The sequence below is a fragment of the Rhizobium sp. 22-785-1 genome (assembly GCF_053521965.1).
The window spans coordinates 57,672-108,034 of sequence record NZ_JBNWDI010000012.1 but is presented as its reverse complement, the minus strand read 5'-3'; the positions used below and the strand labels follow the sequence as shown (position 1 = coordinate 108,034).

Sequence of the window (50,363 nt, the reverse complement as noted above, 5' to 3'; positions counted from 1 at the left end):
CGGCGACGTCGCAAACTCAGACCTCTTCCGAACCCGCTTCGCTCATGCTCTAAACACATTGTGGGAAAAGGGTACCGCAAAGACGATCGAACTCTATCTGGACGATAAACTTATCGAAAGCTGACATCATGCCTACCGAAACCGGCCCCTTGGTGATTTTCGACTGCGATGGCGTGCTTGTCGACAGCGAGCCGGTTTCTGTCGCAGTGCTGATCGACATGCTGGCACGTCTCGGTGTCCAGATGACTGAGGAAGAGGCCTATCAGCGATTTCTCGGTCGCAGCCTTGCCAATATGACGGCAACGCTTTGGGAGGAATATGGTATCGAGACCGATATCGATTTTCTCGAACACATGCGAAGCGCCCTCTTCGAACGCTTTCGCCTGGAGTTGAAGGCGATTGACGGCATTGCTGAAACGTTGGACCGTCTCAACGTGCCGCGCTGCGTGGCCTCGTCCAGTCAGCCGGAACGCATCCGCTATTCTCTGGGCCTTACGGGTCTTATCGAGAAATTCGAGCCACATATTTTCAGCGCCACCATGGTGAAGAACGGCAAGCCGGCGCCAGATCTCTTCCTGCACGCCGCGCAAGAGATGGGTGCGGAGCCGGCCAATTGCATCGTTATCGAAGACAGCCCGGCGGGCATTGCCGCGGCAAAGGCGGCGGGTATGTGCGTTTTTGCTTTTACAGGGGGCTCTCACGCACGCTTCCCCGCGTTCCGTCAACAGATCGCAGCACTTGAGCCCGATCTCGTGTTTGACGCCATGCCGGATTTGGTTCACCTTGTGCGCGACCGAAAGGGCCGGCAGGGCTCAAGAGCAGAGGCTGGTTGACGTGCAGATAACGACACGGAACGCTTCTCTCCCGGTTTTCGGTAAAACAGGGATGGGAAACTAGCTTTATGCGCCAATATCTCGTTGCGGTCGATGTCGGAACAGGCAGCGCGCGCGCCGGGGTGTTCGATCGTCATGGCACAATGCTGTCCCGTGCGACCCATCCCATCCTTATGCAGAAACCGAAGGAAAACCACGCCGAGCACGATTCCGAGGACATATGGAGGGCCGTGTGTCTTTCGGTGCGGTCTTCCATGGCTGAGGCAGCGATTGGCCCTGCAAGTGTGGCCGGCATTGGTTTTGATGCAACATGTTCGCTTGTTGCGCGCGGCAAATCCGGCGAGCAAGTGTCGGTCTCAACCACGGGCGAAAACCGCTTCGACACGGTGGTCTGGCTCGATCATCGCGCCATTGCCGAGGCGGATTTTCTGACAGCATCGGGTCACCCGGTTCTGGATTTCGTCGGAGGATCGATATCCCCCGAAATGCAGATGCCGAAACTGATGTGGCTGAAGAAGCACCTGCCTGAAAGCTGGTCGAAAGCGGCCTATTTCTTCGATCTTGCCGACTTCCTCACTTGGAGGGCAAGCGGCAGTGCGGCGCGCTCCAACTGCACACTGACGGCAAAGTGGAATTTCCTAGCGCATGAGCAAGAAGGCTGGTGTCAGGATTATCTTGACTTTGCAGGTCTCGGGGATCTGAAAGAGCGGGCTTCGCTCCCTTCAAGCCCCGTCGCGCCTGGTCAAGCCGTTGGTGTTCTGTCGGCCAGGGCTGCCGATGAATTGGGGTTGGATACTGAGTGCCAGGTCGCAACCGGCATGATCGACGCCTATGCGGGCGCCCTGGGTGCGCTCGGCGGTAGTCTCGGCAACCATGTGGAAAACAATGTTGCGCTAATAGCCGGCACATCGAGTTGTCTCGTCGCTCTCACGCCCAAACGCATGCATGGTCGCAGTCTGTGGGGGCCTTACTGGCAGGCCGTTCTGCCCGGTCACTGGCTGGTCGAGGGCGGGCAGTCGGCAACGGGTGCTTTGCTCGACCATATCGTGCGCATGCATGCTGCGGGCGGCGAGCCGGATGCGGCGCTTCACCGTCGCATCGTCGACCGAGTCATGGCGTTACGGGCCACAGAGGGCGACGGGTTTGCCAACCGTCTGCATGTCCTGCCGGATTTTCATGGCAACAGATCGCCTTTCGCCGATCCACATGCTCGGGGCGTGATCAGTGGCCTCACTCTCGATACTTCTTTCGATAGCCTCTGCGCCCTATACTGGCGTACCGCCGTGTCGATCGCGCTCGGGACGCGCCACGTTCTGGAGGCGATGGAGAGTTTTGGATATCGCATCGCAACGCTTCACCTAGCGGGCGGGCATGTTCGTAATCCACTGTTGATGGAGCTCTATGCTGACACGACGGGTAAGCACGTCGTGGTGCCGCAGACCAGCGATGCCGTGCTTCTGGGAACCGCCATGACCGCCGCGGTAGCGGGTGGCGTGTATACGAGTTTGTCTGAAGCTGGCGCTGCCATGTATCCCGGTTATGAGGAGCGCCACCCGGATGGGACGCGCGCATCCGGCTATGAGCGCGATTACAGAAAATTCCTCGCAATGCATCGGCATCGCGAGGAACTGGATCGTCTCTGAGCGACGCTTCAGATCACCGGATAGAGCGACCAGAAAAACAGATCATGTTCCTGATCGCGATCACGCTGTTCAGCCTCGTCACGAACGGGGTGATCGTTTCTCGATCCGCTCTCGCTCTTTAGCTTTTCTTCCTGCGCCCGACGGCCGAGGCCGAAGAGATCGAAGGAAAGCATGTTGTAGCCTGCAACCATTTTCATTCCTCCAGTCACCGAACTTAACAATGTGTAAAGTTTCGCGTTTTGCCACGATTTCGTCAAGATTGCTGGAGGGATTCCTATATTAGAGCTGTGGACGGGAGAGAAAGATCCTTCCATTTGCAGCGTTACAGCTAGGGATTTTTTCTCGGGAGCATCAGCCGCCCCGCAGAGTCGGACCGCGTTATACGCCGATGAACGCGGCCTTTTGCATGTCCATCGGGCCGCCCGGGCTCTATTGCTTGGCGGCAGAAGAGTAGGTCTCATCTACCACCCCGATTGCCTTATCCACTTGGTTTGAATGTCCGTGGTGGCGCAGTGCGTGGGCGAGGGCTTTGATATTGGCCAGCACGGGCTCTTTGTTGGCGCGCTGTCCCGTATGGTTGAGGCGGATCAGATAGTCTGTTCCGGGGCCGACAGCGGCTGAGATGTCGGACCCATCGATTTTTGCCTGAGAGACGAGATCGGCGCGCTGGACAGCTACCGGGAGCTTGACTGCTGTGACGAGTGCAGAGGCTTCTTCGTCCGGCACCCAGAGCTCAACGCCGAGTGCGGTGAGAGCTCTTCGCGTTGCCGTTGCAGCCAGCCGATGTCGCTTCTGGCTGAAGTCTATGCTTTCCGCCTCCACACGATCCAATGCAGCTTCGAGCGCAAAAAATTCAAGCGGTGCGGGCGTACCAGGCAAAATCCCTCTGCCGGTATCGAGCCATTGTTCTTTTTGATCGAGAAGCGAGAGCATCGAACCGCGTGGCGCGTTGCCATGGTTCAGCATGGCCCAGGCGCGTTTGCTGACTGAAATTGCCGAAAGGCCTACCGGCCCAGCCAACGATTTTTGCGGACCGATCACGGCGATGTCGATGTGATCCTTGTCCACATCGAGACTATGCCCGCCAATCGATGCAACTGCGTCCACGACGGCAAGCACGCCTTTTTCCCTGGAGAGCCGGACAATCTCTTCCAATGGGTTGAGAATGCCGCTGGCGGATTCGGCGTGAACGAGAGACAGTACGGCAATATCGGGGTGTTGGTTAAGCTCCCTCCTGACAGCGTCTACCGTGATGGGACGCCCAGCTTCGGCCACGAGGTTGACGACCTCACAGCCGCCGCGCTTCAGCCAGTCCCCGAACCATGCGCCGTAGGGGCTGGTAATGATGTTGAGCGCTTTCAGTCGCGGCTGGGCCAGGCTGGTCGCCACCGCTTCCAGCGCGAGAACTGCTTCGGCCTGAATGAGGAGCACGTCGTTTTGCGTCTTCATCAATGCGGCCAGCCTGTCCGCGAGCTTTGCATAACGCTCTTGTGGGAAAGCTGGGACATCGAGCAGGTGGCTCCAATTGCGGTTAGACATGGTTCTTGTCCTGAAGTCGAAGTGTGGGAACGGCGGCAATCAATCGCTTGGCAGTGTCCGATTGCGGGCTGGAGATGATGCGGCCTGTCTGGCCATATTCGACAATCCGTCCGCTCTCCATGATCGCGACGCGATGGCATACGGCGCGAATGACGGCCAGATCATGCGAAACGAAAAGGCAGGAGAGACCGGTCTCGGACTGGAGCGACACAAGTAGCTCCAGAATTTGAGCGCGAATGGAGATATCCAGCGCCGAAACCGCCTCGTCCATCACGAGCAAGGACGGGCGGCAGGCGATCGCACGCGCAATCGCAACACGTTGCCGCTGGCCCCCCGAAAGATGAAGTACGGGACGTTTGGCCACGTCCGGGCTGAGACCGACGCGTTCCAGCAGCCGGGTGATTTCATAAGGTCTTTGACCGCTCGCCACAATGCGGTGGATGCGCAGCGGATCGCCAATTGCATCTTCCACCGTGGCGCGCGGATTGAAGGCGCCATGGGTATCTTGAAACACCATCTGCAGGCGGCGGCGAGCGGCTCTCAGTTCACGGCCTCTCAGGTTCAGCCAGTCCTGGTCCTCAAAGCGCACTTGGCCACTATCCGCCGGAGAGAGCCGCATGATGATCCGTGCGAGAGTAGATTTTCCGCAGCCTGATGGACCCGCAAGTCCAAGTGTTTCGCCCCGTTCCAGCGTGAAGGAAACATCGGCCAGCGCCTGCACTGCTCGGCCTTCCCATTCATATCGCTTCGAAAGATGGCTGGCTGAGAAGAACGGGGTCATCAGCCTGCACTCCCGATGAGCGGCGGACTGGTGAGGTCAAGATGAGAAGACAATAGACGTCTGGTGTAGACGCTTCCCGGATTGGGAAGCACGTCATATACTTTGCCGGCTTCCACCAAGTGGCCCGATTTGAATACGGCGATATCATCTGCGAGGTTGGAAGCGAGCGCAATGTCATGCGTTATGAAGATCAGCGTCATACCGTTGGTTTGAACCAGTCTGTCCAGCAGACTTGCGATGGCCGCCTGGGTTATCGTGTCGAGCGCGCTTGTGGCTTCATCCGCAATCAGGATTTTGGGGTTAGCGGAAATGGCAGCGGCGATGGCAACTCGTTGCCGCTGACCTCCGGAAATCTGATGCGGGTAGGTCGAGAGCAGCGCCTCCGCATGGGTTAGTTGTACCTCTGCGAGCAGATCGCGTGCATGATTTAGCGCCTGTCTGCGTGTCAGGCCGAGATGGCGTATGGCCGCTTCACACACCTGCTCGCGAATCGTCAGGACAGGATTGAGACTGGCGCCGGGATCCTGAAATACATAGGCGATATCGCGTCCAGGTGCCGGAAAAGACCCGTGTTTCGTCCTCACCTTCGCATCATTCCAGATCAATTCGCCGGTCGTTCTGGCGCCAGCTGGCAGCAGCCCTGCAATGCAGCGTGCCAGCGTGCTTTTGCCCGAGCCGCTTTCGCCGATGATGGCGAGCCGGCGTTTTTCTTCAAGGGTAAGCGACACATCGCTCAAGGCGGGTCCGGACGCGCCACGATAGGTGACGCCCAAGCCCTTGATCGTAAGAAGTGGCAATGGGCTCATTGCACACCTTTTTGGAATGCGAGCGCCTTGTTGATGCCCTCGCCGAGCAGATAGACCCCGAGAACCGTGGCAAGCAGAGCGATACCCGGAATAATTGAGAGGTAAGCAGCAGAGCGAAGCACGTTTCTTCCTTCCGCGATCATTCCACCCCAAGTGACGATATTCGGATCGCCAAGACCAAGGAAGGAAAGCGCTGCTTCCGTCAGAATGGCTGCTGCAACGATGATCGCGGCAAGTGCCATGACGGGCGGCACCGCATTTGGCAGGATTTGTCGAAAGGCGATTTCCATTGGATGCATGCCGATGGTCCGAGCGGCTGCGACATAATCCCGCTCGCGAATTGAGAGCACCTGCGCGCGCGTCAACCGCGCGGGATCGGCCCAAGCGCCGAGTGCAATGGCCATCACGACAATCGGCAGGGACGGGCCCACGGTGCTGACAAAGGCAAGCGCGAGCAGAAAACTCGGAACGATCTGGAATGCATCGGCGATCCGCATCAGTGCTTCGTCGACAATGCCTCCAGCAAAGCCCGCTATCGTGCCCATGAACGTGCCGATCAGAAGCGCCGCTGCTGCAGCGGAAAGACCGACGAGAAGCGAACTGCGCACGGCATGGAAGAGACAGGCAAGAACATCGCGGCCGAGCGTATCGGTGCCGAGCGGCAGGGCACGGTCGGTAAAGGGCGGGATCAGTGGAGCCGCGACGATGGAAAGCGGATCGTTGGGGAAGACAAAAGGCGCCGAAATGCCAGCGAACGTCACTGTGAGAAGGATCACGAGGCCGGCCACACCTTCTGGACTGCGAGATACCCGGCGAAGAATGGTCACGCCGCTTTCTCCCCCGCACCTATACGCGGATCGAGAAATGCGTAAAGCAAATCGACGATCAGGTTGACGAGGATGACGAAAACGGCGCTGACAAGGATGATGCCCATCAACAATGGCGTGTCACGCCCGGCGACCGCCTCTTGCGCCAGTCTCCCGAAGCCAGGGATGGCAAAGACGCTCTCGATGACGACGGAGCCACCGAGCATGGTAGCCGATTGGAGACCGAGCACGGTGAGAAGAGGAAGTGCGGCATTGCGCGCAACGTGGCGCAGCACCACCCGGCAACGTGACAGCCCTTTCGACTGAGCGAAGGCGACGAAATCCGTATGCCAGAGGTCCCCCATGGCGCTGCGCATCACGCGCAGGAAGAGGGCGAGGTAGATAAGGCCAAGGCTTGCAACCGGAAGGACGAGATGGCGCATGATGTCGAGTGCCCGCGCAAAACCCTCTTTGCCAGAGGCTATGGTTTCCAGCCCGGAGGTCGGGAGCCAGCGGAGCTTGACGGCGAAAACGAGCACAAGGACGAGGCCGAGCCAGAAGCCCGGAACGGCGTAAAGGGCCAGCGATGCAGAAGACAGTGCCCGATCCAGGAGGCTTCCGGGCCTTGAGCCAGCGGCAATCCCCAGTGTCGTGCCGAGGATGAACGACAGGAGCGTCGCGCTACCCATCAATAGCAGAGTGTTCGGTAGACGCTCCAAGATCAGCGAAAGGACGGGCCGATCGAAGGCGACCGACCAGCCGAGGTCCAGCCGGACGATCGATGTGACGTATAGCCACAGCCGCCAGAGGACCGATTGGTCCAACCCGTATTGTGTACGCAGAGTATCGCGAAGGCTTGCATCCCCGCCGCCTATGGAGACGAGATAGGCGTCAACGGCATCACCCGACGCATTCTCCAAAAGCAGAAACGTAAAGATCAGCACGATGACCAGCACTGGTACGGCGCTGATCATTCTGCGACGGAGAATGCGGCCTGCAACTGCCACTCTATTCCTCGATGGCGGTATCCGCCCAGTTCGAAACCGCCCATCTTGGGTTACTGGCAACGTTTTTCACCGTGTCGCGGGCAACGGTAATGAAGCCCCACTCTGCCACATTAATCAACGGCAGATCCTGTTTCACCTTCTGCTGAAATTCCTTGTAGAGCGCAGTACGCTGCTTTTCGTCGACAGTCTCCGCCGCCTTGTCGATCAGAGCGTCCAATTCCTTGTTTTGATATCCACCCTGATTGGAGAAGGGAACACCGGCAGGTGTTCCCGATTTCACCAGAATGGTTGTGGAAATGGCGGGATCGCCGCGAAAGACGGTCGGTGCTACGGCGAGGTCGAAGTCGTGGTCAGTGTAGACCGCCTTCTGATGAGCGGCAGCATCGTTGTTTACCTGTTGCGCATCGATACCGATGGCAGACAAAGCCTGGCGCAGATAGGCGCCGAACTGTTTGGTCTCATTGAAATAAGGCGCAGGCAGCAACTTCAGGGAGAAACGGTTCCCATCCCGACCGCGTGGATAGCCAGCCTCATCGAGAAGAGCGTTCGCCTTGTCGATGTTGAAGTCGTACAACGTGACGTCGGACGTGTAGAATTGCGACGCGTTCTTCGGCACAGGACCGGTGGAATTGGTCGCGTAGCCAAGAAACACCGTGTCGACCACGAGCTTCTTGTCGATTGCGTGAGCGATGGCTTGTCGCACCTTGAGGTCGGCAAGCTCTTTCCGGCGGTGATTGATTTCGACGACGAGTTGATAGGTCAAAGCCTCATAGCCATCGGCAATCACCTTGATGCCGGGTTCCTTGGAGATACGCGCAAGATCGGAAAGAGGAACGGCAGAAAAAGCGGCAAGCTGTATCTCCTCCGCTTCCAGCGCGGTTGCTGCGCCAGCGCGATCGGGAAGCACCCGATAGATGATTTCGCTGAGCTTTGGCCGACCCATGCCCCAATATGTCTCGTTGCGCGTCAGGCGATAATATTCGCCGGGCTTGTACTCGGCAAAAACGAAAGGTCCGGTGCCGACCGGTTTGTTGTTCAGCGGGTTGGTGGCGATATCGGTGCCGTCGTACAGATGTTTCGGCAGAACGCTGGTGACTACCGGCAGGGCATTGCGAATGAGCTGGAAGGGTGTAGGCTTTGAGAAGCGGAAAATTGCGGTGTGCTCGTCGGGCGTGTCGACGCTCTCAAGGTTGGCAAAGACCAGCCGTCCGAGGTTCTGCAGCGGTTTCCAGACGGACAGAGCAGAGAAGGCCACATCCGCCGAAGTGAAGGGTTTGCCGTCATGCCACGTCACGCCTTCACGCAACTTGAAGGTTGCACTCAGGCCATCCTGCGAGCCTTCCCAAGCGGTTGCAAGCCGAGGCTCAAGCCCATCTTTCCCGTTGTAGGACGCTTCCGCCAGCGGTTCGACAATCTTGCTGGAAATATAGAAGACGCCGTTGGAAGCGACGATTGCAGGGTTGAGATTTTTAGGCTCGGAGTCTGCCGCGACGACGAGGCGCTCGCCGCTCTCCTGCGCCCAGGCACGGTCGATGCGCATCAATGCTGTGGATGCGGTGAGCAGTGCCAGGGTCTTGAGCAGGGATCGGCGCGAAATCGGGGACGGCATGAAGGGCTCCGGATTGAGACGGTGGTTCTCGGTCGCATTTACGACCATGGCCACTTCAGTGTCCATGGGAAGCCGCCACATGGACAGCAATGTTTTCATCCTGCTTGAAACGAGGAGGATATTTCTTTTCCTCGCCCGCGGTAACGAAGCGAAATCATTCGCATTCATGCGAATGTCTGTCTGTTTCTGAAATATCGAAGAAACTGATAGACCTATCGCGGTTCCGCGGTCTTTGACTTCAATGCCTTCAATACTGCGTCGGCTTCGTAGATGGCGCAGACGATATGATAGAAAGTGCTTGCAGGCGCTGGCTCCTCGATCATTGGTGCATCGTCGGGCCATTTGTCGAACCACAGGCCGCGGATCTGTGTGTCGAGGAAGGGTTGAATTGCCACGACTGCCCGCAAGGCGGAGGTCAGATATCGATGCCGCTCCTCTCCTTCCGTCACACTCGCCAGTCGAATGGCCGCCTTGAGCCATTCCGTTTGCGGCCAGAAGCGGGCGAGCCGGTCATGCGGCGAGAAATCGTCCAGCAAGCTCATGACGGCGACTTTTCGCCGTGGGCAAATACCGTGACTTTCGGCGATCTCAAACAAGCGCTTGGCCGCTTTCACCGCATCGAAACTGTTGCGCAGGAGCCCCCAACGGGTAAGAAGCCACGCCCATTCGAATTGGTGGCCGGGCTCCATGATACGGCCGTCCTCACCAGAAGCCGGCATCCAGTCCTTATCGAAAAACTCTCGCAAGCCACCATTGCCCTGATCGATGAAGCGGCTCATGGCCAGATCGGCAATCTCATCGGCAACGGCTGTCCACGGGCCGGAAAGGTCGACTTTTTCCCAAGCCAGCATCGCCTCGAAAAGGTGCATATGCGGGTTGGAGCATAGGGGATAACGGGGGGGATTATCTTCCTCGAACCCCTGAACCGGATGGGCGTACTGCGCCTTCAAGAGTGACAGGATCAAAAGCGCTCGCTCGCGCATCTCGCCCTTTCTTTCGGGCAGCACTTTCGCGGTCTGGGCCGCTGCGAAAAGGGCAAAGGCCTGATTGTACAGATCGAACGACGGATCGATGAGTTTCCCAGACGCGTTCGCCAGGTTGCCGTATAGCCCGCTTTCCAAACGGTAGACCCTGTCAAACCACGAGAGGCCTTGGTCTAGGGCGCGTTTCCAGTCGCCGCCCCAGCCGTTTTCGCCCGCCGCCGCATAACAATAGGCCTGGCGCGGTTGAACGCGGGCGCGGCGATCATCTCCAAGGATAGGCCTGCCGTCCTGACCGACCCGTTCATGAAATCCACCATCCGGCTTTGCCGCTCCGGCCTCCCACCATAGAGGCAGGGCAGCCTCCTCCAGCCATCTGCGCAGTGCGGTAATTTCCTCTGTCAGTCGTGCTGTCGTGCTTAACGGTTGGTCAGTCATCCTGCTACGCTTTTTGATCCTTCATTTCATCATGCCGCACGATAGGCGATCATGGCGACGTTCAACAATTCCAAATCCTTCTGCACCGGCAAAGTTCCCGCAGGCTGTCGTAAAGCGTAGACTACAACCGCAGGCATAAGTCTCAACCCTCCATATTTAGGATTGCTAAATCGTAGGGCTCACGTATTTCGAAACGATGAACTGGTCACACGTGATTCGTTATGCTCGAACCTCGTTAAGGGGATATAGTGCAGGGGCGGAAAAGGCCGCTGCCGTTGCATCATTGTGTAGTGTGGCGTTTGCGCTTTCGGGCTGCAATACCCCAGCGGGCGTGCAGCAATCAGGCGCACCCAAAATGGCATCGCCGGAAGAGGCGTTGATTTTTCCACCACCTGGTGGTCCAGAGATCCTGACTGTTATCAATCGCAATTATTCCAATGCGGTCCAGCAGGATGTGATCCTGCGCTCGGACGCAACGACGCCTGGCCAGAATTACTTGAAAGTCCAGATTTTCGGGCCGCAAAAAGCCGAGGATACGGGAAAAGATGGGCTTTCGGAAAGCAGTCTGCGCGCTTCCTCGATCTCGCGCGAAATTCGGAGCGCATTTCCCGGTGTGGCCATGTCGATGTCCGCGGAATATCTCCAGAACAATTACGGCGCCTTTTCCTACGCCTCAGGCAAAGGTTATGGCGGTGACGCCTGCATATACGGCTGGCAGCAGATCCGCTCTGCGGAAAGCATGCGCCAGGGCTTCAAAAATCTGGGCCGCATCAACGTCACGTTGCGCCTCTGCCAATCTGGCGTCACCACCCGCGATCTTCTGGCTGTAATGTACAATTACACCATTACCGGCAATTATCTGTCCAGCAATTGGAACCCCTACGGTACGGCGCAGGGGCCTGACAGTGGACTAGGCCGCGCCGGCAATCCTGTCTATCCCGTGTCGGGTAGCGCTCCGATGTCGCCTGGAACGCAAACGCCCGCGGCGGCGCCAGTTCGCGCGGTGACAAGACCTGCCCCTGTTTCGGTGCCTGCGTCCAATTCGCGCCCAAGCCCGCCTCAGCCTCAGCCAGCACCTGCCGTGGTGATTCCCTCTCCCGCACGACCCACGGCAACCAGTGGCCGACCGGCGGATGTGGCTCCGCCAGCGCGACGTGTTGAAACGAAACGGATTGCCATCCCGTCGCCCGGCTGTGTTGCTGGTCAGACGAGCGGGCAAACCTGCAATTAACTGTTTTGAGTGTAACTGCTCCACAATGGCTTTTCGACATGCCGTCGGATGGCCGGTGGCATGAGGCCAAAGGAGCGACCGGCTTCTTATCGACTTGATGTAAAGGTTTGCGGATGAGCAAGGCCATCACTTTCATCCTTTGGCTGTTCGTGTCGGCCTGTGTGCTGCTGATCATCACTCTGCCCGTCAGCCTGCAGACACACCTCATCGCAACCGCAATCTCGCTCGGTCTTCTCGCGACGATCAAAACCCTGAACGGCAAGGGAGCATGGCGGCTGATCGGCCTGGGCTTCGGAACCGCCATCGTTCTGCGCTATGTCTATTGGCGCACGACAAGTACCTTGCCGCCCGTCAATCAACTCGAAAACTTCATTCCCGGCTTTCTGCTGTATCTCGCCGAGATGTACAGCGTGATGATGCTGGCCCTCAGCCTCGTCATTGTCTCCATGCCTTTGCCCTCGCGCAAGACACGCCCCGGTTCTGCCGGTTATGTGCCGACGGTGGATGTCTTCGTTCCGAGCTATAATGAGGACGCCGAACTTCTCGCCAATACGCTGGCTGCGGCAAAAAACATGGATTACCCGGCGGACAGGTTCACGGTCTGGCTGCTGGATGATGGCGGGACGCTACAAAAACGCAATGCGCCGAACATTCTGGAAGCGCAGGCGGCTGCCAGACGGCATGCGGAATTGCAGAGGCTCTGCGCCGATCTCGGCGTCAACTACCTGACGCGTGAGCGCAACGTCCATGCCAAGGCCGGCAATCTGAACAACGGTCTTGAGCATTCTACCGGCGAACTGGTGACGGTTTTCGATGCAGACCATGCCCCCGCTCGTGACTTTCTTCTCGAAACGGTCGGCTATTTCGAAGAAGATCCGAAGCTCTTCCTCGTGCAGACGCCGCATTTCTTTCTCAATCCAGATCCCATCGAGCGAAATCTGCGCACCTTTGAAACGATGCCGAGCGAGAACGAAATGTTCTACGGCATCATTCAGCGCGGACTGGACAAGTGGAACGGTGCCTTCTTCTGCGGTTCGGCGGCGGTTCTGCGCCGGACGGCATTGAAGGAAACCGAGGGATTCAGCGGGGTCAGCATCACTGAAGACTGCGAGACCGCGCTTGCACTTCATTCGCGCGGCTGGAATAGCCTTTATGTTGACAAGCCACTGATTGCAGGTTTGCAGCCAGCAACTTTCACCAGCTTCATCGGCCAAAGAAGCCGTTGGGCGCAGGGCATGATGCAGATCCTGATCTTCCGTCAGCCGCTGTTTCGCCGAGGACTCTCCTTCACCCAACGGCTTTGCTACATGTCGTCCACGCTGTTCTGGCTGTTTCCGTTCCCGCGTACAATCTTCCTCTTCGCGCCTCTGTTCTATCTCTTTTTCGACCTGCAGATCTTCGTGGCCTCGGGCGGCGAATTCCTGGCCTACACGGCCGCGTATATGCTGGTGAACCTCATGATGCAGAACTTCCTCTATGGAAGTTTCCGCTGGCCCTGGATTTCCGAACTCTACGAATATGTTCAGACGGTGCATCTTCTGCCCGCCGTAGTCTCGGTCCTGTTCAATCCCAGCAAGCCGACCTTCAAGGTCACCGCCAAGGACGAATCTATCAGCGAAGCCAGACTGTCGGAAATCAGCCGTCCGTTCTTCGTCATCTTTTTCGTGCTGGTCATCGCCATGGTCTTTGCGATTTATCGCATCTACGCAGAGCCCTATAAGGCGGATGTGACGCTGGTCGTAGGCGGATGGAACCTGCTCAATATCATCTTTGCCGGCTGCGCACTCGGCGTCGTGTCCGAACGCGGCGAAAGGTCTGCTTCACGGCGAATCACCGTCAAGCGTCGCTGCGAGTTGCAATTCCAGGAAGACGGCCCGTGGTTGCCGGCGACCGTTCAGAACGTTTCGGTTCACGGCATGCTGATCAATGTTTTCGAAGACGATCTCGATCGTATCGAGAAAGGCAGCTCTGCTCTCATCAAGGTAGAACCCTACAGCCCAGGGTCTCCGTCCACGATGACGATTGATATTGTCAGAACCGTCAAGCAACAGGGTTTCATGTCCATCGGCTGCACTTTCGCGCCTAAGGAAAATATCGAACGCCGACTGATCGCAGATTTGATTTTCGCCAATTCAGAGCAATGGACGGAATTCCAGCGCGCTCGCAGACGAAATCCCGGTTTGATCCGAGGAACAGCCTCTTTTCTGGCGATTGCGCTCTTCCAGACGCAGCGAGGCCTCTTTTACTTCATGCGGTCTTTCCAATCCAAGGCAAAGCAGAAGGCTCCCGCGGGAGTGGCAAAATGATGAAAAAGCCGCTTGCTGTTCTGGCCTTTTACGCTGCCTTCGCGGCGACAGCTTTTGCTCAGTCCGCACCCTTCGATATGTCACCGGAGCGGCCAGCCGGTCCGCCGCCAGCAACGATGGGTCCAGTGCCACCGTCCGCACCGTCAGCGCCCACGACAGCGTTACCACCGACCCCTCAAGTTCCTGTCAGGCCGCCACCTGCGGCTTCGCCCGCGGGTGCGCCCCCAACGCAGCAAATCGCTCCATCGTCTGTTCCATCCGTCACGCCCAGCGCTTCGACGCCGCCGATGGCCGCACCGCGGTCGGCGCAGGCAGCCCCTGAGCCCATCACCACATCCGTCGATCAGCGCCGCCGCTACATCCTGCCGTTCACCGAACTCAGCCTGTCTGGCGAAATGGACCAGCGGCAATGGACGATCTACATGACGCCACAACAGGCTGATGCGGCCAGGGCTCTGACCGTTGCCTACCAGAACGCCGTAGTGGTTGCGCCGGAAAGCTCAAGCCTCGAGATCGCGATCAACAATGTCCCGCTGGAGCAAAGAAGCATTGCCTCTCCCGACGCGGAGGGCAATCTTTCAATCGCCATTCCGCCCGGTCTACTTCAGGGTGGCGCCAATGTGGTGACACTCGGCGTCAAGCAACGGCACCGAACTGACTGCACGATCGAATCCACATACGATCTGTGGACCGACATCAATCCGTCCGGTACCTTCATCACTCTCAATGCCGATGTGGCAAGCCGTTTCGAGACAATCGAGGACATACAGGCTATCGGGGCCGGTTCCGACGGGCTGACCACCATCGACATCGTCGCGCCCGGCATGTCCAACCCTGTGATGGCTTCGTCTCTGCTGAAACTCTCGCAGGCATTGGCGTTGCGCACGCAAATGCCCAATCAGGAGATCGTCTTCCACGCAAACGTTCCGCAGGCAAGAAAGGCGGGTTCGCTTCTCGTGCTGGCTGGCACTTCGCGTGAGATTGCCGCGGTTACAAACACAGTTCCCGCAGAAGTCCTTGCAGGCCCCTATGCCGGCTTCGAAAGCAATATGATCAATGGTGCGTCGGCTCTCGTTGTCGGAGGCCCGACACCGCAAGCCACGCAAGCGGCGATCGCCAGTCTGGTTGCGTCGGTCGAACCTCCCGACCAGTCGTCTCGTTCCTTTTTGTCGACCAGGAACTGGCACACGCCAGATGCGCCTCTTGTCCTTGGTGACCGCCGTCTCTCGCTGTCGTCGCTTGGTGTGACGAGCACCGAATTTTCAGGAAGGCGCTTTCGCACCGATTTCACCATCGGCGTCCCCGCAAATTTTTACGCCGCCGCCTATGGCGAAGCCACTCTTCTTCTGGATGCCGCCTATGCCGCAGAGGTGCTTCCCGGAAGTCATATCGACGTCTACGTGAACGGAAATATCGCATCCACCGTGCCGATTTCCAACCGGGGCGGTGGCATCTTCCGGCACCTGCCGATCAACGTCACGTTGAGGCACTTCGTGCCCGGCGCAAATACAGTGACAATAGAAGCTGTTTTGCAAACTCAGGCGGACGAGACCTGCCTGCCTGGTACCGCGGCGAGCGCGACACCGCGTTTCGCTCTCTTCGATACGTCTGAATTTCACATGCCGAACTTCGCCAGGATCGGGCGCGCACCGGATCTTGCCGCTACCAGTGGGGTTGCGCAGCCATATCGTTCCGCAAAACAGCCCGTGGCTATATTTCTGGAGCGGATCGATCCCGATCTTTTGTCGTCTGCCGCCACCCTCATGGGGCGGCTGGCCGTTGCGGCGGGGCAGCCCGTCGACGTGGATCTGGTAGGGTCCATCGCAGGCGTTGGAGACAGGGATGCGATCTTCATCGGTACACTTCCGCAGATCCAGCCGGCGCTTGCCGCCCAGTTCAACATAGCGTCCGCTAGTCAGACCGCTTGGGGCGAAGGAAGGCAGTCGGCTCCAGCTGCCGAGCAGACAGACCAACTCTTCGAAGACTGGCGTCAGCGTGTGGATGGTGGGCTCTGGCAGGGCCAGATATCCTCCTTCGAGGAGTGGATGCGGCGCAATTTCGATATCAGCGCAGACACGTTGCGGTTTTTGCCTGGAGCGGAGGAGATCTACGCACCGCCCGCAAATGTTAGTTTCATGCTGGCGCAAGGCCTCAGCCCAGGAGGAGAAGGCGTCTGGACCCTTGCGACCGCACCGGCGACAGACACCCTGCGCTCCGGCATGAAGGCGATGACGGAAATGAAGCGATGGTCGGGCCTTTCCGGGCGGATCGCGACCTACGATGCGGGCGCCGACAAGGTCGAGTCGATTGTGGCGAAGCAGCAGACGTTCTTTACCACCGGTCCCTTTACATTTTCGAACTGGCGACTGATCGCGGCCAACTGGCTGTCCAGCAACACCTTATCCTATTCGCTGTTCTTCATCGGCTTTCTGTCGCTTCTGGGGTTTGTGACTTTCCTGCTTCTGCGGGGGCTGGGTCGCAAACCATGACGAGATTTGTCCTAAACTTCCTCCAAACGATAGTGCTGCTGGGGATCGCGATGGTTCCGTTAAGCGGCAGGGCCGCATCTATCGATGCAGCGGATTGGCAGAGCTATCGCGCAGCCTTTCTGGATGCCTCGGGACGGATTGTCGATACCGGCAATAACGGCATCAGCCATAGCGAGGGACAAGGCTATGGCATGTGGCTTGCGGTTCTTGCGGACGATCCCGCCACGTTCGAGTTGATCTGGTCTTTCACAAGAACTGAACTTCTCATCCGGGATGATGGCCTCGCCGCCTGGAAATGGGATCCGCAATCCAAGCCGCATGTCTCCGATATCAACAACGCAACGGACGGCGATATTCTCATTGCACAGGCGCTTGCCCTTGCCGCTCGGCAATGGGGACGCCAGGATTTTGCAGAGGCCGGTCGCGTTATTGCAAAGGCCCTGCTTGACAAGGCGGTTATCGAGCGGGGCGGAAGGACGTTGCTGCTTCCGGCGGTGTCGGGCTTCACAGACCGCGACAGACCCGATGGGCCGGTTATCAACCCATCCTACTATATCTTCGAGGCGTTTCCGCTGCTGAACGAACTTGCGCCTTCGCCCGTCTGGGACAGGCTTTCGGCAGACGGTTTGAGCGCTCTTAACGGTTTTGCATTTGGCCCGCGCAAATTGCCTGCCGACTGGGTGTCAGTCCGGACCAAACCCCGCCCTGCCGATGGGATCCCGAGCGAGTTCGGTTACAATTCCGTTCGTATTCCACTCTATCTCGTGAGAGGCGGTGTCGGCTCGCCCGATCTTTACATCCGTATGGCAGCAGGCATGTCGCTGGAGGGTGGAGATATCGCGACCTTCGACCTGAAATCAGGAGCGGCCAAGGATGTGCTTTCGGATGCGGGCTACCGGATCATGCCTGCTCTTCTGGCCTGCAAGGCCGCGAAAAAGCCCATTCCGGCAGAACTTCTAAACTACACGTCAACACTTTATTATCCATCTACGTTGCATCTCTTGGCTTTGTCTTTCGTAGCGCAAGCGAATCAGGAATGCCTATGAACAAGAAGCCACTTCTGCTTTCCGCTGCCGTGCTGTCTCTGTGCGCCGTCGCACTGTATCAGTCGCGCGACGAGCTTCTTGGTCAGGTGAAGAGCGTTCATTCAACCTCGGACCATAAAACAGGGGCTTTCGCCGCCGAACTCGGCAATGGAAATGCGCAAAAGAGTACCGCCCCGCTGACCTCGGGTCAGAGGCCGGCGGAATCCTCCACCACTCTCTCCGCGCCGCCGGCGTCATCTGTAGATGTCTCACAGGCGCCACACAATGCGCCATCGCCGCCGCGCACCAGCCCAGGCACTGTCCAGTCCGGACAGCCTGTCGCTAGCGAAACCGTACCGGTGGTGGATGAAAGTGCGCTTCGTTACTTTGCCGCGCGCGGCGATACGGCACGTCTGCAAGCGGAAATTGCCCGCTTGAAAGCCCTTTATCCAAACTGGACGCCGCCCACCGATCCTGCGGCAGCCGCTCCGACCGGCGACCCGCAGTTGGAGGCGATGTGGCAGCTTTACGCCAGTGGCCGCTACTCCGAAGCGCGAAAGGCGATTGCCGATCGTCAGGCTGCCGAAGCCGGATGGCAGCCGCCGGATAATCTCAAGCAGATGCTGGACCTTGCCGAGGCCCGCCAGCGCCTCGTCAACGCATCGGATCTCAAGCAATATAATGCGGTGATCGGGGTCGCTGCTGAAAATCCCGGTCTGTTGACCTGCAGCGAGGTCGATGTGCTCTGGCGCGTGGCGGAGGCTTTTGTCCGCGTCGAAAAGCCGGAGCGTGCGCGTGACGCCTATAATTACGTGCTCAGCAACTGCCAAAATCCGGCTGAACGTCTCGCAACGGTCCAAAAGGCCTCGGAACTGCTGCCGATTTCAATGACCCAAGATCTTCTGTCGCGTGAGAAGCCTGGGCCTGACGGCCAGCTCGAATTCGAGCCGTTAAAGGACGACCTCGCACGCCAGTTCGTTGCGAAGGCTGGTGAAGATCCCAAGGTGGCTGTGCCGCCTGCCTATCTGTCCCGTCTGGAACGGTTGGCGGAAACCAACAAGCTTGCAAGCGATGCGCTTCTGCTTGGGTGGTACAATGTCGAGCGTGAGAAGATGGACGATGCGGAAAAGTGGTTCCGCCGTGCAAGAGAGGTTGACGATTCCGCTTCGGCTTCGGAAGGACTCGCGCTGGCATTGGTGGCGCGCGGAGAGCCGCGAGAGGCTGAGGAGATCATGTTTGAATGGCGCGACTCTTCGGATGGCGCGCGTGCGACCTATTTGGCGGCGGCTGCGAACCTTCTGGCGCTCGATCCACCGGTCGTTCTCACGCCGGATGTGTTGCAGCGTATCGCCGCAGAAACGGTAGCGCAGAAAGACGCGGCAGTCGCACAGGAATTTGGCTGGTACTCTCGCGCCTTCCAGCAGCCGCAACTGGCGCAGCAGTGGTTTTCAACGGCGTTACAATGGAAGCCGGATGATGAGCCTTCGGCTTATGGTCTTGCGCTGACGTATCAAGAGCTCAATGATATCGCAGAGGTTCGCCGTCTTCAGCAGCAATGGGGGTCCAAATCCCAGCGCATCCTCGATGTCGGCCGCCCTGTGGCCCAGACGGGCGTTATTGCGTCCGACCCGGCGGTAACGGCGACCGCACCTGTCCAGGCATCCTCACGGGCAGTCGCCGAAGGGTCGCGCCTCGTATCACCACCCACCGGTCCGGTCGCCTACGAACCGGCAATGCCGCGTCAGGCACAGAATTTTCGGACTGGGCGCAGGCCGGGACGATGTTCAACCCATCCCAATCCGGAAACATTGTCCGCGCAAGGCGCGCTGCAACAGGGCTGGTGTTTGATGGAGGTGAACAGGCCAGCCGAAGCGGCACAGGCTTTCTCCGTCGCAATCAAACGTGGGGAGCCCACAACCCGCAGCGATGCCGCCTATGGCCAGAGCCTTGCCTATCTTCGCATGGGGCTGACCGACAATGCAGCGGTGTCGGCCACGAAATCATCGATGGACCGGCAAAAGGCAACGGAGCTGCAGGTCGCGATCCTCACCGACCGTGCGCTCGCAGCCTATCGTAACAAACATTACGAGGAAGCGCTCATCCTTCTCGATCAGCGGGCGAGGTACGCCAGCGAGCGCATCGATCTGATGGTCATTCGTGGTTATGCCTATCTCAATATGAACCGGTATGGCGAGGCAGTCCAGGTTTTCGAGGCAACTGCAGCGACCGGAAATCCCGATGCCATTCGAGGTCTGGCCGCGGCGCGCGACGCGCGTCCGAGCCGCGGCCCACAAGGCGGATAAGCCAGCGTCCACCTATTCGACTATTTTCATGGAATTCATTGAAAGTTCATGTCGGGAACAGTATGTGGTTTTTAAAGTCAGCTGGAAGAGCGTTGCGATCTTTCATCGTGTGAAACACACTTCGGATTTTCTGTTGCGGCGTGAATCTCGTGACCGCAGGCTGGCTGGACAGGGTTATTTCGTACGAACGTTCGAACGCGTTTTTGACCGTCAATGCGTGAATGACCATTAGGAGCGATGGGGTCAGCCCATTTGCATCCCGACTTGCAAGCAACAACTTTTGATGAAAGACCGTAATGCTGACAAAAAAGGGAAAATACGGCCTTAAAGCGATGATCGATCTTGCCGGTCTCGACAAGGGCCAGACCGCCTTTGTCAGCGATATTGCCTCCCGTAACAATATACCGAAGAAATTTCTTGATGCGATTTTGCTTGAGCTTCGCAACGAAGGCATGTTGCGCTCCAAGAAGGGGCCGGGCGGCGGCTATGCGCTGTCGAAGCCAGCTTCTGAAATCTACATAGGCCAGGTTATTCGTGCCCTTGATGGACCGCTTGCCCCTATCCGTTGCGCCAGCCGGACGGCCTTCGAAGCTTGCGAAGACTGTTCCGACCCGGAGAGCTGTCAGGTCCGGCGCTCGATGACGGATGTCAGGGACGCCATGGCTTCGGTTCTCGACACCATGACGCTCGAGCAGTTCGTACTGAACACCGGCGACAAATCGGTGAACAAGACGGCTTGAGGCAATACGATCTCGACAGCATCGGCCCGAAAATCGAAGCCAATTTTTCTAAAGCACAGTGTGCCGATTAAAGGCGACTGAGCGTCCCATGTGCGTTTAGGAGGATACCGGCGCTCTGAGCGTCAGCACCTAACCGACAGGAAAATATTGCCCCGCGCGGTAGACGAGCGCTTGTCCTTCGCCATGAGTGATGGACAGCACCCGACCAATAACGATGGCGTGGGTGTGGCGCTCCACGACATCTTCGACGGCGCAATCGATCACCGCAAGCGCGCCGCGCAAACCAGACGCTCCGCTTTCAAGCTCGAACCAGTCCGCCCCCTCGTAGCGTTCAGCACCCTTAAAACCACCCACGCCCGCAAAGCGCGACGCAATCGCTTCCTGATCGCTGCACAGGATATTGACGCAGAAGTGGTTGAAGCGGGCGATGACCGGCCACGTTGAAGAAGATCGGTTGATGTTGACGATCATCGTCGGCGGTTCCGTCGACAGCGCCGTTGCTGAGGTGACGGTTGCGCCCGTACGATAGCTGCCATGACCTGCCGTGATGATACTGACGCCCGACGCAACCTGGCGCATGGCGGTTTTCAGGTCTGCCGCTTCGCGAGCGATATTCTCTCGCTCCTCATGTATGTAAGTCACTGTCGCTGTCATCGTCTCCACCTTTCAGCGTCCGTCCTCGAACAGCTTAAAGCTAGCAACGTCGCTGCGCGGGCCACAGCCAAAGGATTTCTTTGTTGATCGATTTTGTAGAATGATCTGTGTGCGACTGGCTCCTACCATAGCGCTTGCATATCGAAGCGTGCTCGGAATCCCATCCACCTGAGGACCAAGGCCGCACGTCAACTCACCTTGATGTCTCTCTACTTGAATCGAAAATTCACGCGCCCCGACTCGACAAGAAGGCTTGTTTCGAATAACGTGATTAAACGTTTAAGCAAGAGTTAGCAGGGGCGACGAGTGATGGCTTCGCAAAAGCCTGCCGCAAATCTGACCGGGATTGCCGCCGCCCTCGGCGTTTCGAGCGCCACTGTGTCCAACGCGCTCTCCGGCAAGGGCAGGGTATCATCGGAGCTGACGGACCGGATACGTCGCATGGCGGCTGAACTCGGCTACGTGCCAAGCCCGGCTGCGCGGGCGCTACGTACCGGACGAAGCGGCGTTCTGGGCCTCGTTCTTCCCGATATTGGCAATCCTCTCTTTCCTCAGATCGCTCAAGCTATCGAAAAGGCTGCGGCAAATGCCGGTTATGGCGTTCTGATTGCGGACTCCCACGGTGAGATCGCCAAGCAGACAGAAGCGATCAACCGGCTGATTGAGCGCGGTGTCGAAGCCATGGTCGTCATTCCACGCCGCGGCACCAGGATTGCAAATGTCGATTGCCCGGTAGCGGTGATCGATTCTCCCTCCACGCCTGGCAACACCGTTGCCGCCGATCACTGGGACGGCGGCGTGCAAATCGGCCGCCACCTTGCCGGGCTCGGCCACCGGGATGTCGTGATCATTGCCCGAAATCCGGATTCCAACGTGCAGAACGATCGCGTTGGAGGAATTCGCGCCGGTCTTTCCGCATCGGCCAGTAGCGAAACGCTCTGGATCGCACCGCTCGAACACCAAAGGGGTGAGGGCTGTCGGCTTGGTGTTGCCGATAAGGTGCAGGAAGGTTTTACCGCTTTTGCCGCTGCGTCGGATTTGCATGCGCTGCGCGTCCTGACCGAACTTCAGGACGAAGGGATTGCGGTGCCGGAGCAGGCAAGCGTCACCGGTTTCGATGATCTTATCTTTGCGCCGGTCGTCACGCCGTCGCTCACGACTGTACGCATGGATATGACGCGCATTGCCGATGCTGCGATCGCAGCGCTCGTTCGCGCCATCGACACCGAAGACCCTACGCTCCGGCCCGAGACGGGGGGCGTGATCGCCGATATTTCCAAAGTGGCCATGGAGCTCGTCATTCGCCGTTCCTCCTCCGCCGCCAATAACAAGAAGCAGACTGAAGACAGACCCCTCACAGCTGGAGAACACACATGAAGAAGATCATTTTGACATCGGGAACGGCCCTGATGCTGTCCCTCGGTGTCGCTCAGGCGCAGGATAAGACATTGACGATTTCCGTCTATGCCTTCGCGCAGGACGAGTTCAAGGAACTGGTTTACACGCCCTTCGAAAAGAAGTGTGGCTGCAAACTCGTCGTCGAAACCGGCAACAGCGTCGAGCGCTTGGCCAAGATGGAGGCCAACAAGGCAAATCCGGTCGTCGATCTCGCCATCGTCTCGATGGCGGATGCATTGTCCGCTGCACGCAAGGATTTGATCCAAAAGATCGACACGGCCAAGGTGCCGAACATCGACAAGCTCTACGACATTGCCAAAGATCCGAATGGCGATGGCATGAGCGTCGGCGTCAATCTTTATGCGACCTCCATCGTCTACCGGACGGACAAGATGAAGATCGATAGCTGGGCCGATCTTCTCAAGGATGGTGTGGTCGATCACATCGCTTTCCCGAATGTCACCACCAATCAGGGTCCGCCGGCACTCTATATGCTTGGTAAGGCCCTGGATAAGGATACGCCGGATCTCGGCGGACCGATCGAGGCCGTCGGCGCCAAGAAGGATGATATCGTTACTTTCTACGTAAAGTCGTCGCAGCTGGTGCAGCTGATGCAGCAGGAAGAAATCTGGGCAGCACCCATCGGTCGTTTCTCCTGGGCGCCTTTCACAAAGCTCGATCTGCCGCTCGCCTGGGCGACGCCCAAGGAAGGCCAGACAGGCGGCATGAACGTGCTCGTCGTGCCGAAGGGCACGAAGAACGAGGATCTGGCGCTGCAATTCATGGATTTCTGGCTCTCGACCGAAACGCAGAAGGCGCTGGCAGACAAGTTGGTGGATAGCCCGACCAACAAGGAGGTCAAGGTTTCCGAAGAGGTGGCGAACAATCTGACCTATGGTGAGGATACGGTCAAAAGTCTCCAGCTCATCCCATCCGCCACGGCGCTCGACTACCGTGATAAATGGGTTGCCGAGTGGAACGCGAAGGTGGGGCAATAATCTGCAGTTGGGCGTCAACCTCGGATCCGATCCGGATTTCCAGGATGGCGTCTTTTTGCTGATGGACCCTTGAGGACACACAGCCATGTTTCAAAATCGGACCGAGGCTTTCGTACTTGCCTTGCCCGCCGCAATCTTTGCGGCGGCAGTTTTTCTCGTGCCCGTTTTCATTCTGCTGTCGGAAGGCTTTCGCTCTGCGGACGGATGGACGTTGCAAGCCTATACGAGCTTCTTTTCCGATCCCTTGAACCAAGCGGTGTTTCTGCGCACTTTAAAGCTTGGAGCGCTGGTGACGGCCGTTTCGGCCGTTATCGGTTACGCCGCGGCCTTTGCCATCGTCAGCCTGCCGCCAGGATCCAAGGGACATATGATCAATCTGGTCATTCTGCCCTTGATGATTTCGCCGGTGGCACGCACCTATGCCTGGATCGTCATTCTCGGTCGCACCGGCATCGTCAACGAGGCGCTGAAATTCCTCGGTCTGACCGACAGTCCCATCCGTATCCTCTTCAGCGAAACGGCGGTGTTCATCGGACTTTTGCAACTCTTCCTGCCCTTGATGATCATTTCGCTGATCAGCGCGCTGGAAAACATGCCGCGCGATGTGGTGGCCGCATCGCGGGTTCTGGGTGCAAACTGGTTTCAGGTGTTCTGGAAGGTTATCATTCCGCTGACCAAAGAGGGCCTCGTCGTTGGCGGCACGCTGGTCTTCACCGGCTCGCTCACTGCCTACATCACACCCGCCATCCTCGGCGGATCCAAGGTCCTGATGCTGGAAACGCTGCTCTATCAGCAGGTGACGGTGTCCAACAATTTCGTCGCTGCAAGCGTCATTGCCTTCATTCTGATCGTCATGAGTTTTGCGGCCAATATCCTGCTCAAGCGCATTGCAACGGCAAGGAACAGGAAATGACCCGCCATCTCTTCATTCCCCTGACCCTTGTCCTGGTTATCGGCTTTCTGATCGGGCCTTTCCTGATCATCGTTGCCGCATCGTTTTCGGCCGGCGATACGCTGGCCTTCCCGCCGCAGGGCTTTTCGCTGAAATGGATCGCCAAGGTCTTCACGGTGGAAAGCTTCCGCGACAGCTTCGCCATGTCGATGTTCCTCGCCATTGGCGGTACATTCGCAGCACTCCTGCTTGGCATCCCGGCGGCTTATGCCATGTCTCGCTACAAACTTCCCTTTTCGGAAACGATCCGCACCGTCGTCTCCGCTCCGATCATCGTTCCGGGAATCATCGTCGGTCTGGCATTGCTTCGCTATTTCGTTGTGCCTTTCGGCATCGGCATTACGCTCGCCCTTTTCCTCGCACACACCGCGCTGATCCTTCCCTATGCCGTGCGAGTGGTGTCCGCCAGCCTGACGAATTTGCGCTCGGATATCGAAGAGGCTGCGGTGCTGCTCGGCTCGTCGCGGCTTGGTGCTTTCTTCCGCGTCGTGCTGCCGAACATCCGGGGCGGCATTCTGTCGGCCTTCATTCTTGGTTTTGTCACCAGCTTCAATCAGGTGCCGGTCTCGCTCTTCCTGTCGGGGCCGGGCGTTCGCACGCTGCCGATCGACATGCTGGGTTATATGGAAATCGTCTTCGATCCGTCGGTTGCCGCTCTTTCCTCGCTCCTCGCTTTCCTGTCCATCGGCATCGTTTTCATGGCCGAACGTTTTCTGGGATTCTCCCGCTATGTCTGACGCACAATACCTCTCGCTGCAGAACCTTTCGCTGGCTTATGGCTCCACAATGGCCGTCGAAAAGCTCAATCTCGATATCCGCAAGGGCGAGCTTCTGGCTCTGCTCGGCCCCTCCGGCTGCGGCAAGACCACCACGATGCGTGCGATTGCCGGGCTGATGCCGGTTGCAGGCGGTCGTATCGATCTGGATGGCGCGGACATTACGCGCGTTTCCGCCAACAAGCGCGCCGTTGGTCTCGTCTTCCAATCCTATGCGCTCTTTCCGCATCTCAGCGTCTATGAGAACGTCGCCTTTGGTCTGCGGCTGAAGGGCATGAAAGGCAGTGATCTTGATACGAAGGTGGCATCGGGCCTCAAATCTGTCGGTCTCTCAAGCTTTGCCTCGCGCAAGCCGGCAGAACTTTCCGGCGGTCAGCAGCAGCGCGTGGCGCTTGCCCGTTCCATGGTCATGGACCCGAAAGTCCTGCTACTCGACGAGCCACTCTCCAACCTCGATGCGCGACTTCGTCTGGAAATGCGCACCGAGTTGCAGCGTGTGCAGAAGGCAACGGGCGTGACAATGATCTTCGTCACGCATGATCAGGTGGAGGCCCTGGCGCTGGCTGATCGCATAGTTGTGATGAACAACGGCGCGATTGAGCAGATCGGAACTCCGGAAGAAATATATAATGCTCCTGTTTCGGCCTTCGTTGCCGATTTTGTCGGTTTTGAAAATATTTTCCGTCTGGAAGGCACGGCGCTAAAGACAGACGCTGGACGCATTACGCTTTCTGGCCAGGTTCCGAGTACGGCGGGACTGGCATGGAGGCCGCGCATGGTAACCCTCGGTTCAGGTCCTTTTGAGGGAACCGTGCGCGGCACGTCTTTTGCGGGCAGCAGCCGCGAATATCTGCTGGACAGCGCGCTTGGGACCATCAAGGCCGAGGTCGATGCAGCCCTGCCAGCTCATGAAATCGGCGCACGTCTGGCCTTCGATCTGCCCATTGAAAAGGCGGCCAGCCTGAAGGTGTTCAGCTAAGATGGGCCTCTGGATCGATACCGATATGGGCTTCGACGATATCGCTGCCATTCTGGTGGTGGCTGCATCGGACCTGCCGATCGACGGTGTGTCGCTGGTCTTCGGCAACGCGCCGCTCCATCAGGTGCGCAGGAACGCTGCCGGCGCGGCGTCCGTCTTTTCTTGGCGCTTTCCAATTCATGCCGGGCGTGAAAAGCCCGTGCTGGGTGAAATCGAAACTGCACAGCGCATTCTCGGCGAAACCGGTATTCGGACCGTCGGCGCCACGCTTCCCTTAGTGGATGATCTGTTCGCGTCCGATGGCTTCGAAGCTCTTTGCCAGTGGCTGGCCGACGGGGAAGGGGAGAAGCGCATCCTGGCGCTTGGCCCTCTCACCAACATCGCAGCCGTCTGTCTTGCCAGGCCGGGCCTTGCTGCCCGCATCACCGAACTGACCTGGATGGGCGGTGGCGTTACGCTTGGCAATCATACCGCGTCTGCCGAATTCAACGCCTTTGCCGATCCGGAAGCCGCAGCGATTGTTATCTCACACGAACTTCCGTTGCGCATGGTCGATCTCGATTTCTGCCGCAAGGTAACGGCCTCCCTTTCGGATGTAACCCCTATCCGTGAAGCGGGCGGCAAAAACGCAAAGCTGTTGGGCGACATGCTGGAAGGCTTCATCAATATCGCCATCAGCCGGGGACGCGACGCCATGGCGCTTTACGATCCTTGCGCTGCCGTTGCCATCGTCGCTCCACAGAGAGTTACCTGGAAACAGGCCCGTATCGATATTGAATTGCACGGTGGTCTTACCCGAGGGCGAACGGTTGTGGAGGCGCGGCCTGCCCATGCCGAGCGCTTCAATGCCCATTATGCGCAAAGCGTCGATGCTGAATTTGCGCGAGAGGCCATTCTTGGCGCGCTTCTGCAAGAGGCAAGCCGATGAGCGAAACGTCGATCGTTGTTGATCGCGATGGCATGAATGACGCGAATCTGCGCACTCGTGCCGTCGCAGCGGCGCGGGGTGATGCGCCTTTCGATATCCTGATTTCCGGTGGCACTCTGGTGGATGTCGTGACCGGCGAATTGCGGCCAGCTGACATCGGCCTCGTCGGCCCGCTGATTGCGAGTGTCCATTCTTCCGGCTCTCGGCAGGATGCGGCGCACGCGCTGGACGCCAGCGGCGGTTACATCGCGCCGGGATTGATCGATACGCATATGCATATCGAAAGTTCGATGGTCACACCGGCGGCTTATGCTGCGGCGGTGGTGGCCAAGGGTGTCACGACAATCGTCTGGGACCCGCATGAATTTGCCAATGTGCATGGCCTGGATGGCATGTGTTGGGCGTCAACGGCCAGCCGCAGCTTGCCGCTTCGCACGATCCTGCTTGCGCCCTCATGCGTGCCTTCGGCGCCCGGATTGGAGCAGGCGGGTGCCGACTTCGATGCGACTGCGCTCGCCGAAATTCTCTTCTGGGCGGAAGTCGGTGGTGTTGCTGAAGTCATGAATATGCGTGGCGTCATCGATCGCGATCCGCGCATGAGCGCTATTCTGCAGGAAGGACTGCATGCCGACAAGATGATCTGCGGACATGCGCGTGGCTTGGCGGGTGCCGATCTCAACGCCTTCATGGCCGCCGGCGTCAGCTCGGATCACGAACTGACCTCGGCAGAGGACTTGATGGCGAAGCTGCGTGCCGGTCTGACGATCGAGCTGCGCGGCTCGCACGATCATCTGCTGCCGGAATTTGTCGAAGCCCTGAATAAGCTCGGTCATCTGCCGCCGACGCTAACACTCTGCACCGATGACGTCTTCCCGGACGATCTATTGAAGGGTGGCGGGTTGGACGATGTGGTAAGGCGGCTGGTGCGCTACGGTCTTCGTCCGCAATGGGCTTTGCAGGCCGCGACACTCAATGCCGCCGCGCGCCTTCAGCGCAACGATCTCGGTCTTGTAGCTACGGGCCGCCGGGCCGACATCGTGATTTTCGACGATCTGACGCAATTTGCCGCCCGCCATGTCCTGGTCAGCGGCACGCGGGTTGCCGAACAGGGGCGGATGATCATTGATGTCCCCACGGTTGATGCGGCGCCCTTGAAACATTCCATGAAGCTGTCGCTGCGCTCGCCTCAGGATTTCCGGGTGAAGAGCGAGGGAAAGCGCGTGCGTCTTGCCACCATCGATAAACCCCGCTTCACCCAATGGGGAGAGATCGAAGCCGATGTGATCGATGGCTTCGTTGTGCCGCCAGAGGCAACAACGATGATTTCCGTCACGCACCGGCATGGTAAGGCTGAGCCTGTGGCGCGCACAGGTTTTCTGACGGGGTGGGGAACTTGGAATGGCGCGTTCGCGACCACCGTCTCGCATGACAGTCATAACCTGACGGTCTTCGGCGGTAACGAGACGGATATGGCACTCGCTGCCAACGCGATTATCACGGCGGGCGGCGGTATGGCTGTGGCCTCCGGCGGAAAGGTGACGGCTCTGCTGCCTCTACCTCTCTCCGGTCTTGTGTCCGATGCGCCGCTGACCGAGGTCGCCGCAGGTTTCGAAGCGGTGCGAGAGGCTGTCGGCAAGGTGGTCGAGTGGCAGCCGCCTTATCTCGTCTTCAAGGCCTGCTTTGGCGCGACGCTCGCGTGCAATATCGGCCCGCACCAGACCGATATGGGCATCGCCGATGTGCTGACCGGAAAGCTACTGCAAACGCCGATACTTGAGGTTCTGGCGTAAACGCGGCTATTGCGCCGCCAATTCCTGCTCCACCAGCGTTTGCCAGAAGGCAACGCCGGATGCGATCGCATCATCGTTGAAATCGTAGGAGGTGTTGTGGTGCAGTGCGCCGTCCACGGCAGGTCCGTTGCCCAGCCACACGTAGCAGCCCGGTGCTTCGCTGGCAAAGAAAGCGAAGTCGTCACCGGCAGTGGACGGCGGAAAGGCCGTGCGCACCTTGGCTCCGAACACGCTTCGCGCCGCCTTCAATGCGCGCTCGGTCGCGCTCGCCTCATTGACCACAGGCGGGATGCGGCGGATGAATTCGTAGTTGGCCTCAATGCCAAACATCGATGCAGTGCCGTGCGCCAGACGGCCGATTTCTTCTTCCAACTGATCGCGGACATGGGCCGCATAGGCCCGCGCCGTGCCGCCAATATGGACAAGATCGGGAATCACGTTCAGCGCATTTGGATCTCCCGCCTGAAGCGAGCAGGCGCTGACGACGGCGGGTTGCAGCGGATCGACCACACGTCCGACAATGCTCTGCAGGGAAGCGAGAAAGCTCGCTGCGGCCGTGATCGGATCGCGCCCGAGATGCGGTTTTGCGCCATGGGTGCCGACCCCCTTGAAAACCACGCGCCAACTGTCGGAAGACGCAAGCTGCGGCCCCTCAACCACCGCCATCTCATCGGTATCGAGGCCGGGCATATTGTGCAGACCATAGACCGCATCGCAGGGGAAAAGCTCGAAGAGCCCGTCTTCGACCATTTTCCTGGCACCGCCGCGACCCTCTTCCGCAGGCTGAAAAATGAAGTGTACGGTTCCGGAGAAGTTTCTGGTCTGCGCAAGTGCGCGGGCAGCACCGAGAAGCATGACGGTGTGTCCGTCATGACCGCAGGCATGCATCTTGCCCGGTCTGGTCGATTTATACGGTCGCTCCGCGAGTTCAGGCATGGCAAGGGCGTCCATGTCTGCGCGCAGCCCGATCCGGCGCGTGCCGTTTCCCACCTGAAGCGTTCCGACTATACCTGTGAGCCCCAGACTGCGATGGACGGAGATGCCTGCCTCCTCCAGCAGGGAGGCGACGATCTGGCTCGTCCGCTCTTCTTCGAATCCAAGCTCTGGATGGGCATGCAGATCGCGACGCAGCGCCGTCAGATAGGAAAGCTCTTCGGCGGTCATGATCGACGCAGTCATCAGTGAAGTCCTTGGGATTTGTGTGTGGAAGCCGAGCAGTGCTGCCCGGATATCAGAGGTATTTGTAGTGCAAAAGTACGTTGAATTTAATAGGAAATTTAACAGAAATGTAGACGATGTTGAGGAAACAAATGATGGGGAAAGACGCATGATGGAGCCTCACGAGTTCTGGCAGGAGCTACATGCGCCAGGCAGCTTTCCCACCGAAGGAACGAAGGTCGGCTTCTACCCGGTGACGCTGGACGATGGGCGGCAACTGCGTTTGCCGATCCGTCCGCTTTCCGATGGAGCGCATGCGCTGGCCTCCCTGATTATCAACCAGGCCTCCTTCGAGGTGCTGGGGGTGCTGGCGGATGATCTTGCTGCCAAGCTGAAGGTCTTCGAACCGGATGTGGTCGTGGGATTGCCCACCCTTGGCCTGACGCTCGCAAGCGAAGTGGCGCGTCGCCTCGGCCATTCGCGCTATGTGCCGCTCGGTACGTCGCGGAAATTCTGGTATCTCGATGCGCTCTCAGTGCCGATGTCGTCCATTACGACGCAGCAGGAAAAGCGCCTCTATGTCGATCCCCGCATGCTGCCGCTTCTGCAAGGGAGGCGCGTGGCGCTCATTGACGATGTTATTTCCTCCGGTACCTCCATTATCGCGGGCCTCTCCCTGTTGGGTGCATCCGGTATCGAGCCGGTCGTCGTTGGTGCTGCCATGCTGCAATCCGAGCGCTGGCGAGAGGCGTTGGAAAAGCTCGACCAAAAGTGGCCACCGCGCGTCCGTACTGCCTTCTCCACGCCTTTGTTGCAGAAAGAAGGAGAGGGCTGGATCTGATAGTCGGGGAACTTCATCTCCACTCCGGGGATTAGAAGAGGTTGTTGGAAGAAATCGTCGCCTCCGAGGAGTTTCCATGCCGAGACAGACATTCTGGAAAGGTCACCTGAGACTGTCGCTCGTCACGGCAAAGGTGTCACTCACGCCCGCGGTCTCTGAAAGTGGCAAGATCCGTTTCCACGTCATCAACCGCGAAACCGGAAATCGCGTGGAAAGCCGCTACGTGGATAGTGTCACGCACCGGCCCGTAGCGGAAAAAAATCAGGTGAAGGGTTTCCCGAAGGAGGACGGTGACTTTGTGCTTCTCGAGGATGACGAGATCGATGCGGTCGCCCTGGAAAGCACTAGAACCATCGATATCCAGACCTTCGTGCCCGCAGGCTCCATCGATTGGATATGGTACGATCGACCGCACTTTCTCAAACCGGAAGACAAGATCGGGTCAGAAGCCTTCAGCGTCATTCGCGAAGCGATGAAGGCCAACAAGGTGGTGGGCATCGCCCGCCTGGTGCTTTACCGCCGCGAGCACGCGGTGCTGCTGGAGCCGTCGGGCAAGGGCATCATCCTCTGGACGCTGCATTATGGCGACGAGGTTCGCGAGGCCGTCGATACGATCGACAAAAAGATAAAGATCGACAAAGAGCTGCAAGAGGCGCTGGATAAGCAGATCGACAAGCAACTGACGAATTGGAAGCCGTCTCTGGTACAAGATACCGTGCAGAAAAAGGTACAGAAGCTGCTGAAGACAAAAGCGAAGAGCGGGCCGAAGTCGAAGACAAAGACCTCGCCAGGGCCGGTGAAAAAGGGCGGCAATGTCATCAATATCATGGACGCGCTGAAGAAGAGCTTACAGTCCTAGAAATCCACGTTCATCTTAACCAGGAAGCGGCTTGGCGGATGCCCAGAAGTCGGCCCATGGGTCTGTCTTCCTCTCCTTGACGTGCTTCGGCGTGTTCTTCACGTTGAACTCCGCCGGTCCTTTGACAGTAGAAAGCTCGGACCATTCAAGCGGCATCGACACAGTCGCGCCAGCCCTCGCACGAGTGGAATAGGGTGCGACCGCCGTGCTTCCGCGCCCATTGCGCAGATAATCGATGAAGATGCGACCATTGCGTTTGGCCTTTGTTGCGACAGCCAGATATTTATCCGGCTCATCTCTGCCCATGTCAGTCGCAAGCTTTTTCGCAAAACTCTTTACCTTAGCCCAGCCCGCCTTCGGCTCGAGGGGTGCGACGACATGCAGGCCTTTGCCGCCGGAAGTCTTTACGAATGCCGCCAACCCCGCCGCTTCCAGCCGGGATTTAAGATCGAGCGCGGCTTCGACCACAGCGTTCCATTCCACGTCCTTACCCGGATCGAGATCCATGGTGATCAAGTCCGGCTTTTCCCAAGCCTTGGTGGTCGAACCCCATGGGTGAATTTCAAGCACTGCGGATTGAACGAGCGCCATCACGCCATCGAAATCGCTGATGACCACAAGCGGTTCGCCCGCGCGGTCTTTCGGGTCTTTAATCGAACCGATCGCTTTATTCATGCCGCGCCAGGGGTGCTTTTGGAAGAATGTTTGGCCGTCGATACCTTCCGGGCAGCGGAGCAGGGAAAGTGCGCGATTGGTGACGTAGGGTGAAATATACTCCCACACCGTCGCATAATAGTCGGCCAGGTCTGCCTTGGTAGTCTTCTGATCCGGCCAATAGACCCGCTCGGGATGGGTGAATTTGATCTTCGTCTGTGGTGTCTGTGTTGCGCCATCTGTCTTAGACTTTGTTATGTCTTCCATCTCCCGGCTGACCTCCTTGGGTGCCTTGTCTTCGCGCAGCCCTTTGAAGGAGGCGTGGCGAAGATTGCCATCGCCGGACCAGCCACGAAACTCGACTTCCGTGACAAGCTCTGGTTTGACGTAGTGAAGATCGCGCCGGGCAGGTGCTTTCAGCTTCTGCGAGAAGGGACTTTCTGTCTGCGTCAGAGGTTTGAGCCTGTTAAAGATCATCTCTGCGGTCGCGCCGGTGAAGCCGGTTCCCACCCGGCCGACATGCCGAAGCTTGCCATTCTCGTAAACGCCAAGCGCCAGAGAGCCGATAGCCTCGTCCGATGAGGAGGACAGCGTATAGCCTCCGATGACAAATTCCTGACCGCTGCTGCACTTGGACTTAATCCACTGTCCCTTGCGCCCGGAGACGTAGGGAGACTCGGCGACCTTAGAGATGACACCTTCCAGTCCAAGCGAGCAGGCATTCTGGAGAACCTTTTCTCCGTCCTCTTGAAAATGCGCGCTGTAGCGAAGCACAGGGTCGTCGGAGGGTAACAGTTTTTCCAGCAACGCCTTGCGATCCACAAGTGGCGCTTCCTGCAGGTCTCGGCCATCCAGATAGAGCAGGTCGAAGAGGTAGTAGCGAAAACGATCATGCCGACCCTCGCTAAGATCGGACTGAAGTGCGGAGAAGTCGGAAACGCCACTTTGCTTTTCGACAACCAGTTCGCCGTCGATAATGGCAGTTTCCACCGGCAGTGCGGCGAGCGATTGGCGGATGGCCTCTCCGAATTTCTCCGTCCAGTCCAGCCCGCTACGAGTGAGGAGCACGACCTCACCCCTCTCGATCTTGGCCTGCAGACGATACCCGTCGAACTTGATTTCGTGCAGCCAGCGAGATCCTTCCGGCGCCCGGTTCTTCAAGGTCGCCAAGGCGGGCTTTATGAAGGAGGGCATTGCAGCCTTGCGGCTGCCCTTTGGGAAATCATGCACCTGTTTGCTGACTTTCCTCGCGCTTTTGGCCTTCGAAGACACCGGCTTGGAATTCCAAGTGTCCTTGGGTTTTTTCGCCACTTGCTCGATGCTGCGACCGGTCTTGACGGAATCGGCAGCCTTATCGAGCAGATCGACGGTGTCGCTGGCCTCTTCGTCATGCGCCTTGATCAGCAGCCAGTTTTCCCTTTTCTCGTCTGGTTTTCCCTTCATCCGTACCAGATGCCAGCGGCCCTTCAGCTTCTCGCCGTCGAGTTCGAATTCCATGTGGCCTTTGCGATAGGCCTTCTTCGCATCGCCGATTGAAGACCAGGTGCCGCGATCCCAGACGATAACGGTGCCGCCGCCATACTGTCCCTTCGGAATGGTGCCTTCGAAGTCCGCATAACTTAGCGGATGATCCTCGACATGAACGGCAAGCCGCTTTTCATTCGGATCGAGACTCGGGCCTTTGGTCACCGCCCAACTCTTCAGCACGCCGTCCATTTCCAGGCGGAAATCGTAGTGCAGCCGCCGGGCATCATGTTTCTGCACCACGAAACTGTTGCCGGCGGTGGCAGCCGCTTCACCTTTCGGCTCCGGCGTCTTGTCGAATTTGCGCTTCTGATTATAGGTTTGAAGGCCCATGGATCAACTTGCCTTCTTGCGTTTGGCGGTGCCGGATGACTTCGGCTTGGTAGCCTTCTTGTCAGAAGCACCGGCGCTCTGGCGCAGCGCTTCTTTCAGATCAATGACGTTATCGCGCTTCTCGGGCTCGCGCTTCTTGATCGTCTTGCCTTCGATTTTCGCCTGCACGAGTTCTGTCAGAGCATCATTATAGCGGTCGCTGTAATGCGACGGATCGAACTTGCCTGCCCGCTTCTTGATGATGTGACCTGCAAGTTCCAGCATCTCATCATCGAATTCGATATCGGGAATGGATTTGAATGCGGCGGCTTGCGAGCGCACCTCGTAATCATAGTTCAATGTCGTGGCGATCAGCGCATCGCCATCGAGCCGGATCAATAGCATTCGGTTCCGGCGAAAGAGTATCGCTTCCGCAAGTGCCGCGACCTGGCGGTCTTTCAGCGTTTGCGCCAGAAGCGATAGGGCTTCACGGTCCTCGTCCGTGGAAGGCGAGAGGTAATAGGGCTTGTCGAAATAGAGCTTATCGATTTCGGTACAATCGAGGAAATTCTTGATCCGGATTGTCTTGTTGGCATCTGGCAACAGCTCGGCAAGCTCATCGCCCTCTATGACGATATGATCGCCATTCTCAAGTTCGTAACCTTTAACCTGTTGGTCGCGCTCGACCTTATCGCCAGTTTCACTATCCAGGTACTGTCGCTCGACACGATTACCCGTTTTGCGATTAATGATGTTGAATGAGATTTTCTCCGACGATGAGATGGCTGTGTAGAGTCCGACATCGCACTGAAAATCAGCGAATTTGATGCTACCTCTCCACACGGCTCTCGGGGCCATTTGTCAGCTTTCTTGCACTTTGGATCGGTCGGAACGATCCCGCTCGATGATGCGCTCTACTGCGACCAGATCGTCCTGCGAGAACGCCGGGACGGGGTCAGAAGTCATAGCCTCCATCACCTCCGGCGATAGTCCGCCGTGGCGAGCGACCCATTCCATCGCTTCCCGCGTGTCCCGCTCCGCCTTCAATTGCGCGTAGAGTGCGACGATCAACCGGTCGCGAATGTCGGGTTGATGGTTCTGCGCCTGTGCGGGTCTAGCGGTATGTGCCATGTCTCTTAAATTCGGCATGGGATCGAAAGTTCCCTGAACACGAGCTTCGCCAGGTGGAGGGGGTTTCCTGTGCTCCTAGCCCCGGAAATCGCCCTCGTTCATTTCACGCTCGTCGTAATTTACGTCCCAGTCCTTTTCAGGCTTTTTTTCACCCGGCGGGAGTTTGTTGGCTGTCGCGTCGTCGGAGCCAGTAATGACAGTGGGTTTGGCGCTTGCAACGCCGTTATTGTCCGAGGTCTTTTTGCCCGGCGCAAATTGCGGTTTTGCATCCGCATGGATCTTGTCGACGTTTTTTTCCGAACTCATGGGAACCTCCGTTGGTTGATGGGCCTAACCTCGGAGTGTGGGATGTGTTCCTTCAGGAGAACGTGACAAAGGCGCGATGTTGACTGTAGGCGCACAGAGTGTTGGGGAAAGGGCGGAGTTTGCGCCTTTCCCCCAAGCGCGATCAATCGATCGACATTAGCGCGGCGCCAGCCTGGAGATAATCGCCTTCCTTGACCAGCAGGCGGATCTTGCCGCTTTTCGTGGCAATGATTTGCGTTTCCATCTTCATGGCTTCCATCACCGCCAAGAGGTCTCCCTCGGAGACGCTTTGCCCATCTTCAACCTTGAAGGATTGCAACGTGCCTGAAACGGGAGCGGCGATCTCGCCATCCTTTTGAACGGCTGCGCTATCCGAACCAATCGGAGATACGGTGCCGACTTTGCCGAGGGCGGAGAGGAGAACGGTGGGTAGACCCACGGAAACGCGCTTGCCATCGATTTCGAGGTAGGTGCGTTGGATGGATGGATCTTCTGCTTGGACAGGGCGCTCCATCGCATGCGGCATTGCGGCGAAGTCGGTTTCGATCCAGCGGGTGTGGACGTTGAAACGATCCTTGCCTGCAAAGTCGTCCGACTCCAGCGCCGCACGGTGGAAAGGCAAAACGGTCGCCACACCTTCGATCTTGAACTCTTTCAGGGCACGGCGCGCGCGTTGCAACACTTGCTGGCGATTTTCACCGGTGACGATCAGCTTCGCCATCAGAGAATCGAACACGCCAGGCACGCTTGAGCCAGTCACGACGCCGCTATCGAGACGAACGCCAGGGCCGGCGGGCGGATCGAAGAGTGTGATGGCGCCGGGTGTGGGCAGGAATCCACGGCCCGGATCCTCGGCGTTGATGCGGAACTCCATCGAGTGGCCGCGAGGTTCCGGCGTCTCCAGAACACGCAGCGACTTGCCTTCGGCGATGCGGAACTGTTCGATGACCAGATCGATACCGGTCGTTTCCTCGGTAACGGGGTGCTCAACCTGAAGGCGGGTATTGACCTCCAGGAACGAAATCGTGCCATCGACGCCGAGCAGAAACTCCACCGTGCCGGCACCGCTATAGCCCGCGGCGGCACAGATCGCCTTGGCGGACGAGTGGATTTTTTGCCGTTGCTCGTCCGAGAGGAAGGGGGCAGGGGCTTCTTCGATCAACTTCTGATTACGGCGCTGCAGCGAGCAGTCGCGGGTGCCGAGCACCAGCACGTTGCCATGCTTGTCGGCCAGAACCTGCGCCTCGATATGGCGCGGCCGGTCGAGAAAGCGTTCGAGGAAACATTCGCCGCGACCGAAAGCGGCGGTCGCTTCTCTGACGGCGGATTCGTAGAGATCGGCGATCTCTTCCATCTTCCAGGCAACCTTCAAGCCGCGTCCACCGCCGCCATGGGCGGCCTTGATGGCGACCGGCAGGCCGTGTTCTTCGGCAAAGGCGATGACTTCGGCTGCGGTGTCCACCGGGCCGTCGCTGCCAGCAACGAGCGGCGCGCCGACGCTCGTCGCGATGCGTCGCGCCTCGACCTTGTCGCCCAATGCGTCGATCACCTTCGGGTCGGGGCCGATCCAGATCAGGCCTGCATCAAGCACGGCTTGCGCAAATTCGGCGCGTTCGGACAGAAAGCCGTAGCCGGGATGGATGGAGTCCGCACCCGAACGCTTCGCGATGGCAATCAGCTTGGGGATATCGAGGTAGGTTTCCGAAGGGCGCACACCCTCCAGCGCATAGGCCTCATCCGCCATGCGCACGAACACCGCATCCTGATCCGGGTCGGCATAGACGGCGACAGACTGGAGACCGTAATCCGCGCATGCGCGAATGATCCGGACAGCGATTTCGCCGCGATTGGCAATCAGAACTTTCTTCATCGCTATTCTCCTCGGATTCAAATGTTCTTGGCTGTGATGTCGGCGAAAGGCCCGATCGGGCGGAACTGGATTTTGGCATTGACGGGGATCTGCCCCGCGAGATCGAGATGATACTCCGCCACGGCTCCGATCACCGGATAACCGCCAGTCAGCGGATGATCGGCAAGGAAGAGCACGGGCTGGCCGCTATGGGGAATCTGGATTGCGCCTGTGGCAGTGCCCTCACTCGGCAGTTCTGCGCTATCGAGGCGTTCCACCGGAACCTCACCTGCCAGGCGAATGCCCACGCGGTTGGATTGCGGCGTCACCTGCCAGAGTTGGTTTGTCAGCGTCTCGATACCCCTCTGCGAGAACCAGTCGGTGCGCGGACCGAGAACGACGTCGAGCGTGACAACATCGTCTACGGACGGCGGTTCGAAGCTCGCAACTTCATCGATGGCAACGCTAGACAGCGTCTTGGCTTCGCTTTTGAGCGGCAGGATCGCGCCAGCGACCACCGGCTTAGGCCCGACGATGGCCAGCGTATCGGTAGCGAAACTTCCCAGCACCGGCTCGACGTCAAAGCCGCTGCGGACGGAGAGATAACAGCGCATGCCCTTGGAAGGTTGGCCAAACGTGACCACGTCGCCGGACTCAAGCGAGATCGGCGTGTATATATCGGCTGTGAAGCGCCCGTGCGCCGTCTCGATGGTAATGGGGCAGGGGGCTCCGGCAAGAGCGATCACGGCCCGGCTCGAGGCGCGGAAGGAAAAGCCGCCGAGCGTCAGTTCCAAACAGGGCGTGTTATGTGGATTGCCGGTGATGCGGTTTGCCGCATTGAAGGCGCCGCGATCAAGCGCACCGGAGGCGGAAACGCCTTGACCGGTCTGTCCGAAGCGGCCGAGGTCCTGAAAAAGCGCGGGCATGGGTGCTGTAAGCACTTCGAAATGTGGTTTTTCTCTCGACGGTTCGGTAGCCTGCTTCGCAGGAGCAGACGCCGGTAGGCTGATCTTTCCCGTCACCTTGTCCATGTCGACAAAACGGACCCGGTAGCCTGGCTGGAACAGCGCGCCGGGATCTCGGTCGATGTCCCACATTTTCACCGGCGTTGTGCCGATGATCTGCCAGCCGCCTGGACTGTTTTGCGGATAGACTCCGCTGAAGGCACCCGCCAGCGCCACAGAGCCCGCCGGAATGCGCGTGCGCGGGCTTAGACGCCGCGGCACATGCAGCGCCGGATCGCCACCAACAAGATAGCCGAAGCCCGGTGCAAAGCCACAAAAGGCGACAGTGAACTCGCTCTCCGTATGGCGGCGAACAACTTCATCAACACTCAGTCCCGTCAGACCTGCGACATCGGCAAGGTCTTCGCCATCGTAACGAACCGGGATTTCAACCAGTTGATCCGAAGGCGGGATCTTCGCCGTCAGGTCGCGACGGGAAAGTTCCGCGGCTAGCGCTTTGCGATCGATCTTTTCCGGACGGAAGCGGATCATCAGGGTGCGGGCCGCTGGAACGGTCTCCTCGACGCCGTCGACCGGATCGTTTTCGAGAGAGGCGAAAAGCGCAAGCGTCTCATCAAGATCGGCTAGTTCGACCAGGATCGTCGTGAGACTGACGGGAAGAAAACGCATCATATCCTCACGCGTGATAGGCGGAATCGGGAATATCTGTGATGAACATATGGCCCGGCGCATGGGTGATGGCAAAGGGCACGCCAGACGCCATGACCGCCGCCTGCGGGGTCACGCCGCAAGCCCAGAACACCGGCACTTCGCCGGGCTCGATGCGCACAGGATCGCCAAAATCCGGCTTCGCGAGATCGGTGATGCCCAGTTCCTCTGGCATGCCGATATGCACTGGTGCGCCATGAACAGCCGGGAAGCGACCGGAAATCGTCGCCGCATCCGCAACCCGCGATGCCGGGATCGGCCGCATTGAGACCACCATATTGCCCTTCAGGCGTCCCGCAGGACGACAGGCGCGGTTCGTCAAATACATGGGAACATTGCTCTTGTCCGTCATGTGACGGATTTCGATACCCGCTTCCACCATCGGCGTTTCAAAGGTGAAGCTGCAGCCGATCAGGAAGGCCACCATATCGTCGCATTCGGCCCAGGCCGACGTGGCATCATGGGTTTCCTCAGCGAGCTTGCCATCACGCCAGATCCGGTAGAGCGGCAGATCGGTCCGTAGATCAGCACCGGGCGCCAGAAGCGTGGTGGGTGAGCCGGGATCGGAGACGTCCAGTACAGGGCAAGGCTTTGGATTGCGCTGCGCATAAAGCAGAAAGTCGAAGGCCCAGTCGCGCGGCAGCACGATCATGTTGGCTTGCGTGAAGCCCGGCGCGATACCGGAGGTCGGCTGCACGAGACCGGCGCGGTAGCTGGCGCGTGCTTTTTGTGCAAGCTCGACATTCTTGGCGGTGTGCGATGTAGGGATGGTCATTGGCCGCTCCTATCGTTCAAGAGGTGAAAGAGCGAACGGCAATACCGTCCGTTTCAAACCGGCGGCGAATTTCGCGTGCAATATCGACCGCGCCTGGGCTATCGCCGTGAACGCAGATGGATTGCGCCTCGATCTTGATGATGCTTCCGTCAATGGCTTCCAGCGTTCCCTGGCGGGCCAGTTGCACCATGCGGTCGGCAATTTGATCGGCATCGTGGAGGACCGCACCCTTCTCGCGACGGGACACGAGTTGCCCATCCGGCGTATAGGCACGGTCGGCAAAAGCTTCTGCCACAACGGAAAGTCCCGCCTTGCGTGCCAGATCGAGAATTGGCGCGTTGGCGAGACCCATCAGCACCAGCGATGGATCGACGGCTTTGATGCCGTCAACGACGGCCTGTCCCTGCTTGGAATCGTGGGCGATGCGATTGTAAAGCGCACCGTGTGGCTTGACGTAGCGAACCGTGGTTCCAGCGGCAGCGGCAATGCCTTTCAGCGCGCCGATCTGGTATATCACGTCAGCGATCAGATCCTCCGGCGTTACGTCCATATCTCTACGGCCGAAGCCGACGCGGTCAGGATAGGACACATGCGCGCCGATCACCACGCCATTGGCAGTTGCCGCCTTCACGGTCTTGAAAATGCCGGTCGGATCGCCCGCGTGAAAACCGCAGGCAATATTGGCGCTGGAGACGATGGAGAGCATCGCTTCGTCGTCGCCCATGCTCCATGCGCCGTAGCTTTCGCCAAGATCGCTGTTGAGGTCGATATGCGCCATGGTGGTGTTCTCCTGAACCGTTTTGGTAAGCGTGGCCACCCGGGGCGGCCACGTGTTTTTTGTCACAGTCTTATCAAAGACCGAGCAGGCCGAAGATCGTGCCAGCAGACTTGTAGCCCATGTACCATGTCAATGCGCAGGTCAGGACGCCGAGGCCGAGCAGGACGCGGGAGTAGCGATGACCGCCCATCAGGTCTTCACGCTTCCATGCGGCGAAAAGGAAGATGCTAAGGCCAATCGGCAGGATCAGGCCGTTCAGACCGCCGACGAAGACCAGCATGGCCGCAGGCGGCGTGGTGATCAGAATGTAGGCGACGAGCGACACGGCAATAAAGATGACCGTCGCGATGTTGCGGGCGCGCTCGCTCATGTCCTGCTTGAAGACTGGCAGGAATGAAACGGAGGTATAGGCCGCCCCAATGACGCTCGTGATCGCGGCTGCCCAGAAGATGATGCCGAACAGACGGAAGCCGAGATCACCCGCAGCCGAGCGGAATGCCTGACCGGCCGGGTTGGCCGCCTGGCTGGAGGTATCGATGATGACACCGCTGGCGACGACGCCGAGAATGGCAAGAAACAGCACGTAGCGCATGATGCCGGTGACGGCGATACCCGTCAGTGCTGCGCGGTTGACGGCGGGTAGATTTTCGATGCCGACCATGCCGCGGTCCAGCAGACGATGAGCGCCGGAATAGGTGATGTAGCCGCCAACGGTGCCGCCGACGATGGTGGTGATCGTTGCGAAATTGATCGTGTCCGGCAGGAACGTCTGGCGGAACGCATCACCGACGGGCGGTGCAGAAACAAACGCGACATAGAGCGTCAGCACGATCATCACGATCCCAGCGAATATGATGAAGCGGTCAACCGCCAGGCCAGCGCGCTTGGAAAGGAAGATGGCGATAGCGAAGACCGCGCTGATAGCGCCGCCGATCTTCGGGTCGAGGCCAAACATGGCGTTGAGCCCAAGGCCGGTGCCGCCGATGTTGCCAATGTTGAAGAACAGACCGCCGATAATGACCAGGATGGCGAGAAGATAGCCTGATCCCGGAATGGCTGCATTGGCAATGTCCGAGGCGCGCATACGCGTCAGTGTGACGATGCGCCAGATGTTGAGCTGGACGACGAAGTCGATGAGGATGGAGGCAAGAATGCCGAAGGCGAAGGCGGCGCCCAACTGCGTCGTGAATGTCGCCGTCTGTGTGATGAAGCCTGGGCCGATGGCCGATGTCGCCATCAGGAAGATGGCAGATAGCAGTGCAAAGCGTCTGGAGTTTGTTTTGGGCGCAGCCGCGTTCGTGCGGCCGGGCATTTGCTCGGGCTGCTGCATGAGAGTTTTCCTGTTCTTATCGTCACCCGCCCCTCGCGGATGCTTATCAGGTCATCATGGATGGTTTGTTTGTGATGTCAATATTGTTCAACAATTTTTTTGTTTTGTTCATTCATATGCCGTTTCTCAGGTCAACAGTGACGTCTTGGACAACACTTCCTCGTCCTGGCGGCGCAGCCGTTAAAGCCGTTGAAACTATTGCTTGATTCCTCCAGTCTTTTGTTATCTGAAGACCGCGCAAGAAGAAGCGAGGAAGCCTGTGACAGACACACGTGAAAGCATGCCGCTGTCCGACTGGATCGCCAAGCGCATCCGCCTCATGCTGATTTCGGGCGAACTCAGACCGGGTCAGCGTATATCGGAAGCAGCCTTCAGCGAGCATCTGGAAGTGTCACGCAATTCTCTGCGTGAGGCCTTTCGCATCATGACGAAAGAGGGTCTTCTGCGGCACGAGACCAATCGCGGCGTTTTCGTGCAGACGCCGACCATGGCTTCGATCATGGATATTTACCGCGTGCGGCGCATGCTCGAGTGCGGGGCGCTCCGCAAAGCGTGGCGCCTGCATGAATCGGTCAAGGCCATGCGCCAGGCTGTCGAGGAGGCCAAGCAGAAGCGCGAGCAGGAGCTTTGGCTCGATGTCGGCAGCGCCAATATGGCGTTCCACTCCGCTGTGGTCGCGCTTGCCGATAGCGAGCGATTGAGCGAGCTTTATGAAAGGGTGTCGGCCGAGCTTCGTCTGGGCTTTGCTCTCATTGAGGATCCACGTCTGCTGCACTCGCCCTTCGTCGACATGAACGAGGAGATCGTCACTCTGTGCGAAGAGGACAGGTTTGCAGAGGCAAGCGAGAAGATGGAAGACTATCTGGTGATCTCCGAGAACGGTCTTCTAAAAGCCTTTGGGAAACTTTCCAGCAAATCGAGATAAAGTGCGCGGCGCTTTGGGTTCGCTCTCGCACTAGCCCTATTCGACTTTCAAACCACTCGCCTCAACAAAAAAGGGACCGCGCACGGCGCGATCCCTTTTCATTTGGAGCGACCGTTGTTCGATCAGAACTGACGACGGAAGCCGGCGGTGATGGCGTGGCTCTTGAAGTCTGTGCTGGAAACCGTGCCGTCTGCTGCGGTGAAGTCGAAGTTGTCCGCACCCGTGTAACGATAGCCGATATCGAAGGTGGTGTTGGCAAACAGCGCGCTGTCACGCAGGAAGGAGATGGTGTTCAACTCGATGCCCACGCCTGCATCCAGATGGTATGCAAATGCCGTGTCGCTGTCGTTCATGATCACGCCAGGACCAGCTGTGCCCTGATCACGAAGCTTGAGGTTCATCGCGCCAATACCGCCACCGAAGTAAGGGGTGAAGGCCGTGCCGGTCGGAACGTCGATGTAGCCGTTGACGTAGCCCTGGAAGTTGCGGGCGGAGCCGAAGGAGCCAGCAGCGCCCACGCCGTTCACCGTGTGCGTATCGACATCCGAGCGGCCGTAACCGACTTCAAGTTCCACGCGTGGGGAAACGAAGTCGTAAGAGCCGAAGCTGTAACCGGCGCGAAATGCGCTGTAGTAACCGACATCGTAATCGGTGTTGACGCCAGCGCCAACGATCGAGAAGTTTGTGTCGTCCATAAATGTCAGGCTGTTCAGGCTACCGATGTAGAAGCCGCCTGGATCGGCAACGACTGCCGGTTCGGTCTGAACGGCAAGGTCAGCCGCATAAGCGGTGGTAGAAGCAAGCGCTGCCATGAGTGCAGCAAGCTTGATGACGTTTCTCATTTGAAAACCTTTCTGAATCAGCCCCCGCCGAATGCCGTGACACTGCGCGTGAGTTCCTCCTGTGTCCACGACGTCGCATTCAATTAGCAGATGATTGCAAGCTGAAATCCTCGATCCGTTGCAAGGCGGCAACGAATGGAGGAGTTGACGTAAGGGCAGCCGAATGACCAAGCCTGCTCGACATAATGTTGTTGTTTTTTCAACGGATGGCCGTGCTCGCCAATTTGTTGGCACCAGAAGGTGCCACTCTCAGGAGACGTAAATGGACGAGATTAGAACGACACGTTTGGCTCTCAGAAACTTCAAGGCGGAAGACGCGCAGGACCTGCTTGCCTATTTGCGCGATCCGCGGCCGAACTGCTTTCTTTCGCAACGGCTTCAAAACCTCGAAGAGGCCGAGGCAGAAGCAATCAAGCGTGGCGGCTCCGATGACTATATTGCAGTCTATTCCACCGAGCATGACAGGGTGATCGGCGATCTCTTTGCCATTGCCGATGAAGAGGGTGATACGCTGTCCGTTGGGTGGAATTTTAATGGCGACTATGCCGGCTGTGGCTACGCGCAGGAAGCGGCTCGCGCACTGTTTCGCTGGCTTTTCGTCGAGAGGCAGATACGTCGCCTCTACGCCTACGTCGAAGATAATAACTTTGCCTCTCAGAAGCTATGCGAGAGGCTCGGGATGCGCCGCGAAGGGCTGTTCCTGGACTTCATTTCCTTCACCAAGAACGAGGCTGGACACCCGCTTTACGAGAATACGATGCAATATGCACTTTTGCGCCGGGAGTGGCGGGCGCACACATAAGGCTCCGTTGACAAAGAAGCTTGAATAGGACCAAAGTCGCGCCGATCATTGTGTTTTCGGGGAGAGACCGATGTCCTTTCGCGTCGTTACGCACGCCTTTGCTCTTGTTCTTGCCGCTTTGACCGCATCTCCGCTCCTGGCACAGGATGCGACGCGCAAGGTGGTGACGACCGCAAATGGCGACTATTTCGGTTTCGATCTGCGCACCGAGCAGAATGTCTCGCTTGACCAGTGCAAGACCATTTGCATCGATGACAAGGGCTGCAAGGCCTTCACCTATAACCCCAAGGTGAAGTGGTGTTTTCTGAAGTCGGATTACAACCAGCTTAACGCCTTTCCAGGCGCTGTTGCCGGCAAGATCGTCGAAGCAGCCAGCGAGCCAGACCTCGGCGCACCGCAGCGTCTCTCCTTCGTCGAGGACAGTCTCTACCAGCAGGCGCGAAAGCTGAAGGCCAACCTGCCGCAGGCCGATGACACGCAAGGGCTTGATGCCCTGCTGTCGCAGGCCCACCAGCAAGCGGTATTCGACATCCCGCAGGCTGTGGAAGTCTATAAGTCCGCGCTTTCTCTCAACCCAGAAAATGGTGATCTGTGGGCTGAACTTTCCTCCGTCGAAGCGAAGGTCGAAAACAATTATGAAATTCTCGGCGAGGCACCAGCGGCAGCGCTCAACGCCTACCAGTTCAGCCGAACGCAGAGCGCTCGGTTGACGGCGCTGAACCGGCTGGCTCAGGCGTTCGAGAAGGGTCAGAACTATCGCGCGGCGCTGAATTCTTACAAGGCAAGCCTTGCGCTTTCGGATGTCGCCAAGACACGCACGGCCTATAACGATCTTCGCACCCGCCAGGGCTTCCGCGTCGTTAACAACACGGTTGACAACGATAGCGTGACGCCGCGTGCCTGCATTCAGTTCTCAGAGCCCCTGGTCAAGAATGCCGATTATTCGCCCTTCGTAACACTCGATGGCGCTGCGCCAAAAGCGCTCGAAGCCAAGGGCAGCGAGATTTGCGTGGAAGGTCTGACCCATGGGCAGAAATACAAGATAGCCCTTCGCGCCGGCCTGCCGTCCTCCGTGGAAGAGCCGCTGGAGAAGCAGGTTGATCTTGACATTTACGTGCGCGACCGCGCAGGCTCGGTGCGCTTCACCGGCGATAACTTCGTGCTTCCCGGCACGGCGCGTCGCGGCATTCCGCTCGTCTCGGTCAATATCGATCATGCGGATTTGAAGCTTTATCGTGTAGGCGATCGCAACATCACCTCGCTTCTGGCCAATTCACAGTTCCTTACCCAGATGGATGGCTATGGCGCCGAAAAAATCGAGAACGAGTTGGGGGAACTCGTCTGGCAGGGCGGGATCGATATCCAGACCGAACTGAACAAGGACGTGGTCACAAGTTTCCCGGTGGACGAGGCTCTGCCGGATCGCAAGCCCGGTATTTATGTCATGACTGCTGTTCCGCCGGGCACGGCTCCGGAAAACTGGGACGCGCGCGCCACTCAGTGGTTTCTGATTTCCGATACTGGCATCACCACCTATGCCGGAACCGATGGTCTCAATGTTTTTGTGCGGGCTCTGAGTACGGCCGAACCATTGAAAGGCGTCTCGCTTCAGCTTCTGGCCAAGAACAACGAAGTGCTCGGTTCCGCCACCACGGATGGCGAAGGCCGTGCAACATTTTCCGCAGGCTTGATGCGAGGCTCTGCAGGACAGGCGCCTGCCATCATAACAGCGCGCAATGGCGAAAAGGACTATGTCTTCCTCGACATGACACGCGCTGGCTTCGATCTTTCCGACCGGGGCGTGACCGGTCGCGCCGCACCCGGTGCCATCGATGTGTTCAGCTGGACGGAGCGCGGTATTTACCGCGCTGGTGAAACGGTGCATGCATCCGCACTTTCGCGCGATGTCGAAGGCAATGCGATCGAAAACCTGCCGTTGACATTTATCTTCTCGCGCCCTGACGGCGTCGAGGATCGGCGCTTCGTCAGTGATGGCAAGGCGCTCGGCGGTCACGCGGTAGATCTGCCACTTCAGGAATCTGCCATGCGTGGGACCTGGACGATGCGGATTTACACTGATCCAAAGGCCAGCGCGATCAGCGAAAAATCCTTTCTGGTCGATGATTTCGTTCCTGATCGCACCGAATTCGAGCTGACCAGCGCATCGAAGGAGATCGATCCGGCGGGTGAGACCGAGATCGACGTCGATGGCCGCTATCTCTATGGCGCACCGGCGGCAGGACTTGAGCTGGAAGGCGAAGTGGCGCTGAAGCCGACGCGCACCAACCCGGCCTTCGAAGGCTACTTCTTCGGCCTGGCGGATGAGGAGACGGAAGAGGAAAGCCGCACGACGCTCGATAATCTTCCTGCCCTGGATGAAAACGGCAAGGCAAGATTCCCGGTGGAGCTTGGTGATCTTCCCTCAACTACGCAGTTCCTGTCAGCCAACATCACGGTCCGCATGCGCGAGGCGGGTGGCCGTGCGGTGGAGCGTTCGCTGACATTGCCGGTGAAGTCCGACGCCAACATGATCGGCATCAAGCCGCAATTCTCGGGGGATCTGGCGGAAAACTCCATCGGCCGTTTCCATGTGATCGGCCTTGCGCCAGATGGCAGCAGGCAGGCCATGAAGGACCTCACCTGGAAGCTGATCAAGGTCGAGCGCAATTATCAATGGTATCGTCAGGGCAATTCCTGGCGCTATGAGCCGGTGGTTCATACCAAGCAGGTAGAGACCGGTACGCTTTCCGTAACATCGGATGGTGCGGAGATTTCCGTTCCCGTCAACTGGGGCCGTTACCGGCTGGAGGTAGAAGCCCCACAAAATGATGGTGCAGTCTCCAGCGTGGAATTCGATGCTGGCTGGTTCGTCACCGCAAGCTCGACCGAGACGCCGGATGCGCTGGAAATCGCGCTCGACAAGCAAAGCTATAAGGTCGGCGAGACCGCCAAGCTTCAGGTCACCTCCCGTTATGCCGGACAGTTGATGGTGGTCGCAGGTTCCGAAAAGCTCATCTCGGTGCAGAATGTCGAGATCGGCGACAAGGGCGGCGAAGTTGAAATCCCGGTGACGGAAGATTGGGGCGCTGGTTCCTATGTAACGGCAACCCTGTTCCGCCCCGGCGACGCGCAGGAAAGCCGTATGCCGATGCGCGCCATTGGCGTGAAGTGGCTGGCGGTCGATCCGGGCGAGCGCAAGCTTGGCATCGCGCTCGATCTTCCCAAGCAGACATTGCCGAGGCAGGCGCTGCAGATTCCGGTGCATGTCTCCGGTGCGGGTGCGGGGGACAAGGCCTATGTGACGATTGCAGCCGTGGATGTCGGCATTTTAAACCTCACCCGCTACGAGCCGCCGAAACCGGATGAATGGTATTTCGGCCAGCGTAGGCTTGGGCTTGAAATCCGCGATATCTATGGCCGCCTGATCGATGGTTCGCTCGGTGCCACTGGGCGTCTCAGAACCGGTGGCGATGGCGGGCAGGTTGCGCTGCAGGGCAGCCCGCCTAAAGAGAAGCTCGTTGCATTTTTTGCCGGTCCGGTTGAATTGGATAGTGAGGGCAAGGCGACGGTCAGTTTCGATATTCCGCAATTCAACGGCACGGCGCGGGTCATGGCGGTTGCCTGGACCAAGACCGGAGTCGGCCATGCGGTTTCGGATGTCGTCATTCGCGATCCGGTGGTTGTGACTGCCAGCGCACCAAAGTTCCTCAGCCCAAGCGACGTGTCGCAGTTGCGGCTCGACATTGCCAACACCGATGGCGAGGCAGGTGATTACAAGATCGATGTCACCAGCAACATGGCTGTGACCGTGGATCAGGGCGAATTCTCTGAGGTAAAGAGACTGGAGAAGGGTGGGAAGACGTCCCTGACCGTGCCTTTGACGGGCGAATTTCCCGGTGAAGGGGAGATCGCGATCAGGGTCAGCAATGCCAGCGGTATTTCGCTGGAGCAGGCGCTGACCATTCCCGTGCGTCCATCGGTTCTTCCGGTCACGACACGCCGCAACATTAAGATTGCGCCGAACAGCAGCCTGACGGTGGACGGCAACCTCCTGGCCGATAGCTTGCTGGTTGGCTCGTCGGTGTCGGTCAACGTCACCCGCTCTCCGGCCTTCGATGTTCCGGCACTGATGATGATGCTGGACAAGTATCCCTATGGCTGCGCCGAACAGACGACGAGCCGGGCGCTGCCGCTGCTTTACACGTCAGAATTGATGAAGGACAGCGGTGGCAAGGACGATCCGGAACTGCGCAAGCGTGTGCAGGATGCGATCTACCGGGTGCTCTCTTTCCAATCGAGCGCAGGTAGCTTCGGTCTCTGGTCGCCGGGCGAAGGGGATCTATGGCTGGACGCCTACATCACCGATTTCCTGACGCGGGCACGTGAGCAGTCCTACGATGTGCCGGAAGCGGCCATGGTGCAGGCACTGAACAATCTGCAAAATGGGCTCGCCTATGACAGCAATGTCAAGGATCGCGGCAACGAGATCGCCTATTCGCTCTACGTTCTGGCGCGCAACCGCAAGGCTGCGATCAACGATCTGCGCTATTATTCTGATACGGCCTTGAACGAGTTCCCGACGCCGCTTGCCAAGGCACAGGTTGCGGCAGCGCTCTCTCTCTATGGCGATGCGGCACGCGCCAAATCCGCCTTCGGAGCCTCGTTGACCATGGCCTCTTCCAGCGCGAACGTGCCGCTGGCGCGCGCCGATTACGGTTCAGCGTTGCGAGATGGCGCCGCCTCTCTGGCGCTGGCGGCAGAAAGCCGTCCGGTTCCGGCGGTCGTGTCTCAGCTTGCGGGCGTCGTTGCCAAGGATTTCGAGTCAAGGAGCTATACCAGTACGCAGGAGCAGGCCTGGATGGTTCTGGCCGCCCGTGCCTTGAAGGGCGAGGACAAAGATATTCGCCTCGATGTGAACGGCACGTTGCAACAGGGCGGCTTCAGCCAGCGCATGAGCGGCGATGAATTGCTTCGGGCACCGCTCAACGTCACCAACGAATCGGCTAACCCTGTCACGGCGGTCGTTACCACCGTGGCGCCGCCGTCCAAGCCCCTGCCGGCGGGCGGCGACGGCTTTACCATCGAGAAGACCTATTACTCAATGGATGGCGAAGAGGTGAATGTCAGCGAGGTCGAGCAGAACCAACGATACGTTGTGGTGCTGACCGCCATTCCGCAAAATGACTGGCAGGCACGCATTCTCGTCACCGATCTTCTGCCAGCCGGTTTCGAGATCGATAATCCGAGCCTCGTCAACAGTGCAGCGCTTGCCAACTTCGACTGGTTGCCGGAAACGCAAGCGGCGCATACGGAATTCCGTTATGACCGCTTCGTCGCGGCTTTCGACAGAAGCGCGGGCGATAGTTCGGAAATCACGCTGGCCTATGTGGTACGTGCCGTAACCCCCGGCACCTATGACAACCCGGCCGCGAGCGTGGAGGACATGTATCGTCCGCAGTTCTCCGCCCGTACCGCGACGGGCCGCATGGAGGTTCGCGCAGCGCAGCAATGAGGGGTTGGCACAGCTTTTTCTTAGGCTTTGCTCTGGCGGCGTGCGTATCTGGCGCCGCCATGTATGGGCTTGACCGTCTGG

Annotated in this window: 41 protein-coding genes (1 of these 41 only partly in view); 21 read left to right on the top strand and 20 right to left on the bottom strand. The window is 58.5% G+C overall.

Going from position 1 to position 50,363, the window contains the following annotated elements; all coding sequences use genetic code 11:
- Positions 1–128: 128 nt before the first annotated feature.
- Complete coding sequence (locus tag ACQZ5M_RS19985; protein ID WP_296103118.1) at positions 129–833, top strand: HAD family hydrolase; 705 nt, start codon at positions 129–131, stop codon at positions 831–833.
- A 68-nt stretch (positions 834–901) separates the two neighbouring features.
- Positions 902–2,476, top strand: coding sequence for an FGGY-family carbohydrate kinase (locus tag ACQZ5M_RS19980; RefSeq protein WP_449080659.1), 1,575 nt, complete (start codon positions 902–904; stop codon positions 2,474–2,476).
- An 8-nt stretch (positions 2,477–2,484) separates the two neighbouring features.
- Here the strand turns inward: ACQZ5M_RS19980 and ACQZ5M_RS19975 are convergent, their stop codons facing one another.
- From ACQZ5M_RS19975 to ACQZ5M_RS19940, 8 genes are all read right to left on the bottom strand, one after another.
- Positions 2,485–2,673, bottom strand: a complete 189-nt coding sequence (locus ACQZ5M_RS19975; protein ID WP_449080658.1) for a hypothetical protein — start codon at positions 2,671–2,673, stop codon at positions 2,485–2,487.
- Between the two features lie 232 nt (positions 2,674–2,905).
- Positions 2,906–4,015, bottom strand: coding sequence for a pyridoxal-phosphate-dependent aminotransferase family protein (locus tag ACQZ5M_RS19970; RefSeq protein ID WP_449080657.1), 1,110 nt, complete (start codon positions 4,013–4,015; stop codon positions 2,906–2,908).
- Positions 4,008–4,796, bottom strand: a complete 789-nt coding sequence (locus ACQZ5M_RS19965; RefSeq protein WP_449080656.1) for an ABC transporter ATP-binding protein — start codon at positions 4,794–4,796, stop codon at positions 4,008–4,010. The genes ACQZ5M_RS19970 and ACQZ5M_RS19965 overlap by 8 nt, the downstream gene beginning before the upstream one ends.
- A complete protein-coding gene (locus ACQZ5M_RS19960; RefSeq protein WP_449080655.1) occupies positions 4,796–5,602 on the bottom strand; it encodes an ABC transporter ATP-binding protein in 807 nt (268 codons plus the stop codon). The genes ACQZ5M_RS19965 and ACQZ5M_RS19960 overlap by 1 nt, the downstream gene beginning before the upstream one ends.
- Complete coding sequence (locus tag ACQZ5M_RS19955) at positions 5,599–6,429, bottom strand: ABC transporter permease (RefSeq protein WP_296085845.1); 831 nt, start codon at positions 6,427–6,429, stop codon at positions 5,599–5,601. The genes ACQZ5M_RS19960 and ACQZ5M_RS19955 overlap by 4 nt, the downstream gene beginning before the upstream one ends.
- Entirely contained in the window at positions 6,426–7,382 is a 957-nt protein-coding gene (locus ACQZ5M_RS19950) for an ABC transporter permease (protein ID WP_296085889.1), read from the bottom strand. The genes ACQZ5M_RS19955 and ACQZ5M_RS19950 overlap by 4 nt, the downstream gene beginning before the upstream one ends.
- Before the next feature lie 34 nt (positions 7,383–7,416).
- Positions 7,417–9,024, bottom strand: a complete 1,608-nt coding sequence (locus tag ACQZ5M_RS19945; protein WP_296085891.1) for an ABC transporter substrate-binding protein — start codon at positions 9,022–9,024, stop codon at positions 7,417–7,419.
- A 212-nt stretch (positions 9,025–9,236) separates the two neighbouring features.
- The gene (locus ACQZ5M_RS19940; protein ID WP_449080654.1) at positions 9,237–10,442 is read right to left on the bottom strand and encodes an AGE family epimerase/isomerase; all 1,206 of its coding nucleotides are present in this window, start codon (positions 10,440–10,442) and stop codon (positions 9,237–9,239) included.
- Positions 10,443–10,797: 355 nt separating this feature from the next.
- Here ACQZ5M_RS19940 and bcsN point away from each other — a divergent pair, with 355 nt between their 5' ends.
- From bcsN to ACQZ5M_RS19910, 6 genes are all read left to right on the top strand, one after another.
- Entirely contained in the window at positions 10,798–11,673 is an 876-nt protein-coding gene (bcsN, locus tag ACQZ5M_RS19935) for a cellulose biosynthesis protein BcsN (RefSeq protein WP_449080653.1), read from the top strand.
- A gap of 113 nt (positions 11,674–11,786) precedes the next feature.
- Positions 11,787–13,979 carry a UDP-forming cellulose synthase catalytic subunit gene (gene bcsA, locus ACQZ5M_RS19930; protein ID WP_449080652.1) on the top strand — a complete coding sequence of 731 codons (2,193 nt, stop codon included), beginning with the start codon at positions 11,787–11,789 and terminating at the stop codon, positions 13,977–13,979.
- On the top strand, positions 13,976–16,468 hold the full coding sequence (locus ACQZ5M_RS19925) for a cellulose biosynthesis cyclic di-GMP-binding regulatory protein BcsB (RefSeq protein ID WP_449080651.1): 2,493 nt from the start codon (positions 13,976–13,978) through the stop codon (positions 16,466–16,468). Before bcsA ends, ACQZ5M_RS19925 begins: the two co-directional genes overlap by 4 nt.
- 50 nt (positions 16,469–16,518) lie before the next feature.
- Positions 16,519–17,514 carry a glycosyl hydrolase family 8 gene (locus ACQZ5M_RS19920; RefSeq protein WP_449080665.1) on the top strand — a complete coding sequence of 332 codons (996 nt, stop codon included), beginning with the start codon at positions 16,519–16,521 and terminating at the stop codon, positions 17,512–17,514.
- Complete coding sequence (locus tag ACQZ5M_RS19915; protein WP_449080650.1) at positions 17,505–19,796, top strand: tetratricopeptide repeat protein; 2,292 nt, start codon at positions 17,505–17,507, stop codon at positions 19,794–19,796. Before ACQZ5M_RS19920 ends, ACQZ5M_RS19915 begins: the two co-directional genes overlap by 10 nt.
- A gap of 296 nt (positions 19,797–20,092) precedes the next feature.
- Positions 20,093–20,536 (top strand): RrF2 family transcriptional regulator, encoded by a 444-nt coding sequence (locus tag ACQZ5M_RS19910; protein WP_296038117.1) that lies wholly within the window; start codon positions 20,093–20,095, stop codon positions 20,534–20,536.
- A gap of 129 nt (positions 20,537–20,665) precedes the next feature.
- On the opposite strand, the gene ACQZ5M_RS19905 is transcribed toward ACQZ5M_RS19910, so the two are convergent.
- Entirely contained in the window at positions 20,666–21,190 is a 525-nt protein-coding gene (locus ACQZ5M_RS19905) for a flavin reductase family protein (RefSeq protein ID WP_296021075.1), read from the bottom strand.
- 309 nt (positions 21,191–21,499) lie between these two features.
- Here ACQZ5M_RS19905 and ACQZ5M_RS19900 point away from each other — a divergent pair, with 309 nt between their 5' ends.
- From ACQZ5M_RS19900 to ACQZ5M_RS19870, 7 genes are all read left to right on the top strand, one after another.
- Positions 21,500–22,567 (top strand): LacI family DNA-binding transcriptional regulator, encoded by a 1,068-nt coding sequence (locus ACQZ5M_RS19900; RefSeq protein WP_449080649.1) that lies wholly within the window; start codon positions 21,500–21,502, stop codon positions 22,565–22,567.
- The gene (locus ACQZ5M_RS19895) at positions 22,564–23,586 is read left to right on the top strand and encodes an ABC transporter substrate-binding protein (protein ID WP_449080648.1); all 1,023 of its coding nucleotides are present in this window, start codon (positions 22,564–22,566) and stop codon (positions 23,584–23,586) included. Before ACQZ5M_RS19900 ends, ACQZ5M_RS19895 begins: the two co-directional genes overlap by 4 nt.
- 85 nt (positions 23,587–23,671) lie before the next feature.
- Entirely contained in the window at positions 23,672–24,499 is an 828-nt protein-coding gene (locus ACQZ5M_RS19890; protein ID WP_296021083.1) for an ABC transporter permease, read from the top strand.
- Positions 24,496–25,275, top strand: a complete 780-nt coding sequence (locus ACQZ5M_RS19885; protein ID WP_296021087.1) for an ABC transporter permease — start codon at positions 24,496–24,498, stop codon at positions 25,273–25,275. The genes ACQZ5M_RS19890 and ACQZ5M_RS19885 overlap by 4 nt, the downstream gene beginning before the upstream one ends.
- Complete coding sequence (locus tag ACQZ5M_RS19880; protein ID WP_449080647.1) at positions 25,268–26,293, top strand: ABC transporter ATP-binding protein; 1,026 nt, start codon at positions 25,268–25,270, stop codon at positions 26,291–26,293. The genes ACQZ5M_RS19885 and ACQZ5M_RS19880 overlap by 8 nt, the downstream gene beginning before the upstream one ends.
- Position 26,294: 1 nt before the next feature.
- Positions 26,295–27,221, top strand: a complete 927-nt coding sequence (locus ACQZ5M_RS19875) for a nucleoside hydrolase (RefSeq protein ID WP_449080646.1) — start codon at positions 26,295–26,297, stop codon at positions 27,219–27,221.
- A complete protein-coding gene (locus ACQZ5M_RS19870; protein ID WP_449080645.1) occupies positions 27,218–29,011 on the top strand; it encodes an adenine deaminase in 1,794 nt (597 codons plus the stop codon). Before ACQZ5M_RS19875 ends, ACQZ5M_RS19870 begins: the two co-directional genes overlap by 4 nt.
- A 6-nt stretch (positions 29,012–29,017) precedes the next feature.
- On the opposite strand, the gene ACQZ5M_RS19865 is transcribed toward ACQZ5M_RS19870, so the two are convergent.
- Positions 29,018–30,190, bottom strand: coding sequence for a M20 aminoacylase family protein (locus ACQZ5M_RS19865; RefSeq protein ID WP_449080644.1), 1,173 nt, complete (start codon positions 30,188–30,190; stop codon positions 29,018–29,020).
- Positions 30,191–30,338: 148 nt separating this feature from the next.
- On the opposite strand from ACQZ5M_RS19865, the gene ACQZ5M_RS19860 reads away from it, so the two are divergent.
- Together ACQZ5M_RS19860 and ku (ACQZ5M_RS19855) are read left to right on the top strand one after the other, a co-directional pair.
- Positions 30,339–31,010 carry a phosphoribosyltransferase gene (locus ACQZ5M_RS19860; RefSeq protein WP_449080643.1) on the top strand — a complete coding sequence of 224 codons (672 nt, stop codon included), beginning with the start codon at positions 30,339–30,341 and terminating at the stop codon, positions 31,008–31,010.
- Between the two features lie 76 nt (positions 31,011–31,086).
- Positions 31,087–31,869: a non-homologous end joining protein Ku gene (gene ku, locus ACQZ5M_RS19855; protein WP_449080642.1), complete on the top strand. Its 783-nt coding sequence runs from the start codon at positions 31,087–31,089 to the stop codon at positions 31,867–31,869.
- Positions 31,870–31,884: 15 nt separating this feature from the next.
- On the opposite strand, the gene ligD is transcribed toward ku (ACQZ5M_RS19855), so the two are convergent.
- From ligD to ACQZ5M_RS19810, 9 genes are all read right to left on the bottom strand, one after another.
- Entirely contained in the window at positions 31,885–34,380 is a 2,496-nt protein-coding gene (gene ligD / locus ACQZ5M_RS19850; RefSeq protein ID WP_449080641.1) for a DNA ligase D, read from the bottom strand.
- A gap of 3 nt (positions 34,381–34,383) precedes the next feature.
- Positions 34,384–35,217 (bottom strand): non-homologous end joining protein Ku, encoded by an 834-nt coding sequence (gene ku / locus ACQZ5M_RS19845; protein ID WP_296085880.1) that lies wholly within the window; start codon positions 35,215–35,217, stop codon positions 34,384–34,386.
- A 3-nt stretch (positions 35,218–35,220) separates the two neighbouring features.
- A complete protein-coding gene (locus ACQZ5M_RS19840; protein WP_449080640.1) occupies positions 35,221–35,490 on the bottom strand; it encodes a hypothetical protein in 270 nt (89 codons plus the stop codon).
- Between the two features lie 75 nt (positions 35,491–35,565).
- Positions 35,566–35,796 (bottom strand): hypothetical protein, encoded by a 231-nt coding sequence (locus ACQZ5M_RS19835; protein ID WP_449080639.1) that lies wholly within the window; start codon positions 35,794–35,796, stop codon positions 35,566–35,568.
- Between the two features lie 142 nt (positions 35,797–35,938).
- Positions 35,939–37,666: an acetyl/propionyl/methylcrotonyl-CoA carboxylase subunit alpha gene (locus tag ACQZ5M_RS19830; RefSeq protein WP_449080638.1), complete on the bottom strand. Its 1,728-nt coding sequence runs from the start codon at positions 37,664–37,666 to the stop codon at positions 35,939–35,941.
- A 17-nt stretch (positions 37,667–37,683) separates the two neighbouring features.
- The gene (locus ACQZ5M_RS19825; protein WP_449080637.1) at positions 37,684–39,279 is read right to left on the bottom strand and encodes a 5-oxoprolinase subunit B/C family protein; all 1,596 of its coding nucleotides are present in this window, start codon (positions 39,277–39,279) and stop codon (positions 37,684–37,686) included.
- Between the two features lie 7 nt (positions 39,280–39,286).
- Positions 39,287–40,093, bottom strand: coding sequence for a putative hydro-lyase (locus ACQZ5M_RS19820; RefSeq protein ID WP_449080635.1), 807 nt, complete (start codon positions 40,091–40,093; stop codon positions 39,287–39,289).
- Between the two features lie 16 nt (positions 40,094–40,109).
- The gene (locus tag ACQZ5M_RS19815) at positions 40,110–40,871 is read right to left on the bottom strand and encodes a LamB/YcsF family protein (RefSeq protein ID WP_296103064.1); all 762 of its coding nucleotides are present in this window, start codon (positions 40,869–40,871) and stop codon (positions 40,110–40,112) included.
- Between the two features lie 73 nt (positions 40,872–40,944).
- The gene (locus ACQZ5M_RS19810) at positions 40,945–42,183 is read right to left on the bottom strand and encodes an NRAMP family divalent metal transporter (protein ID WP_449080664.1); all 1,239 of its coding nucleotides are present in this window, start codon (positions 42,181–42,183) and stop codon (positions 40,945–40,947) included.
- A gap of 277 nt (positions 42,184–42,460) precedes the next feature.
- On the opposite strand from ACQZ5M_RS19810, the gene ACQZ5M_RS19805 reads away from it, so the two are divergent.
- Complete coding sequence (locus ACQZ5M_RS19805) at positions 42,461–43,126, top strand: GntR family transcriptional regulator (protein ID WP_296084435.1); 666 nt, start codon at positions 42,461–42,463, stop codon at positions 43,124–43,126.
- Positions 43,127–43,248: 122 nt separating this feature from the next.
- Here ACQZ5M_RS19805 and ACQZ5M_RS19800 read toward each other — a convergent pair whose 3' ends face one another.
- Positions 43,249–43,968, bottom strand: a complete 720-nt coding sequence (locus ACQZ5M_RS19800) for an outer membrane protein (RefSeq protein WP_449080633.1) — start codon at positions 43,966–43,968, stop codon at positions 43,249–43,251.
- 262 nt (positions 43,969–44,230) lie between these two features.
- Between ACQZ5M_RS19800 and ACQZ5M_RS19795 the strand changes: the two genes are divergently transcribed.
- From ACQZ5M_RS19795 to pbpC, 3 genes are all read left to right on the top strand, one after another.
- A complete protein-coding gene (locus ACQZ5M_RS19795; RefSeq protein WP_449080632.1) occupies positions 44,231–44,770 on the top strand; it encodes a GNAT family N-acetyltransferase in 540 nt (179 codons plus the stop codon).
- 70 nt (positions 44,771–44,840) lie between these two features.
- Positions 44,841–50,282: an alpha-2-macroglobulin family protein gene (locus ACQZ5M_RS19790; RefSeq protein ID WP_449080631.1), complete on the top strand. Its 5,442-nt coding sequence runs from the start codon at positions 44,841–44,843 to the stop codon at positions 50,280–50,282.
- Positions 50,279–50,363, top strand: partial view of a penicillin-binding protein 1C gene (gene pbpC / locus ACQZ5M_RS19785; protein ID WP_449080630.1) — the 5' end (the start) only. Its footprint extends 1,997 nt past the window's final position; only the first 85 of its 2,082 coding nucleotides appear in the window; it begins with the start codon at positions 50,279–50,281; its stop codon lies off the right edge, out of view. The genes ACQZ5M_RS19790 and pbpC overlap by 4 nt, the downstream gene beginning before the upstream one ends.

Excerpts from the sequence above, each read along its gene's own strand:
- ACQZ5M_RS19905 (WP_296021075.1), bottom strand. The coding sequence starts at position 21,190 with ATGACAGCGACAGTGACTTACATACATGAGGAGCGAGAGAATATCGCT.
- ACQZ5M_RS19980 (WP_449080659.1), top strand. The coding sequence starts at position 902 with ATGCGCCAATATCTCGTTGCGGTCGATGTCGGAACAGGCAGCGCGCGC.
- ku (WP_296085880.1), bottom strand. The coding sequence starts at position 35,217 with ATGGCCCCGAGAGCCGTGTGGAGAGGTAGCATCAAATTCGCTGATTTT.
- ACQZ5M_RS19945 (WP_296085891.1), bottom strand. The coding sequence starts at position 9,024 with ATGCCGTCCCCGATTTCGCGCCGATCCCTGCTCAAGACCCTGGCACTG.
- ACQZ5M_RS19795 (WP_449080632.1), top strand. The coding sequence starts at position 44,231 with ATGGACGAGATTAGAACGACACGTTTGGCTCTCAGAAACTTCAAGGCG.
- ACQZ5M_RS19835 (WP_449080639.1), bottom strand. The coding sequence starts at position 35,796 with ATGAGTTCGGAAAAAAACGTCGACAAGATCCATGCGGATGCAAAACCG.
- ACQZ5M_RS19825 (WP_449080637.1), bottom strand. The coding sequence starts at position 39,279 with ATGCGTTTTCTTCCCGTCAGTCTCACGACGATCCTGGTCGAACTAGCC.
- ACQZ5M_RS19790 (WP_449080631.1), top strand. The coding sequence starts at position 44,841 with ATGTCCTTTCGCGTCGTTACGCACGCCTTTGCTCTTGTTCTTGCCGCT.
- ACQZ5M_RS19900 (WP_449080649.1), top strand. The coding sequence starts at position 21,500 with ATGGCTTCGCAAAAGCCTGCCGCAAATCTGACCGGGATTGCCGCCGCC.
- ACQZ5M_RS19880 (WP_449080647.1), top strand. The coding sequence starts at position 25,268 with ATGTCTGACGCACAATACCTCTCGCTGCAGAACCTTTCGCTGGCTTAT.
- ACQZ5M_RS19815 (WP_296103064.1), bottom strand. The coding sequence starts at position 40,871 with ATGGCGCATATCGACCTCAACAGCGATCTTGGCGAAAGCTACGGCGCA.
- ACQZ5M_RS19985 (WP_296103118.1), top strand. The coding sequence starts at position 129 with ATGCCTACCGAAACCGGCCCCTTGGTGATTTTCGACTGCGATGGCGTG.
- ACQZ5M_RS19860 (WP_449080643.1), top strand. The coding sequence starts at position 30,339 with ATGATGGAGCCTCACGAGTTCTGGCAGGAGCTACATGCGCCAGGCAGC.
- bcsN (WP_449080653.1), top strand. The coding sequence starts at position 10,798 with ATGGCATCGCCGGAAGAGGCGTTGATTTTTCCACCACCTGGTGGTCCA.
- ACQZ5M_RS19800 (WP_449080633.1), bottom strand. The coding sequence starts at position 43,968 with ATGAGAAACGTCATCAAGCTTGCTGCACTCATGGCAGCGCTTGCTTCT.
- ligD (WP_449080641.1), bottom strand. The coding sequence starts at position 34,380 with ATGGGCCTTCAAACCTATAATCAGAAGCGCAAATTCGACAAGACGCCG.
- ACQZ5M_RS19975 (WP_449080658.1), bottom strand. The coding sequence starts at position 2,673 with ATGAAAATGGTTGCAGGCTACAACATGCTTTCCTTCGATCTCTTCGGC.
- ACQZ5M_RS19890 (WP_296021083.1), top strand. The coding sequence starts at position 23,672 with ATGTTTCAAAATCGGACCGAGGCTTTCGTACTTGCCTTGCCCGCCGCA.
- ACQZ5M_RS19925 (WP_449080651.1), top strand. The coding sequence starts at position 13,976 with ATGATGAAAAAGCCGCTTGCTGTTCTGGCCTTTTACGCTGCCTTCGCG.
- ACQZ5M_RS19885 (WP_296021087.1), top strand. The coding sequence starts at position 24,496 with ATGACCCGCCATCTCTTCATTCCCCTGACCCTTGTCCTGGTTATCGGC.
- ACQZ5M_RS19870 (WP_449080645.1), top strand. The coding sequence starts at position 27,218 with ATGAGCGAAACGTCGATCGTTGTTGATCGCGATGGCATGAATGACGCG.
- ACQZ5M_RS19970 (WP_449080657.1), bottom strand. The coding sequence starts at position 4,015 with ATGTCTAACCGCAATTGGAGCCACCTGCTCGATGTCCCAGCTTTCCCA.
- ACQZ5M_RS19960 (WP_449080655.1), bottom strand. The coding sequence starts at position 5,602 with ATGAGCCCATTGCCACTTCTTACGATCAAGGGCTTGGGCGTCACCTAT.
- ACQZ5M_RS19830 (WP_449080638.1), bottom strand. The coding sequence starts at position 37,666 with ATGAAGAAAGTTCTGATTGCCAATCGCGGCGAAATCGCTGTCCGGATC.
- ACQZ5M_RS19915 (WP_449080650.1), top strand. The coding sequence starts at position 17,505 with ATGCCTATGAACAAGAAGCCACTTCTGCTTTCCGCTGCCGTGCTGTCT.
- ACQZ5M_RS19810 (WP_449080664.1), bottom strand. The coding sequence starts at position 42,183 with ATGCCCGGCCGCACGAACGCGGCTGCGCCCAAAACAAACTCCAGACGC.
- ACQZ5M_RS19865 (WP_449080644.1), bottom strand. The coding sequence starts at position 30,190 with ATGACTGCGTCGATCATGACCGCCGAAGAGCTTTCCTATCTGACGGCG.
- ACQZ5M_RS19875 (WP_449080646.1), top strand. The coding sequence starts at position 26,295 with ATGGGCCTCTGGATCGATACCGATATGGGCTTCGACGATATCGCTGCC.
- ACQZ5M_RS19940 (WP_449080654.1), bottom strand. The coding sequence starts at position 10,442 with ATGACTGACCAACCGTTAAGCACGACAGCACGACTGACAGAGGAAATT.
- ACQZ5M_RS19910 (WP_296038117.1), top strand. The coding sequence starts at position 20,093 with ATGCTGACAAAAAAGGGAAAATACGGCCTTAAAGCGATGATCGATCTT.
- ACQZ5M_RS19920 (WP_449080665.1), top strand. The coding sequence starts at position 16,519 with ATGGTTCCGTTAAGCGGCAGGGCCGCATCTATCGATGCAGCGGATTGG.
- ku (WP_449080642.1), top strand. The coding sequence starts at position 31,087 with ATGCCGAGACAGACATTCTGGAAAGGTCACCTGAGACTGTCGCTCGTC.
- ACQZ5M_RS19895 (WP_449080648.1), top strand. The coding sequence starts at position 22,564 with ATGAAGAAGATCATTTTGACATCGGGAACGGCCCTGATGCTGTCCCTC.
- ACQZ5M_RS19965 (WP_449080656.1), bottom strand. The coding sequence starts at position 4,796 with ATGACCCCGTTCTTCTCAGCCAGCCATCTTTCGAAGCGATATGAATGG.
- ACQZ5M_RS19840 (WP_449080640.1), bottom strand. The coding sequence starts at position 35,490 with ATGGCACATACCGCTAGACCCGCACAGGCGCAGAACCATCAACCCGAC.
- ACQZ5M_RS19820 (WP_449080635.1), bottom strand. The coding sequence starts at position 40,093 with ATGACCATCCCTACATCGCACACCGCCAAGAATGTCGAGCTTGCACAA.
- bcsA (WP_449080652.1), top strand. The coding sequence starts at position 11,787 with ATGAGCAAGGCCATCACTTTCATCCTTTGGCTGTTCGTGTCGGCCTGT.
- ACQZ5M_RS19950 (WP_296085889.1), bottom strand. The coding sequence starts at position 7,382 with ATGATCAGCGCCGTACCAGTGCTGGTCATCGTGCTGATCTTTACGTTT.